This window comes from Halobacterium litoreum (genome assembly GCF_021233415.1).
Lineage (GTDB): Archaea > Halobacteriota > Halobacteria > Halobacteriales > Halobacteriaceae > Halobacterium > Halobacterium litoreum.
The window spans coordinates 1-55,354 of record NZ_CP089466.1 but is presented as its reverse complement, the minus strand read 5'-3'; the positions used below and the strand labels follow the sequence as shown (position 1 = coordinate 55,354).

Genomic DNA, 55,354 nt, shown 5'->3' with positions numbered 1-55,354 from the left:
ACGCAGGCGTCCGGCACGTGGACATGCCGATGACCGCCGACCGCGTCTGGGAGGTGCTGGACGACGCCGGCCTCTCGAAGGAACCGTCGGAGCGCTTCGACTTCGATGCGGGCGCCGACGACGAGGCGGCCGCGGACGACGACTGACCGATGACCGAGGACACCTCCGGCGGCGGAGAAACGCAAAACGACGCGGCGGCGGAGCGCGCTGCCGCCGCGTCCGTCGAGCGCGTGGACGACCTCGCGGCGGACCTGCGAGCGGCGGGCGACCCGTTCGCGCTCGTGACCGTGGTGCGCCGGGAGCCGCCGGTCCCCGCGAACGTCGGCGACCGCGCCGTCGTCACGCCGGACGGCGACCTCGTCGGGTGGGTGGGTGGCGCGGCGTGCGCGCAGTCCGTCGCCGTGAAGGAGGCTCTTTCCGCCATCGAGTCCGGCGAGCCGCGCCTCGTCGGCCTCGCGCCCGACCCCGCCGACGTGGAGCGCGAGGGCCTGACGGCGTACCCGATGACGTGCCACAGCGGCGGCACGCTCGAACTGTTCGTCGAGCCCGTCGTACCGACGCCGCGTCTCGTCGTGGTGGGCGAATCCCCGATTGCACTGGCGCTCGCGCGCCTCGCCAGCGAGACGAGTTTCGACGTGACCGTCGTCGCCGCCGACGCCGACGGCGAGTTCGCGGGCGCGGACGACGTGGTCGCCGTCGACGACCCCGCCCTCGCGGACGCCGTCGCTGGCGCGGCCGCCGTGGTCGTCGCTTCGACCGGCGAGTACGACACCGAGGGCGTCGCCGCCGCGCTCGCCGCCGGCGCGCCCTACGTCGGACTGGTGTCCAGCAGGAAGCGCCGGGACGCGGTCGCCGAGGAGGTCGCCGACCGCCTCGGCACCGACGCCGAATCCGTGGTCGACGCCGTGACGACGCCCGCCGGCCTCGACATCGGCGCGGAGACGCCCGCCGAAATCGCCGTGAGCGTGCTCGCCGAACTCGTGGCCGTTCGACGCGGTGCGAGCGACCGGACGGCGACCGACGCCATCGACGTGGAAGTCGTCGACGACCTCTCGGACGACGAGGAGCGCGACGACGCGGCGCAGGCCGACGAGGAGACGGCCGTCGACCCGGTCTGCGGGATGACCGTCGACGTGGCGGACGCCGCGGCGACCGCCGACCACGGCGGCGAGACGTACCACTTCTGCGGGCAGGGGTGTGCCGACGCGTTCGCCGACGACCCCGAGCGCTACCTCGACGGCGTCGTCGAGGGTGGGTAGCGCGTGCCCGCCGGCGACTACCTCGCTCGAGTCGCGGACCACCTCGCCGAGCGGGCGAGCGAGGCGACCGACGCCCGCGTGACGGTCGGCGAGCGCGCGCTCCTCGCGGAACTCACACACCCCGAGTCGGGTCGGCTGGCGGGACTGGCGCACCGACCCGAGGGCGAGATGCGAGCGTGGCCGACCGAGCCGAGTGAACTGGCGGCGCTCGCCGCCGACGCGACCGACCCGCTTTCGCGCGCCGTCGGCGTCGCCGCGCTGAACGCGCTGTCCGCGCCGGAGATGGCGTGGCGCGAGGGCGACCCGATGGCGTCGCTCTCGGCGGACGTGGACGTGGTGGCAACGGTCGGCCTGTTCCGGCCCGCGCTCCGGAAGTTCGGGGCGGCGACGGTGCGCGTCGTGGAGCGCGACCCGCCCGAGTCGGTCGAAGCGCCCTCTGGCGCGACCGTCACGACCCACGCGCCCGGAGACTGCGCGGCGGCGTTCGCGGACGCCGACGTCTGCTTTCTCACCGGGTCGGCGCTCGTCTACGGCGGTTTCGACGACTACCTCGGCGCGCTCGAAACCGCGGGCGTGTCGACCGTCGTGCTCGTCGGCGCGACGGCGTCGCACTGGCCCGAACCCGCCTTCGAGCGCGGCGTGAGCGTCGTCGCGGGCGCTCGCGTGGTCGACCCGGAGCGAGTGCGCGAGCGCGTGCTGGCGGGCGACTGCGGCACCGACCTCCACGACAACGGCGTCCAGAAAGTGTACGTCGTCGGCCCCGAGGGAGCGCCCGGCCTCGCGTTCGACGCGTAGTCAGCGGGTCGCGCGCAGCGTCCACGCCATCCCGAGGAAGATGCCGCCGTACGCCGCGCCGAACACGAGTACGCCGAGGGCGGCGCGCCGGGCGACCGGAATCGTCGCCGGGAGGCCGATTAGCGCGGGCAGGGTGGCGAACGCCGGGAACGCCGCCTGCACCCAGTTGTGCTCGTCCTCGGGCCAGTCGTCGTAGACGTCCGCGAACGCCCACGCGCCGAAGGAGTACGCGACGAACACGCCGAACGCGAGTTCGTAACTTCGCCACAGGCCGACGTACGTCGCCGCCGCGAACGCCGCGCCGACGAGGACCGCGAAGACGACCGCGACGCGCCGGTTCACGCCGGCACCACGCCGAACGTCGACAGCAGGTAAAACAGGATGTCGCCGCCCGTGAGCGCGACCAGCAGCGCGACGAACAGCGGGAGGATAAACGGCACGCCCGGCGTCACCCACACGTCCTCGCTGTCCACGACGACGTCGAGGCCCTCGCGGAGTTCCGCGGGCGTCGTGCCGTACGCCGAACTGTCGATGTCGTCGAGGAACGCCGCCGCGCCCCACGGGTCGCCGCTCCCGTCGGTGACGACCGCGCCGTCCGTCGGGTCACCGGGCTCCTCGGGGAGCGTCGCCGGGTCGCGGAGTTCCGGGTCGACCCGGAGGTCCGCGAGCGACACGTCCCGCCACCGCAGGTACATCCGGAGCGCGTCCAAATCGAGGCCGTCCCGCGTGAACCCCGACCCGGTCTCCAGCAGGCTGCCGTGCATCGTCGCGAGGGCCTCGACGGGGACGCGGCGCCCGACGAACATCACCACGGAGAACTCGCCGTCGAGCGCGTTCCGCACGCCGAGCACGAGCGGGTACGCCAACCCCACGAGCACGGCGTTCGTCAGAATCGTCAGCGAGAACACGCCCAGATGAGTCTCCACCGCCGGCAGCGCGTAGCCCGCGACCTGATACGCGGGGTACGTCGGGAACAACACCGCCAGCACCATGAACGCGCGAGCGTCCGCGCCGCCGAATCCGCCGATGTACCAGAAGCCGTACGCGAGCGGGACGATGAACAGCACGCTGAACGCCGCGCGCACCGCGAACGGCTGGAAGCCGCCCGGTACCCCGAGTGCCATCAAGCCGTCCCAGAACAGCAGACCGATGCCGAGGAAGGCGAGTGGCGACCAGAGGTCGTTCGGCACGCGACGCGTGCGCCAGTCGCGGACCGCCGCCCACCCGAGCGCCGGCACGGCGACCAACCGCAGGAGGTCTGGTATCGAGGCGTACACTACCCGGAACACGTGGACGCCGGTCGCTTAGGTGTTACCCTTGGACGTCTCGGTGGCGCGCGACGTAGAGAGAAATCGGAGGGAGTTCGCGCGCTGTCCGCGTGCGGCGCGAACCGAAAAGCGGTGCGTCCGCGTCGACGGTGGCCGCCGCGCGGCCACGTCGCCGCTTAGATGACGCGGTTCTGGAGGTAGTCGAGGTGCTTGGCGTTGTAGACGATTTTCACGGTGTCCGCCGCCGGCGACCCGATGCAGGTCAGGCGGACGTTCTTCTCCTCGACCTCCTCGTCGGAGAGGATCTGTTGCATGTCCATGTCGATGTCGCCCTCCTTGACGATGGACGCGCAGTTCGCACACGCACCGGCGCGACACGAGAACGGCCAGTCGTACCCCTGGGCCTCGGCGGCCTCGAGGATGTACTCGCCTTCGGCGACGTCGAGGGAGCCGTAGTCCTCCTCGTCGAGGCCCGCGTCGGCGGCCTTCTCGAAGAGGTCGTCGTCGTCCATGTCCCAGCCCTGGTCATCCAGTACTTCGTAGTTCAGGTATTCAACCGTCGGCATCGTGCGCCGGTTCGCGTCCCGCCGGCATAGTAGTTATTGTTCGGGCCGGGAGCGTGCTGTCGGGCGTCCGGCACGCTCACGGGCTACGACGGGCGTTCGTCGCGTCTCTCCACGCGAGGCCTTTTATGGCGGGCGCGCCGATTGTGGGGCATGGCTTTCGACTCGTTTGCGGTGGTGCCCGCCGTCGACATGCAGGACGGCGAGGTCGTCCAACTAGTGCAGGGCGAACGCGGCACCGAGCGACGGTACGGCGACCCGGTGGACGCGGCGACCCGGTGGGTTGACGCGGGCGCCGACATCCTCCACCTCGTCGACCTCGACGGCGCGTTCGAGGGCGCTCGCGCGAACGCCGACGCGGTCGAGCGCATCCTCGACGCGACGGACGTGGACGTGCAGGTGGGCGGCGGCATCCGCACCGCAGCGGACGCAATCGACCTCCTCGACCGGGGCGTCGACCGCGTCATCCTCGGCACCGCGGCCGTCGAGAACCCCGACGTGGTCGGCGAAATCAGCGCCGAGTACCCCGGGAGCGTGATGGTGAGCCTCGACGCGAAGGACGGCGAAGTCGTCGTCGAGGGATGGACCGAGGGCACGGGCCTCGACCCCGTCGAGGCGGCCGAGCGCTACGCCGACCTCGGCGCCGGCTCCATCCTCTTCACGAACGTCGACGTCGAAGGGAAACAGGAGGGCGTTCGCACCGAACCGGTCCGCGACCTCGCCGACAGCGTCGACATCCCCGTCATCGCGAGCGGCGGCGTCGCCACCGTCGACGACGTGGTCGCGCTGAAGGACGCGGGCGCGGCGGGCGTCGTCGTCGGCACCGCGCTCTACGAGGGCAACTTCACGCTCGAAGAAGCCAAGGAAGCGGTTCGGTAGCGGGTAGGGAATCCGAAAGGGGCCGACCGGTCGCGGTCGCTTCGCGAAGCAAGCACGCGAGCGGAGCGAGCGCGCGCAGCGAGCGAACGGCCGCGAGCGGGAGAGCGGCAGAGCCGCTCTCCTATAACGTGGCGGCGAAGCCGCCACGCGGGAGGGGGCTTTCGAGGAGGCCTCGAAGGTCAGGCCAGTTCGAGTGTCAACTACCGTCCAGTCTAGCGCAACGACCTTGTGGACGCGCGCTAACATCGAAGCAATGACCGACCGAACGGCCGCCGTGACGCGGGCGACGGCGGAGACGGACATCGAGGTGACCGTGGACGTGGACGGGGACGGCGACAGCACCGTGGAGACGGGCGTGGGCTTCTTCGACCACATGCTGGAGTCGTTCGCGAAGCACGGCCTGTTCGACGTGACCGTGCGGTGTGACGGCGACCTCGACATCGACGACCACCACACCGTCGAGGACGTGGGTATCGCGCTCGGGTCGGCGTTCGCGGAGGCGCTCGGCGAGAAGCGCGGCATCGTGCGGTTCGCGGACCGCCGCGTGCCGCTGGACGAGGCGGTGGCGTCGGTGGTCGTGGACGTGTCGGGGCGGCCGCTGTACGAGTTCGACGGCGAGTTCAGCCAGCCCGCCGTGGGCGACCTGACGAGTCAGATGGGCGCGCACTTCTGGCGGTCGTTCGCGATGAACGCCGGGCTGACGCTGCACTGCGAGGTGTCCGGGGAGAACGCGCATCACGAAATCGAGGCGCTGTTCAAGGCCTGCGCGCGAGCACTGGACGACGCGACGCGCGTCGACGAGCGGCGGTCTGACACGCCGTCGACGAAGGGCGAACTCTAGTTCGGGAGCGCGACGCGGACGACGTTGCCGTCGTCGTAGTCGAAGGTCACGTCGCCGTCGAGCGCGGTGACACACCAGTTCACGACCCAGAGACCCATCCCCTGGCCGTGCTGGAGTTGGGTCTCGTCGCCCTCGTGGAGCGTCGCCGTCTCGATGTCGGGGATGCGCTCGTTGCCGTCGCGCACCTCGAAGACGGTGGCGTCGTCGACCGTCGAGACGCGAATCGACACCGCGGGCTCGGGGTCGTCGGCGTGCGCTATCGCGTTCTCCACGAGGTTCGAGAGCGCGAGCGCGAGCACGTCCGGGTCCGTGCGAACGGACCCCTCGACCCCGATTTCGGTGTCGATTTCGGCGTCCGGGTGGTCCTCGCGCACGTCGCCGCGGACCCGGTCGAGCAGCGACGCCGGGTCGACGGCCGTCCGCTGGACGTCCCGTTCCTGCAGGCGCTCGAAGTCCCGGGCGTTCTCGGCGACCGAGAGCAGGCGGTCGCCGGCGTCCGCGACCATCTCGGCCTGCGACGCGATGCCGTCGTCGTCGGTCTTCGACGCGATGGACTGGGCGTGGCCCGTGGCGACGGTGAGTTCGTTCCGGAGGTTGTGCCGGAGCACCCGATTGAGAACGGTGAGGCGTTGCTCGCGCTGGCGCTCCTCGGTGATGTCGTAGAGCGCGACGATACCCCCCACCGAGTCGTCCCGGGAGTCTTCGAGTGGCGTGTAGGAGACGGCGTAGACGCCGCCGCCCGGCCCCGACACGTCGAGTTCGCCGGCGTCGCGGAGGGCGGCCAACTCGGTGCCGGTAATCGCCGCGAACGGCGTCGGGAGCGCGTCCGGGTCGGCGCCGAACAGGTCGGCGGCGCGGTCGTTCAGTTTCACGACGCGGCCGTCCGTGTCCACGACGAACAGGGGGTCTTCGCGGTCGTCGAGCGCGCTCTGCTCGGCGGCGCGCTGGGTGGTCGGGTTCGTCCCGAACATGTGGGTGCCGACGAACGCGTACGCGTCGAGCGCGACGTGCGGGAGCAGGAGGGCGACGCCGAGGTTGAGCGCCGGCCACGGCCCCGTTTTCGTCAGCCAGACGAGGAGGCCGGCGGCGGGCGGCACCGTGCTCGCGGCGACGGCTATCGCCTCCCGGCGGTAGAGCGGACCGTACGCGAGCATCGCCTCGACGAGCAACAGGACGGCGACCGACACCGTCGCGACGTCGACGACGGCCGCGAGGTAGCCGGCGGGCTGAATCGCGTACAGGACCGTCGAGAGGTCGAAGACGGGCGCAGCGCGGAAGTTCCGCCACAGCAGGTCGTGGAACGGATGCGTCAGGGCGAGACCGGAGACGACCGCGGGGACGGCGAGCACCGCGCGGAACGCGTTCGACTGGACGACGTCGGTGCGGCCGGTGTACTCCAGGGCGAACCCGAGGAACAGCGGGCCGAGCCACACCAGACCGACCAGCGAGAGCGCTTCGAGGTACGCCCGGAGCGCGCGCTCGGAGACGAGCAGGCCGACGCCGTAGGAGAACGCCCACAGCGACTGCGCGGACAGCGTCGCCATGAACCAGGTCGCGCCGGCGCGCCCCCGGTACCGGTCGAGATACCAGACGAGCGCCAGCGTGCCGGCGCCCGCGGTGAACGTGGCGAGGACGACGGCGCCGCCGATGAGACCCAGCAATGCTATCCCGAAGAGGGGACGGGACGGTAATAACAGTTGACGCTCGCGCTACGTCGTGCGGAGGCCGCCCGCGGACTCCTCGACGTCGCCGTTGTCGATGGCGGCGTCGACGGCGTCCTCGAAGGTCTGTTCGCCGAGGTCGTAGGCGTTCGTCGCGAGCGCGCGCAGGTCCTCGCGGGGCATCGCGCCCTCGCGGTTCTGGAGGAGGCGAATCACTTGCGCGTAGCCGTCCGGCCGGCGCGCCGGCGCGCCGCCCGCCGTCCCCGAGTCCGCGCTGTCGTCGCCGGCGTCCGCGCTCGTCTCGTCGCCTCCAGTCTCGTCGTCGTCCTCGATTTCGATGGTGACGCCCGCGGCGTCGTCGGACGCCGGCGGAGAGGAGCGGGACGGCTCGTCGACGGTCGGTTCGGCTGCCAGTTCTTCGCTGGCCGGTTCGGCGGCCGACCCGCCCGTCGATTCGGCGGGCTCGCCGTCGGCGTCGAGGAGGGGGTCGACGACGGTCTGGAGGGTGGTCCGGCAGTCGGCACACAGCGCGAGGCGGACCGGACCGTCCGGGACGGTCGCGGGCACGACCTCGAAGACGCCCTCGGGGGCGTCGCCACAGAAGTCACACGCGTCGAGTTGGCGCATAGCGGGGGAACGGACGCCACCACTAAATGCTACTCGCCGCCGGGCGACGACCGCGGTAGTGTTGTCCGTGTCGTCCACTGCCGTCGCCTCGGTGACCGACTGTCCCGTCTCGCTCGTGTGAGGGAGTCCGGTGCGTCCCTCGGCGTTCCCAGCGCCCGAGAATCCCCGGTCGCCACTTATCCGCGAGTCGCCTACGTGCGTCCCACGACCACTCGCTGGGTTCCCACTCATGTGCAAAGACGACACCACCCACGACCAGTCGCCCGGGACCGCGTCGACGGACTGCACCGAACGCGGCGTCACGCGCCGTCGCGTCCTCCAGGGCGCGAGCGCCGCTGGCGTCGCGGGGCTCGCGGGCTGTCTCTCCAGTTCTGGCGGCGGCGACGACGCGCCCGAGCCGGTCACGCTCGGCGAATCCGCCACCTGTGACGTCTGCGGGATGGTGATTCCGAACCACCCCGGCCCGACGGCCGAGATTTTCTACGCGGACGAGCAGCCGAGCGGCCACGACAACCCCGCGCGCTTCGACAGCACGTGGGAGGCGTTCCAGTACGACTTCGAGCACGACGACTGGGACCGCGAGGCGTTCTACGTCACTGACTACTCGGCGGTCGACTACGAGATTCGCACGGACGGCGGCCAGAAGCTCATCTCTACGCACCCGACCGCCGAGGCGTTCGCGGACGCGGAAGACGTCACGTTCGTCGTCGGGTCCGACGTCGTCGGCGCGATGGGGCGGGACCTCGTCGCGTTCGGCGACGAGGCCGACGCCGAGGCGTTCGCGGACGAACACGGCGGCAAACTCGCGTCCTTCGGCGACGTGACGCCGACGATGATTGCCTCGCTCGGGATGTGAGATGGCGGCGCGAGAACTCCTCGCGGTGCTCGCCGTGGTGCTCGCGTTGCTGAGTTACTCGCTGGCGCTCCCCGTGAGCGGCGGCGAGCGAGAACCGGCGCCGTTCGACGACACGCTCCAACTCGGCCTCACGAGCGCCGCTGTGCAGGAAGCGCGAGAACGCGGGGTGTCCGTCCCGCGCGTCCAAGCGTACTACTCGGGGTTCGAGTACGCGGTCGGCTACTACGGCGTCGAGGCGTTCCTCGAGGAGCGGGCTCGAACCGGCCACGAGCGCCAGTTCGGGAGCGCGGTCGAACTGTTCGTCTCGGACTACGCCGGCACGAACGTCTCGCTTACGGACGCTGGCTACCTGAAGCCGACGCGGTTCGTCGGCTTCGAACCCGCGAGCGAGACGGTCGTGGTCGTCGGGAGTCGAGCGCGCAGTCCCGGCGGCCCCGTCGCCGTGCCGTTCAGCGACGAGTCGGCCGCGGCGGCGTTCGCCGACGAGTACGGCGGGAGCGTGGTGCCGTGGAGCGAGGTCGCCGAGCGCGTCGACGCGGAGCGCCGACTGACCACGGAGCGCTTCCGGTCGGCGGTGGCGAACGCGTCGGGGTGGGCCGACGAGCGCGTCGCCGACGCGCGAACGCTCCGGGACCGCCCGACGTCGGTGGTCGTCGGCGAGGACGCGCCGACCCTCGAAGCCGCCGTCGCGGCCGCCCCGCCGAACACCACCGTCGAACTGCCGGCGGGCACCTACGAGACCGGCGGCGTCACCGTGAACAAGTCGATAACCGTGTCCGGCGTCGGCCCCGAGACGCGTGTCGTCGGCGACGGGAACGGGACCGTGTTCGCGCTCGCCGCGCCGCGGGCCGGTCTCACCGACCTCCACGTCGCCGGCGTCGGCGACGTCGGGAGTCGCCGGAGCCAACTGAACGACTCGGAACTCGACGTGAACTGGTCACGGAGCATCGAACTCGCCTACGGACGCGGGGACGCGGCCGTCAAACTGTTCGACGCGAGCGAGTCGCTCGTCTCGGGAGTCACGGTTGAGACGGGCGCGAGCGGCGTCATCGTCCTCGAGAGCGCCGGCGCCGTCGTCCGGGACGTGCGCGTGAACGGCACCGACGACCCCCTGCAGGGGTTCATGGGCGTCGTCGCGATGTACGACCGAATCGTCGTCGAGGACAGCGAGTTCGTCGGCGGCCGCGACGGCGTCTACACGCACCGCGCCGACGGCGTCGTCGTGCGCGACAACGTGTTCCGCGGGCAGCGCTTCGGCGTCCACGAGATGTACACGTCGGACGCGCTCGTCCGGAACAACACCGCCAGCGGCGTGCGGACCGGCGTCATCGTGATGACGCGCCCGACCGGGAATCTCGTCGTGGACAACGTCGTGCGGGACGCGGAGGTCGGCATCTCCACCGCCGGGGCGACGTCCTACTACGCGGGGAACGTCCTCGCGGACAACGGCCACGGCATCGACGTGCTCGGCTACCGGTCGCTCGTCGAACGGAACACCATCGTCGGGAACGACGTCGGCCTCCGCGGCGAGGCGTCGCTCCCGACGAACCTCGTCACCGCGAACGACGTCGTCGACAACGAGAAACCCGTGGAGACGGACCTCGGCGCGCTGCGCGTGTGGACCGTCGACGGCGCCGGGAACTACTGGGGCGCGATGCCCGCCGACGACCGGGACGGCGACGGCTCCTACGACCGCGCGTTCCGCCCGACCGGCGGCGTCGACGCGCACATCCACGACGCGCCGGGCGCGTACACGCTCGCCCGGTCGCCCGCCGTCGCGGTCCTGCGCGAGGTCCAGAGCACCGTCCCCGGCCTGCGGGAGGCCGGCGTGGTCGACACCGCGCCGCGCGTGACGCCGGCGCGCCCGGACGTGCTGGCGGCCGTCCGCGGGAACGAGACGGAGGTGGCGGCGTGACCGACGCGACCCTCGCCGTCGACGGCGTCTCGTTCGGATTCGGGGACGTGTCCATCCTCGACGACGTGACCGCGACCCTCGACGCGGGCCACCTGACGGCGCTCGTCGGCCCGAACGGCGCCGGGAAGACGACGGCGCTGGAACTGCTCGCGGGCCTCCGAGCGCCCGACGCGGGAACCGTCACGCGCCCCGACGGCGGCGCGCGGAGCGTCGCGTACCTCCCCCAGTCCCCGCAGTTCCGGTCGGGGTTCACGGTCCGCGAGACCGTGGCGTTCTACGCCGACCTCGTGGACGCCGACACCGACCCCGCGGCGCTGCTCGACCGCGTCGGACTGGCGGGCGCCGCCGACCGCCGCGTCGAAGCGCTCTCCGGCGGGATGACCCGGCTGCTCGGGTTGGCGCAGGCGCTCGTCGGCGACCCGCCCGTGGTCGTCCTCGACGAACCCACGTCCGGCCTCGACCCGGACGTCGCGGACCACATCTTCGGCGTCGCGAGCGACCTCGCGACCGACGACCGGCTCGTCGTCCTCGCGAGCCACGACCTCGCCGCCGTCGAGGCGCGCGCGGACCGCGTGGTGTTGCTCGCGGACGGCGCCCTCGCGTTGGACGGCGCGCCCGCCGACCTGCTCGCCGAGACGGGCGCGGAGACGCTCCGCGACGCGTTCTCGCAGACGGTGCGCGCGACCGACCGGTCGTCGGTGGACGTGCGCGCGGTCCGGCCCGGGGGTGACGCGTGATGGGGCGACGCGAGCGCGTGCTCGTCGTCGTCGAACGCGAACTCCGCACGGTCGCCCGGAACCGCACGCTCGTCCTCGTCGCCGCCGCGTTCGCCGCGGTCATCGTCGGCCTCGGCGGCGCCGCGATGGGGTCACCGGGCGGCTACGTCTCGCTGACGTTCGACCTCCTGCTCCCGGTGGAGGTGTTGGTGCCGACGGTGGCGTTCGCGTTCGTCTACCAGTCCGTGCGCGGCGACGCCGACCGCGGCGAACTCGACGTGATTCGGACGTACCCGGTGACGCGCGCCGAGTACGTCCTCGGCGTGTTCCTCGGGCGTGCGGCCGCCGTACTCGCGGTCGTGCTCGTCGCGCTCGGCGCGGCGGGCGTCGCGTCGAGTCTCGGCGCGACCGAACCCGCGTCGTACTTCGCGACGCACGCCGCCGGCGACACCCCCGTCGTGTTCGTGCGGTTCGCGGTGTTCGTCGCGGCGTACGCGCTCGTCGCGGTGGCGCTCGCGCTCGCGGTGTCCGCCGCGACGCGCAGCCAGCGCGAAGCGCTCGGCGCGTCGGTCGGCGTGCTCGTCGCCGTCGCCGTCGGCCTCGACCTCGCGCTCGTCGCGCTCGCGTCCGGCGGCCTCGTCGACCCCGGGTCGATTGCGCCGCTTGCCGGCCTGAGCCCCGCGAGCGCGTTCCGCGGCCTCGTCTTCGAACTCGCAGTCGGGCCGGCGCTCGCGGAGACGCCGACTGTCGCCACGGCGTCGCCGGTCGCGAGCGCGCTCGGCCTGCTCGCGTGGGTCGCCGCGAGCCTCGGCGCCGCCGCCGTCGCCGTGTGGCCGGACACCGCCACCTGACCCGGGGACGCGAACGTTTTACGTGGGGGTTCCGTGGGTCGTCGTATGTTCCAGGACATCATGCAGAAGTTCGAGGGGAGCCCCGGCCAGCAGGCCGTCATCCGCCTGCTGCTCGAGCGGGGCTTCTCCGTGAACGACGACGGCCGGGTGGTGTCCGGCGACATCGAGATTCCGTACACGCAGGTCGCCGCGGAGGCGGGCGTCGACCGGCGCGTGGTGGACTCGACGACGGAGGCGATTCTCGCGGACGACGAACTACGGCGCATCTTCCAGAACATCTCCCAGATTCCGAGCCTGATGGACCTCGCGCCCGTGCTCGATTTGACGGTGGTCACGGTCGAGGTGCAGGACGCCGACGAGTCCGGTATCGTCGCCGAGGTCGCGGGTCTGCTCGCGGACCGCGGCATCAGCATCCGCCAGACGATAAGCGAGGACCCGGAGTTCACGGACGAGCCGCGGCTCTACCTCGTGACGGACGAGGACCTGCCCGGTGACGTGTTGACGGAACTGATGGCGCTGCCGTTCGTGCGGTCGGTGGAACTCTCCTAGTCGCGGCCGCGAGTCAGGACGCTCGCGATGATGAACAGGTAGCCGACGGTGGTGAACGCGTAGTTCACGGTGAGGAGAACGACGGCGTCCGCGAACTCCTGTTTGAACGCAGAGACGGTCGTGGAAATCGCGGCGGCGACGACGATGACGAAGCCGATGGCGAGCAGCAGCATCTCTCGGCGCTCGGTCTCGAGGTAGGCGTTGGCGGCAATCGACACCATCGCGAGTCCGGACAGCGAGAGGGCGACACTGGAGACGATGTAGAGGAGGTCGGGCGTCGACAGGTCGGCCATTCGGGGTAGACTAGCGAGAGCGCGGGCATAATCCTTTGGGCGGAACCGCAAGCGAGAACCCGTTGGGCGTCCGAGACGCGGACGTGACAGACGCGTACCGCACGCTCGCCGGGCGGGGCGACGCCAGATTCGAGGTGCAGGGCTCGGAGTTCATCGGGTACGCGAGTCCGGCGGCCACCGTCGACGAGGCCGAAGCGTTCGTCGCGGAGGTCCGGGAGCGCCACGCGGACGCGACGCACAACGTTCCCTGTTATCGGGTTCGCGTGGAGTCCGGCGGCCCCGGCTCCGGGCACATGCTTCGGGAGTACCAGAGCGACGACGGCGAGCCGACCGGCTCGGCGGGGAAGCCGGCGCTGAACGTCCTCCAGCAGCGCGACGTGGAGAACGCCGTGGTCGTCGTGACCCGGTACTACGGCGGTACGAACCTCGGTGTCGGCGGGCTGGCGCGGGCGTACTCGCGGGCCGTGAAGGACGCGTTGGACGCCGCCGGCGTCGTCGAGCAGCGCCCGCAGGAGCGCCTGACGGTCGCCGTGGACTACGACGACTCGGGGACGGTGCGGGGGATTCTGGAGAGCGCGGACTGCGAGTTCGACGCCGACTACGGCGAGAACGTCGCCTTCGAGGTGACGGTGGCCCGCGAGGACGCCGACGGCCTGCGGGAGCGCCTCGCGGACGCGACGAGCGGGCGCGCCGACCTCCAGTAGCGGCCGTTCCGCCGACACGGCGCCGTCTTTTGGCCGGCCTAAATCGGAACACGTATGTTTATTTAGGCGAGCCTAAAACCATGTTCGGAGAGTCAGACGACGACGGACTGACGCGGCGAACGTACCTCGCTGGCGGCGCGACGCTGCTCGGCGGCGCGCTCGCCGGTTGTACGTCCCCCGCCACGGACGACGAGACGACGCAGACGACCGGCGCTCCCACGACCGACGCGGAGACCGCCGGCTCCGGAGACACGGACGCGAGCGCGTCGTACGCGGTGTCGATGGAGCCGGTCGGCGCCGTCGAGTTCGACGGCGTCCCCGAGACGTGGGTCGCGAACAACGGGAGTTGGGCGGATATGGGCGTCGCGCTCGGCCTCGAACCGCCGGAAGCGCTGTGGCTCACGAGCCGCTACCACACCCAGTACTACGACGCGATAGACGGACTCTCGGTCGACAAGAGCGGGATGGTGTCGCTGTTCCAGGACGGCGTGAGCAAGGAGCGGTTCCTCGACCTCGACGCCGACATCCACGTGATGGACCCGAACTTCCTGATGAACCGCTTCGAGGGGTGGTCCGAGAAGGACGTGGCCGAAATCGAGGAGCGCGTCGCGCCGCTGTTCGGGAACTGCATCTACGCCCAGCACTACCCGTGGCACGACGACTACCGCTACTACACCCTGATGGAGGGGTTCGAGAAACTCGCACAGGTGTTCCAGCGAACCGACCGCTACGAGGCCTTCGAGTCGATTCACGACGACTTCCAGTCGAACCTCGCGCCGGTCGTCCCGAGCGCGGGCGACCGCCCCGAAGTCGCCGTCGTCTGGGGTATCGGCGACCAGCCGACGGAGTTCTACCCGTACGTAATCGGCGGCGGCACCGGCTTCAAACACCTCCGCGACCTGAACGTCCGGGACGCGCTCGCCGAGTCCGGCGTCAAGGACTTCCACGGCACGCGGGCCGCCATCGACGTGGAGACGCTGCTGAACGTCGACCCCGAGGTGTTGTTGCTGCGCGGCTACGAGGCCAAGACCGACGCCGAGTTCCGGAACACCGTCGTCGCGTCCCTCGAAGACCACGCCGCCGCGAGCAACCTCACCGCCGTCCAGAACGGCGACGTCTACCGCGCCGGCGGCCTCTACCAGGGCCCGATTACGAACCTCGTGCTGACGGAGCGCCTCGCCCGCGACCTCTACGGCGCAGAAGAGACGCTGTTCGACCGCGAGCGCGTCGTCGCGGCGGTGGAGGGCGATGTCTGAGGCGCCCGAGCCGACCGACGCCGACGTGGTGGTCGTCGGCGGCGGTCCGACCGGCTGTTCGGCGGGCGTGTTCACGGCGCGCTACGGCCTCGACACCGTCATCTTCGACCGCGGGAACGCGGCGCTCCAGCGGTGCGCGTTCGTCGAGAACTATCCGGGGTTCCCCGGGCGGTATCGACGTGGGGACGCTGTACGACCTGCTCCACGACCACGCCGAGCGCGCGGGCTGTGACCGCGTCGAGGACGGCGTCGTGCGCGTCACGGAGCGCGACGACGGCTTCGTCGTGGAGACACAGGACGGCCGCGAGGTGGACGCGGACTACGTCGTCACGGCGGCGTGGTACGACGGCTCCTACCTCAAGCCGATAATCGGCGACGACCCCTTCGAGACCCACGAGCACGGCGACGAGGAACACGAGCACCTCGACCCGGACTACGCCGACCCAGACGGCCGAACGCCCGTCGACGGCCTCTACGTCGCGGCGCCGGCGGGCGAGTGGAACGCCCAAGCCATCGTCGCGGCGGGCCACGGCGCGCACGTCGCGCGCCGCCTGCTCGCCGACCACAAGCGCGACCGGGGGTTCCCGGACGGCGTCGCCCCCCACTACGACTGGATGCGCCCCGAGTCCGAGTTCGCGGGCGAGTGGAGCGACCGCGACCGGTGGCGGGAGTGGTTCCACGGCGAAATCGAGGAGAGCGAGGTCGGCGACGAGCGACTCGCGGAACTCCGTGAGGCGTACATCGACCGCGCGTTCGACACGAAACTCACCGACGAGGAGATTGCGGCGCGAACCGAGCGTGCCCACCACCGCCTGCTCGACCACCTCGACGACGAACACGTCCGGTCGTACGTCGCGGAACTGGACGACTGACGCCGGGTAGCACAACGCCTTTGCGCGCACCGGACGACGCGGACTGCATGCAGACTGTCGAAGCCGAGGACTACCACGACTTCTCGCGGCTCTCTCATCCCGCGGTGTCGCCGGACGGCGACCGAGTGGCGTTCGTGAAACAGACACCCGACACCGACACCGAGTACGCGGCGACGGTGTACGTCGCGTCGGTCGGCGGCGACGAGGCGCGGCGGTTCACGGTCGCCGAGGGCGTGGACTCCGAACCGGCGTGGAGTCCGTCCGGCGACCGACTCGCGTTCGTCTCGACGCGGGGCGCGGACGACGACCGGCCCCAGTTGTGGGTGCTCCCCGTCGAAGGCGGGGAGGCCGAGCAGGTGACCGACGTGGTCGGCGGCGTCTCCTCCATCGCGTGGGGACCGGACGGCGACCGCATCGCGTTCCTCCAAGGGGTGCGCCCGGAGGAGCGAGACGACGACCTCGACTTGGCCTACGACGACGAGTACGAGCGCGAAGACCCCGACCCTCGGGTAATCGACCGGCACGTCTACCGGAGCCACGAGTCGTACGCCGACGGCGCGCGCTCGCACGTCTACCTCGCCGACCTCGACGCCGGTGAGGTAGAACGCGTCACCGAGGGCGTCGCGGACTGCCTCGGGCCGGCGTGGGGCGACAGCGACCTCTACTACCCGATTCGACGGGGCGTCGACGGCGACGACCGGCTCGCGTGGGAAATCGAGGCGTTCGACCCCGAGACCGGGGGCCGAGAGGTCGTGACGACCGTCGAGGGCTGGGGGCCGACGCTCGCCGTCTCGGGCTCTCGAATCGCGTACACGACGACGCCCGCCGACGACCCGACGCTCGCACAGACCGAGGTGGACGTGTTCGACCGCGCGACCGGCGAGACAGAGCGCCTGACCGCCGACCTCGACCGCACACTCGAACTGTGGAACGCGAGCCACGCGCCCGAGTGGGGGCCCGACGGCGACTACCTCTACGTCTGCACGCCCGACGAGGGGAGTTACGTCCTCCGGCGCCTCGGCCACGAGGGCGACGAACTCGTCTTGGGCGGCGACCGCCACGTCCACGGCTTCTCGGTCGCGCGGGACGCCGTCGGCGTCGTGCAGTCGGAGTGGGACCACCCCGGTGACGTGGTCGCGGCGACGCCCGCGGGCGGCGAGGAGAACCGCCTGACGCGCGCGAACAGCGACTACCTCGACGACCGCGCGGTCAGCCAGCCCGAGGAGATTAGCGTGGACGCGCCCGGCGGCGAGGTGCAGGGCTGGGTGTTGACGCCGCCGGACTTCGACCCGGACGAGGAGTACCCGCTGGTCGTGGAGGTCCACGGCGGCCCCCACCGGATGTGGTCGACGACCGGGTCGATGTGGCACGAGTTCCAGACGCTCGCGGCGCGGGGCTACGTCGTGTTCTGGTGTAACCCTCGGGGCTCCTCCGGGTACGGTCAGTCGTTCATGCGGAGCATCGAGCGCGACTGGGGCGACGTGACCTTCGAGGACGTGATGGCGGGCTCGCGACAGGTCGCCGACCGCGACTACGTGGACGCCGAGAACGCGTTCGTCACGGGCGGGAGTTTCGGCGGCTTCATGACCGCGTGGGCGGTCGGCCACACCGACTTCTTCGCGGGCGCGGTCGCCCAGCGCGGCGTCTACGACCTCTCCGGCTTCTACGGCTCCACGGACGCCTACAAGCTCGTGGAGGGCGACTTCGGGACGGTGCCGTGGGACGAACCGGAGTTCCTCTGGGAGCAGTCGCCGGTCGCGCACGTCGAAAACGTCGACACGCCGACGCTCGTCGTCCACGCGGAGAACGACTACCGGACGCCCGCGAACACCGCCGAGTTGTTCTACCTCTCGCTGCGCAAGCAGGGCGTCGACACCCGGATGGTGCGCTACCCCCGCGAGGGCCACGAACTCTCGCGCTCGGGCGAACCCGGACACGTCGTGGACCGCATCGAGCGCATCGCGCGCTGGTTCGACGGCTACTCCGCCCACCACGACGCCGAGCGCGCGCTCGACCGAGAGCGAAACGACGGGCTCTCGGCGGGCGAGAGCGGCGAGGACGAGAACCCGGAGCGGTAGGGAGAGACACGTAGCCGTCAAGGGAGCGGTTTCCGACCCCGGTAGCCGGCGCGAGAACCGCAGGACGACGGCGCTTCGTGGAGGTGAAAGGAAGGGGTTCGGAGAGGCAAAGCGCCCGCGACGACGCGGCTGCTGTCGGGGCGCGTCGGGAGTCGCTTCGACCGGTCAGTCGACGATGATGTCGGTGTCCTCGCTCGCCGGCTGCGGGCCGGAATCCTCCTCGTCTGCGTCGTCGGGCCGCATCTCGGCCTCGTAGCGCTCGATCCAGTTCGCGAAGCACTCGGGGCAGAGCCGCTGGCTGTCTATCTGGGAGCGGTCGACCGTCACGCGCGCGGTCCGCGACAGCGGGTCCGCGACCGCGTCCCCGCACCAGTCACACGGCTCGGTGTCCACGTCGTCGCTCATACGGTCGCCGAGGACGGGCAGCGCCTTGAACGTGGGGGTCCGGGACACACCGGCGTTCCGGCCGTCGAACGCCGCGAATCACGGCGTTTCACCGCGGGACAGGGGTCGTCGAGAACGAGACCGGCAGCGAAGCGTTCGTCGTCAGGTCGTGCGGAACGCGCGGTCGCCGGCGTCGCCGAGGCCGGGGACGATGAAGCCGTCGTCGTCGAGGTGGTCGTCGATGGAGACGGTGAGCAGGTCGGCCTCCGGGAACTGGTCGCTGACGCGGAGCAGGCCGTCGGGCGCGCTCACCGCCGACAGCACGAACAGGCCTTCGAGGTCGTCGGGGGCCTCTTCGGTGACGTGGTCGAGGACCGTACACATCGTGGAGCCGGTGGCGAGCATCGGGTCCGCGACGATGACGGTGTCCTCGGGCTTGATTTCGGGGAGTTTCACGTAGTCGATGGTGATGGGGAACTCGCCCTCGTCGTTCATCCCGGCTTCCTCGTCGCGGCCCGCGCTGATGACGCCCTGCTTCGCGCGCGGGAACGCCTTCAGCAGGCCCTCCACGAACGGCGTCGCGGCCCGCAGGACGTTGATGATGACGACGTCGTCGAGGCCCTTCACGCGCTCGCCGGTGGTCTCGGTGAGCGGCGTCTCCAGCGAGACGAACTCGGTGTCCATCGCGCCGTCGATGATTTCGTAGCCGGAGATGCGCCCGAGTTTCACGAGGCCCTTCCGGAAGCCGACCTGCTCGGTCTCCACGTCCCGAATCTTCGAGAGGGTGTCTTTCGCCAGCGCGTGCGTGACGACGTGCGCGTCGCCGCGGTCCTCGATGGTCATACTAGCACGCCGAGTCCGCGACGGCTTAAATCCCGCTATGCGGACCGAGAACCGGAGTGTCGGCGGTCCGCGTGATAGGTGTTACCGTGTCCCGTGGAAGCACGGGTGCGGCAAGAGGTTTATCCGCCAGCGCCCGAACGTAGATGGCATGGAAGAGAGCGTCGCCGGGTTCAAACAGCGCGGGTCGTGGGGCGACGTCGTCGAGCACGGCGAACGCATCACGCACGCGCTCCGGGAGGCCGGCGCCGACGAGGCGTACGCCGAGGAGTTCGCGGCGTGGGACGAGTGGCGGCCGAAGTCCCACGAGCGCATCGAGGACGAGGTCAGCGAGAAGACCGCCGAGCAGGCGAGCGTCGACGAGGGCGAAGGCGAGAAGGCGGGAAAATCCCCGGACGAGGACCTCCAGACGGCGGGCGAACACCTCTCGGAGTCCTACGAGAAACTCGAAAACGGCGAGGACGAGGACGCCGTCGAGAAGTGGCAGGACTCCCTCGGCCACGTCAAGCGCGCCGCCGACACCGCCGGGCGGAAGGCCCTCCGCAAAGTCGAGAACGTCGTCTACCAGAACGTGATGACGCAGGTCGCGCCGTACTACTTCGACAACGACGTCGTGTCCGCGAACATCCAGCGCGTGCGCAGCCAAGAGGAGTTCGTCTTCGAGGTGAACGTCAACGACGACGACCTCAAGGAGGCCGTCCGCGAGTACCTCCAGTCCTTCGAGGACATCGACCGGTGGCACGTCGACACGGAACGCGAGACGGAAATCGCGGAGGCCGTCGAGGGCGTCGAACCGCCCGAGCAAAACGACGACGCGAAATCCACGACGAACTAACGGCGACACGGACGCAGGCCGGTAGTCTCTTTGTGTCGCCTCCCCGAGTCCGCAAGCATGAGTGGCACCGCCCTCGCGACGCTCGTGGTGGCCGCACTGGCAAGTCTCTTCATGGCGTGGGCCATCGGCGCGGGGTCGTCGGGGTCGACGCCGTTCGCGCCCGCGGTCGGCGCGAACGCCATCACGGTGATGCGCGCGGGATTCGTCGTGGGCATCCTCGGCCTCGCCGGCGCGGTGTTCCAGGGCGCGAACGTCTCGGAGGCGGTCGGCCGCGAACTCGTCGTCGGGGTGACGCTGTCGCCGCTCGCGGCGACGACGGCGCTCATCGTCGCCGCCGTGCTGGTGGCGGTCGGCGTGTTCGCGGGCTACCCCATCGCGACGGCGTTCACCGTGACGGGCGCGGTCGTCGGCACCGGCCTCGCGATGGGCGGCGAGCCGGCGTGGCCGAAGTACCGGGAGATAGCGACGCTGTGGGTGCTCGTGCCGTTCGTCGGCGGCGGCATCGCGTACGCGACGGCGCGGGGCCTGCGGTCGCTGGACGCCGACGAGGTGACGACGCCGGTGCTCGCGGCGGTGGTCGGCGCCATCGTCGCGAACATCGAGTTCGTGTTCCTCGGACCGACGGGCACGAGTCGGTCGCTGGCGGCCGCCGTCGCCGCCGAGGTCGGGCGAAACGAGGTCGCGGTACAGGTCGCGGCGACCGTCGCGTTCGCGGCCGCCGTCGCGCTCGTCCTCCGCCGGGACGTGATGCGGGACGCCGAGCGCGGCCAGCGTCACTTCCTGCTCGCGCTCGGCGGCCTCGTCGCGTTCTCCGCCGGCGGGAGCCAGGTCGGGCTCGCGGTCGGGCCGCTGCTCCCGCTGGTCGGCGGGGACGTGCCGCTGACGTACGTCCTGCTCGGCGGCGGCATCGGCCTGCTCGCCGGGTCGTGGACGGGCGCCCCGCGGATGATAAAGGCGCTCTCCCAGGACTACTCCAGTCTGGGGCCGCGGCGCTCTATCGCCGCGCTCATCCCGAGTTTCGCCATCGCGCAGACCGCCGTCTTCCTCGGCATCCCCGTCTCGTTCAACGAAATCATCGTCTCCGGCATCGTCGGCTCCGGGTTCGCCGCGTCGACGGGGAGCGGCGTGAGCACGCGGAAGATGGTGTTCACCGTGCTGGCGTGGGTCGCGTCGCTCGCGCTCGCACTCGGCGTGAGTTACGGCGCGTTCACCGCGGTCGACGCGCTCGCCTAATCGCGGACCGACCGGACGACAGCGAGTGAGCACCCGACCCGGAGACGCCCGCGGCTCTGGACGGCGGCGACGGCGTGAGCGGACTCCGATGCAAAAAGACGGGTGTCGGTCTTCGGGGCGGCAGTCGGCGGGCTACGTGTCGTTGGTCTGCGTCTCGCCTTCGGCGGCCAGCGACTCGTGTTCGAGGTCGTCGGCCTCCTCGGGCGGCAGGCGCTTGACGCGCGCCTTCATGATGCGCGTGTTCTCGACGTGTTCGACGGTGAGTTCGACGTTCTCGAAGCGGAACGTCTCCCCCTCCTCGACGAGGCGGCCCGCGCGGTTGAAGATGAACCCCGCGATGGTCTCGAACTCCTCGCCCTCCGGCAGGTCGATTTCGAGGGCTTCGTTGACCTCCTCGATGTTCACTTCGCCGCGCACGCGGACGGTGTCGTCCTCCACGAAGTCGAGGGGGAGTTCCTCCTCGCCTTCGAGGATTTCGCCGACAATCTCCTCCGTGATGTCCTCGGTGGTGAGCAGGCCCTCGGTCGTCCCGAACTCGTCGATGACGACGACCAACTGGACGCGCTCGTCCTGCATCTCCTGGAGCAGGTCGTCGACGTTCTTCGACTCGGGGACGTGGAGCGTCGGCTCGATGAGGTCGTCGAGTTCGACGTCCTCGGACTCCCCGTAGAGGTACTCGCGGACGAGGTCTTCGAGGCTGACGACGCCGATGACGTTGTCGAGTTCGCCCTCGTAGACGGGGACGCGCTCGTGGCCGGACTGCGTACACGTCTGTATCGCCTCCTCGACGGTGGCGTCCTTCGAGACGGCGGTCATGTCCAGGCGGGGCGTCATCACCTCCTTCGCGATGGTGTTGTTGAACCGGAAGATGCGCTGGAGCATCTCGCGTTCCTCTTCCTCGATGACGCCCTCGCGCTCCCCGGTCTTGATCATGTCCTGAATCTCGGAGCGCGTGACGTAGCTCGTCTCGATGGCCGCGCGGCCGCCCGTGACGCGGTTCACGATGCGGGTGAGGTGGTCGAAGAGGACGACCAGTGGGTACAGGAGGCGCTCGGACCACTTCAGGGGGCGCGCGATGGAGAGCGCCCACGACTCCGAGTTCTCGACGGCGTAGGACTTCGGCGCGCTCTCGCCGAACAGCAACACGAGCGCGGTGACGCCGAACGTCGCCGCGACGACCGCCTGCCCCTGTGACATGTAGACGGCGAACAGAGCGGTACCGATAGAGGACATGGCGATGTTCACGAGGTTGTTCCCGACGAGAATCGTGATGAGGAGTCGGTGGGGGTCCTCTTTCAGGGCGGCGACCGTGTTCGCGCCCGGCCGTCCCTCCTCCTGGAGCGCGTCGATGCGGTGGCTCGCCAGCGAGAACATCGCCAGCTCAGAGGACGAGAAGAACGCGGAGAGCAACATCAACACGACCATGACCGAAGCACCGGCCACTGTGATGGCGGTCTCCCCGAGTTCGAAGCCGAGTACCGTCACTGCGAGTGGAGACAACAGTGAGCCCATTCCAGTACGACTTGTTTCCGGCCGCCCGGATTAATACCTTTCTCAACGAAGCCACCGCAAATGCCGCGGGCGAAGCGTTTACCCGGCGTTCGGGCCAATCGTCGCGTACATGAGCGCGCGAGACATCCCGCCGCGTCCCGACCACAGCGACGCCCACATCACGCTGTACCGACTGCAGGCGTGTCCGTTCTGCGAGCGCGTCGTGCGGCGACTCGACGAACTCGGCCTCGACTACCAGTCGCGGTTCGTCGAACCGCTGCACTCGGAGCGCAACGCCGTCAAGCGCATCGTCGGCGCGCGCACCGTGCCCGCCATCGTGGACGACGAGACGGGCGTGGCGATGGCCGAGAGCGCGAACATCGTGGACTACCTCGACGCGACCTACGGGGGTGACGCCTGATGGACCTCGGCTTCGACGTCGTCGACCTCCCCGACGCGGACCACGTCGCCGAGGGCGACGAGGCACCGGAGTTCACGCGCCCGCTCGTGAACGACGAGTACTGGGAGGACGTGGCGCTCTCGGATTTGCTCGGCGACGGGCCCGTCCTGCTGGTGTTCACGACGATGGACGGCGCGTTCCCCGCGACGTACGTCTGGAACGAGCTCCGCGACCGGAGCGTCGAGGAGTACGGCGTGCAGGTCGCGGGCGTCTCCATCTCGTCGCCCTACGAGCACAAGACCACCGTCGCTGACCGCGACATCGGGCACTTCGCGGGCCTGTTCAGCGACCCCCAGAACGGCGTCGCCGAAGCCTACGGCGTCAGTCACGACGTCGACGGGATGGCCGGCGTCAGCGAGCCGCGCCCCGCCGTCTTCCTCGTCGGCGCGGACCGCACCGTCGAGTACGCGTGGGTCGCCTCGGAGTGGCCGGAGTTCCCGGACTACGACGAGGTAGAGGCAGCGCTCGCGGACCTGTAACGCTCAGAGGTCGCCTTCGGCCGGCGCCACTCGACTGACACCCGCCACGTACGTCGCGTAGGCGCCTTCACAGAGCAGTGCGCCGGTCGCGACGCTCACAGTCAGCCACTCGTACGGCGAGACGACGGTCGGCGCGGGTTTGACGACGTGGAAGTAGAAGTGTGACAACTGGCGTTCGTAGACGACCGGAACGAGGAACGCGCCGAAGCCCGCAAAGCATGCGACAGCGACGAGGAGCCAGCGCGACGGGCCGGGCAACCGACGCCCGCGAGCGTCCCGCTCGACGGCGGCGGAGACGAGGGCCGCACCGACGACGCCGCAAAGCGCCATGGCGCTGAGGTAGGAGGTCGGCACACTCCCACACAGTCGAGTGGTGAGTGTAACACTTTCCCCGGTACTGCGACACTGACAACGTTTTTTCGCGGGCCGTCCAAGTTGCGGGCATGGATGTGAGTGACGCGGACCTCGACGCGGCCGCCCGCGCCGCCCGCGACGGCGGCTTGGTCGTCTACCCGACCGAGACGGTCTACGGCCTCGGCGCGGACGCGCTCAACGAGGACGCAATCGAGGCCGCCTTCGAGGCGAAAGAGCGACCCCGGAACAAACCGCTCTCGTTCGCGTTTCCGACGTACGAGGCCGCACTCGACCACGTTCGCGTCGGCGAGGCGGAACGCGAGTTTATGGCCGAGTTCCTGCCCGGCCCCGTCACCGTCGTCTGCGAGAAGCGCGACACGGTGCCCGAGGCGCTGACCGGCGGTCGCGACCGCGTCGGCGTCCGCGTTCCCGACCACGACGTCGCGCTGGCGCTCCTCGACCGGGTCGCGCCGCTCACGTCGACGAGCGCGAACATCTCGGGGCGTCCGAGCGTCACCCGTCCCGCCGACCTCGACCCCGAGTTCCGGGAGCGCGTCGATTTCGTGCTGGACGCCGGCGAGACCCCCGGCGGGACGGGGAGCACGGTCGTGGACGTGGCGCAGGGCGAAATTCTCCGCGAGGGCGCGAACGCCGCCGCCATCGAGGACTGGCTCGCCGCCCGCCGGTAGGGCCGCGCCGCTCCGTTCTCAGTCGTCGCCGAGCGACAGCAGCGAGCCGAGCGTCCGCGTCTTTGTCCCGCAGATCTCGCGGTAGTCGCAGGCGCCGCACTTCGCGTCGTCGTGGAGGCGCGGCGGCGGGCCGTCGAGGCCCCGGGCGGCCCGGAGCGCGCGCCGGTAGGCCGCCTTCTTCCGCGTCGTCACGTCCACCCGGCGGACGACGCCGTGGCGCGCGTACTCCACGTACGCGACGTCGACCGGCGCGTTCTCCCGCCACGCGAGCGCCTTCGTCGCGGCGACGGCGCGCACGGTCTGTGGCTCCCAGACGCCCTGCTCGGGCGGCGCTCCGGGCGTGACCACGGAGACGGCGAGCGGGTCGCGGTGGACTTTCGCGGCGCGCCCGTGGGCGTCCTTCCCGCGCAGGAACGCGTCCGTCTCCTCGGGGTCGGCGACCCGAGGGTGGCGGTCGAGACTCGATTCGAGGTTCGACCGGAACTTCGCGACGGGGACCGCGAGGTCGAAGGTGTCGAGCGCGGCGTCAGAAGCGACTGCGAGTTCGTCGTACGACCGGGCGAGTTCGCGGGCAGCGCGGTACTCGGGCGGCGGGTCGCCGTCGTCTCTGCGCGCGTAGTAGAGTTGGCGCGGGCAGTACGCGGCGCGAGCGAGGTCGCCGAACGCGAGGGTGTCGGGCACGCCACGGGGTGGTCCCGGTCTGGTACTTGAACGTCCGGGCTACAGTTGCATGTCCGTCTCCTGTCCCTCGGTGGCGTCGTCGAGGCCGTCCTCGTGGACGGTGGAGGTGAGGCGCTCGGAGAGCTCGCGGTCGCGGAGCGCGTTCTCGAACTCGGCGCGGTAGCGGTCGTTGACGCTGCGAATCTCGTCGCGCGCGTCGAGGACGCGCAGGCAGCGCTCGACGGCGTCCTCGTCGCCGTCGAGGTCGTCGGCGAGGTCGGCCGGGTCGGCGTCCTCGCCGCGGCGCTCGCGGAGCGCGTCGAGGTCGAAGTCGGCGTCGGTGTCGGCGTCGCGGAGGAGGTGGAGGTCGTAGCGGGTGTCGGCGACGGCGGCGGCGTCCACGTCGGCGTCGAGTTCGGCGGCGATTTCGGCGTCGCTCTCGCCGGCGTAGAACGTCTTGACGAGGTCAGTGAGGTCGTCGGTGGCGAGGTCGGTGTCGACGTCGAGGTTGTCGCGCATCTCCTCGACGGCGTTCCGGAGGCGCTCGTCGACCTCCGTCTCGGAACTGAGAGACCCGTGGGTTTCCGCTTGGGACTCCGTGACCTCCTCGTCGTCGGCGACGTCCATGAAGATGTCACGGAGTTCCTCGGTCTTCTCGTCCATGTAGTAGTGCGACACTGTGTTCCCGCGCCGCCAAATGTCTGACGCCTGACCGCGGCCCGGGACGTAAACCGAGGAATTGAAAGTGGTTGACGAGCGTGGTCGAGTCATGAGTGTCGAGACCGAGTCAGTCGACCTCGTCGGCGAGCGCGTCGTCGAGAACGTCGCGCGCGCCGCCGTGTTCGCCGCGCTCACCGGCGCGTTCGCGTACGTCGCGTTCCCGAACCCGGTGTCGCCGACGGACATCACGCTCCAAGTGCTGGGCGTCTTCCTCGCGGGCGTCTACCTCGGCCCGCTGTGGGGCGGCGTCTCCCTGACGCTGTACCTCGTCGCCGGCGCCGCCGGCGCCCCCGTCTTCGCGGGCGGCACCGCCGGTATCGGCGCGCTCACGGGCTACACCGGCGGCTACCTCCTGTCCTATCCGGTCGCCGCCGCGCTGACCGGCGGCATCGTCCACGGCACCGACGGCCTCGCCGACCCCCGAGACGTGAGCGTCGTTCGCCTCGTCGCCGGGATGGTCGCGGGCACCGTCGTCATCTACGCGATGGGCACCGTCGGCTTCGCGTACGTCCAGAACGTCACGCTCTCCGAGGCGTTCGCCGTCTCCGCGGTGGCGTTCATCCCCGCGGAAGCCATCAAAATCGCCGCCGCGGTCGGCGTCACCCGGAGCGAGGAACTGAACGCCGCCTGATGCTCTCGGTCCGGAACCTGACGCACCGCTACGGGGACGCGGTCGCCGTCGACGGCGTGAGCCTCGAAATCCCCGACGGCGAGTTCGTCGTGCTCGCGGGCGCGAACGGCTCCGGGAAGACCACGCTCGTCCGCCACTTCAACGGTCTGCTGGACCCCGACGACGGCGAAGTCTCCGTGAACGGAACACCCGTCGCAGACGACCTCGTGGCGGCGCGCGCGAGCGTCGCGATGGTGTTCCAGAACCCCCGGAACGGGTTCGTCGGCGCGACGGTCGGCGCGGACGTGGCGTTCGGCCCCGAGAACCTGGGGCTCTCCCGGGAGGCGGTCGACGAGCGCGTGACCGACGCCCTCGAAGCCGTCGAACTCGCGGGTCGCCACGACGAGCGCATCGACGAACTGTCGGGCGGCGAGCAGGCCCGCGTCGCCATCGCCAGCGCGCTCGCGATGCGCCCCGACCACCTCGTCCTCGACGAACCGTTTTCGGGCCTCGACTGGCCCGCCCGCCAGTCCGTCCTCGACCGCCTGCGCGCGCTCCGCGCCGACGGCACCAGCGTCGTCGTCGTCACCCACGACCTGCGAGACGTCTGGGACCTCGCGGACCGCATCGTCGCGCTCGCGGACGGCGCGATTGCGGCCGACGGCCCGCCCGAGGACGTCCGCGACGCGCTCCCCGAGTTGGGGGTGCGCGCGCCGTGACGCTCGCCTACCGGCCCGGCTCAGGCGTGTTCCACCGGCGCGACCCGCGCGCGAAACTCGCCCTACAGGCCGCCTTCGCGGTCACGGCGTTCGCGCACACCACGCCCGTCGGCCTCGCCCTGCTGACGCCGCTCGCCGCCGCCGCGCCCCGACTCGCCGGCGCGTCGGTTCGGGACGCGCTCGGCGAGTTCTGGCTGGCACTCCCCTTCCTCCTGCTCGGTCCCGCAGTCGCCGGCCTCACGCTCGGCCCGCCGTGGTTCGAGGTCGACCCCGCGTTCGCCGCCGCGCTCGCGTCCTACCGCGTCCTGCTCGTGTTGCTCGTGTCGGCGGCGTACGTCTACAGCACGCCCGTCCGCGACTCGCGAGCCGCGATTCGGTGGCTCCTCCCCGGCAAAGTGGGGGCGGCCACGGGCGTCGGCGTCGCGCTCGTGTTCCGCTTTCTCCCCGTCCTGCAGGGCGACCTCGCGGGCCGCCGGGACGCCGTCGACGCCCGGCTCGGGACCGAGCGCTCGCTCCGCGAACGCCTCCGCCTCGTCGCCGTCGGCGGTCTGAACCGGGCGTTCGAGCGCGCCGACCGCCTCGCCGTCGCGCTCCGCGCCCGGTGTTTCGCGTGGAACCCCACCCGGCCGCCGCTCGCGTACGACGACGCCGACTGGGCCGCGACCGCGGGCGCGCTCGCGCTCGCCGTCGCCGCGTTCGCGTGAGGAAACCGAGCGCGCGTGGTCTCGCGGTTGACAACCTTTATGCGGGTATCGGCCCGGGTTTCTCGTATGTATTCGTTCGCGCTGGCGCAGGCGGGGACCGAGACCCGCCCCACGTTCTGGCAGATAAGCCACGTCGGCGAGGCCCTGTTCTACTACCTCGCCGCCGTGGCCATCCTCATTCTCCTGTACGGGGTGTACCAGCGGTTCGCGACGTACGCGAAAGGCAGCGAAGACCCGACCGAACGGCTGACCGACCTCCCCGGTCGAATCGCCGAGGCCGCGAAACTCGTCGCGACCAACGAGAAGCAGTTCGACCGCGACCTCGTCGCGGGCCTGATGCACACGTTCATCCTCTGGGGATTCCTGACCCTGCTCATCGGCACCACCATCCTCGCCATCGACATGGACATCTGGACGAAGGCGCTCGGCCAGCCCTCGTTTTTCGTCGGTGACTTCTATCTCGCCTACTCGCTGGTGATGGACGCCATGGGCCTGCTGTTCGTGGTGGGCGTCGGCGTCGCGCTCTACCGCCGGTACTGGACGCGCAACGACCGCCTCTGGGGGAAACACACCAGCACCGAGGACGGCCTGTTCGTGTGGACGCTGTTCTTCCTCGGCGTCGGCGGCTACGTCACCGAGGGCGTCCGCATCCTCGGCACGGGCCGCCCCGACTTCGAGACCGTCTCGTTCGTCGGGTGGTTCACCGCCGACGTCTTCGAGTTCGTGGGCGTCACCGAGTCGATGGCGACGGCGGCCTACCCCGCCATCTGGTGGAGTCACGCGCTGCTCGCGCTCGCGTTCGTCGCGGCGATTCCGTACGCGAAGCCGTTCCACATGATTTCGAGTTACGCGAACCTCGTCACGCGCGACGAGAACGCTGGCGCCCGCCTCCCCCGCGTGCCGGAGGACGCCAGCCCCGAGGAAATCGGCCCCTCCGAAATCGAGGACTTCTCGTGGAAGCAACTGCTCGACCACGACGCCTGCACGAAGTGCGGCCGGTGTTCGTCGGTCTGCCCGGCGAAGGCGTCGGGCCGCCCGCTCGACCCGCGCGACGTGATTTTGGACCTGAAGACGTACCGCGAGGACCTCGAAGCCGGCGAGCGAGACGAGGTCGACATCGTCGCGGACGGCGGCACCTCCGTCATCGACGCGGAGACGATGGAGTCCTGCATGTCCTGTATGGCCTGCATGGACGCGTGCCCGGTGGACATCGAGCACGTCACGCAGTTCACGGAGATGAACCGCCGCCTCACCGAGTCCGGCCAGATGAACAAGAACGTCGAGGAGGCCGTGATGAACGTCTTCCAGAAGGGCAACACGTTCGGCGACCCGGACCGGAAGCGCCCCGACTGGACCGAGGAGTTGGACTTCGAGGTGCCGGACGCCCGCGACCAGGAAGTCGAGTACCTCTGGTACGTCGGCGACTACCCGTCCTACGACGAGCGCAACCAACACGTCGCGCGCTCGCTCGCGAAGGTCTTCGAGGAGGCCGGCGTCTCCTACGGCATCCTCTACGAGGACGAACAGAACGACGGCAACGACATCCGCAGAGTGGGCGAGGAGGGACTCTTCGAGATGGTCGCCGAGGACAACATCGAGGCGTTCCGGGAGTGCGAGTACGACAAAATCGTCTGCACCGACCCGCACTCGTACAACACGTTCACCAACGAGTACGACCAGTTCGGGTTCGAGAACGCCGACTCCGTGTTCCACTACACGCAGGTCGTCGAGAACCTCGTGAACGCGGGCGAACTCGGTCTCTCGGGCACCGAGCTCGACGACACCGTGACGTACCACGACCCGTGTCACCTCGGCCGGTACAACGGCGAGTTCGAGGCGCCCCGCGAGGTCATCCGCGCGACGGGCGTCACGCTCGACGAGATGCCCCGCAACCGCAGTGATTCGTTCTGCTGTGGGGGCGGCGGCGGCGGCCTCTGGATGGACTTCGAGGAGGACTCGAAGCCGAGCGAGGAACGCATCCGCGAAGCCCTGGAGGACACCGACGCCGGTGCGGGCGTCGACCGGTTCGTCGTCGCGTGCCCGATGTGCATGACGATGTACGAGGACGGCCGGAAGACCGGCGGCTTCGAGGACGACATCGAGGTGACGGACATCACGGAACTGCTCGTGGAAGCCATCGACGCGAAGGGCACCGCGACGGACGCCGGCACTACGTCCGCGGCGGCGGACTAGCGGTTTCAGTTCGTGTAACCGAGGCAAAATATTATCCCCGCGGGCTCCGATTCGTAGTTCGTGAGCTCCGCATCCGTGTCACCGTCGGCAGTCAAGGCGTACGTACAGGAGCGCGCACAGGACGGCCTCCGAGGGGTTGCCGTCTACCGCGGCGACGTGCTGGACGTGACGTACGTCAGGGGCGACCTCGGCGACGACCTCCGCGAGCGGTTCGCCGACCTCCACGCGTCGGTGCTCGCGGCCTGCGACGACGTGTCGGAGACGGACGAGCAGTGGGGGACGCTCGGTCTGGAGCGCGCGAGCATCCAGATTCGGGACGGCGCGGCGATGATGCACCTCAAGCCGTCGGCGTCGGCGGACGTCCGGTCGGGCGTGTTCGTGGAACTCGAAACCCACGTCGCGCGGTCGTGTGCCGAGTTCGTCGCGGACGTGCGCCGGGTCGCGTTCTCCGAGTGACTACCGCCGGCCGAGCAGGACGCCCGCGAGGAACGCCAGCAGGACGGCGACGACCAGTCGCTTCCGACTCTCGTAGCGCACGAACCGCGTACCGTCGTCCGTGATTTCGAGCGCGCCGGCGGGCGACGCCGAGACGCCGCCGCCCATCCCGTAGCCCTCACCGGCCGGTTCGTCTCCTTCGCCGTCCTCGCGCTCGGCGTCCGCGGGGCCGCTCCCGCCGCCGCCACCGAACCCCCACGCGACGCGCGCGACGGGAATCACGGTGCGGTCGTCGCGCTCCACGGGGTCGCCGTACACCGACCCGACACCGCCGGCTTCTGCGAGTCGTTCGACCACCGACGCCAGCACGCTGTCTACGTCCGTGTGCATGCGGGGTGCTACGACGACCACCGAGAAACGTCTTCTCCCGTCAGCCGTCCAACCACTCGTCGGCGAGCAGGCCGTACCGGTAGTTGTCCACCCACTCGCCGCCGCTGAACGACTCGCCGCGCAGCGTGCCCTCCCGGACGAAGCCGAGTTTCTCGAGGACGGCGGCCGACGCGTCGTTCGACTCGAGGACGAACGCGCTGATTTTGTGGAAGCCACACTCCCCGAAGAGGTAGTCGAGGAGGAGTTCGGTGGCTTCCGTGACGTAGCCGTTGCCCTGGTGGTCGGGCGCGACCCAGTACATCAGGAAGCCGGACTGCTGGTCGTCGAACACCCACGGGAGGCCGACGACGCCGACGCGTTCGCGGTCGTCCGCGTCGGCGCGCTCGGACTCCCCGGACGCCGCCACGTCGTCCACGCAGACGACGAACCGGTACTTGTCGTCCTCGACCATCTCGGCCACGTCGTCGACCGACCGGATGGTCGTCGACCCGAGCGGACGCCGCAGGTCGGGATGATTCTGGCCGTACTGGACGAACTCGTGGTCGTCGTCCTCGATGGGATGGAGGGAGACGGTGTCGCCTTCCGCGAACGCGGGACCTGGCATACAGCCACGTCCCGCGACCAGCGAATTATCTCTTTTCCCGGTGTGCGTGGGACTCTCTCTGTCAGGCGTCGAGCCACTCGTCAGCGAGCAGGCCGTACATGTGCATGTCCACCCACTCGCCGTCCACGACGCTCTCGGCTCGCCGCGTCCCCTCGCGCTCGAATCCGAGGTTCTCGAGGACGGACGCCGAGGCCCCGTTGTCCGCGTTCACGCGGGCGTTCACCTTGTGGAAGCCGCACTCGCCGAACGCGTAGTCGAGGAACAACTCGGTGGCTTCCGTGACGTAGCCGTTGCCCTGGTGGTCGGGCGCGACCCAGTACATCAGGCTCCCGACCTGCACCCCGTCGCGCACCCACGGAAACGCCACGACGCCCACGGCCTCGAGGTCGTCCGTATCCTCGGCCGCGCTCGCGGTTTCACCGCTCTCGTCGTTCGTGGACTCCCCGCCGTCGCCCACGCAGATGAGGAAGTGGTAGTCGGCGTCCTCGAACATCTCGGCCACGTCGTCCGACGACCGGATGGTCGTGTCCGTCAGCGGGACGCGGACGTCGGGGTGGTTGCGGCCGTACTGGACGAACTCGTAGTCCTCCTCCTCGACGGGGTGGAGGGAGACGCGGTCACCGCGAGCGAAGGCTGGACCTGGCATAGTCGAAGGAGACGCCCGCAACGGGTTATAGATTCGCTGAAACGAAGTTCACTCAGGTTTCCGACTGGTCGAGCCACTCGTCGGCGAGGACGCCGTACCGGTAGTTGTCCACGCGCTCGCCCGCGACGAATGACTCGCGCCGGTGGACACCCTCGCGCTCGAACCCGAGTCTCTCGAGGACGCGCTGGGAGCCGACGTTCGATTCGAGGACGACGGCGTACACCTTCGCGAGGCGGCGCTCCTCGAACGCGAAGTCTAGAATCAGTTCCGTCGCCTCGGTAACGTAGCCGTTCCCCTGGTACTCCGGGAGCACCCAGTACATCAACATCCCGGAGCCGTGTTTCGTGCGAACCCACGGGATGTGGACGGCGCCGACCGGCACCGGGTCGGCCTCGCTGTCGTCGTCCTCGCCGTCCGCGTCGTCGGATTCCTCCGGCGCGCAAATCAGGAAGCCGAACCCGTCGCCGTCGCCGGAGACACCGTTCTCGAAGTACTCCCGAATCTGCTCGCCGTTCTGCGGGTCGACGTCCGTCAGCGGGCGGCGAATCTCGGGATGGTTCCGGCCGCGCTGGAGGAACTCGAGGTCTTCTTCCTCGATTGTTCGCAGCGTCACGGACTCGCCCTCGGCGAACACGGGACCAGGCATCACCGACCACCCCACTCGGCCGCGAGCAGGCCGTAGCGATGCACGTCCTCGTAGTCGCCGCCGACGAACTTCTCCTCGCGGAGCGTCCCCTCGCGCTCGAAACCGACCGACTCCAGCACGCCGCGGGACGCGTCGTTGGAGACGAGCACGTCCGCGCGGAGTTTGTTGAGGCGGCGGTCGTCGAACGCGTGCTCGCAGAGCAGTTCGGCGGCCTCGGTGGCGTAGCCGTTCCCCCAGTGGTCGGGCGCAATCCAGTACGAGATTGTCGCCGTCCCCGCGACGTCGTCCTCGTCGAACAGCGCGAGCGCGCCGACCGCCTCGGGGTCGTCCCCGTCGGCCTCGCACGCGAGCAGACTGACGCTGTCGTCGTCGCAGACGGCGTTCTCGAAGAACGTGCGAATCTGCTCGCCGTTCGCCGGTCGGTTCAGCGTGAGCGGGCGGCGGACGGCGGGGTCGTTGCGGGCGGTCTGCACGAAGTCGAGGTCGTCCTCCTCGACGGTGCGGAGGGCGACCGAATCGCCCTCCGCAAACGTGGCTCCGGGCATAGTCGAACCACGAGACTGCACGGAGTTAGGTGTTCGCAGAAGAGACCTACACTAAGAATCCCGACAGGTCTACCACTCGGTGAGCGCGTTCGCGCCGTGGTAGTAACTCAGCACGCCGAGGAAGGTGCCGACGCCCGTGAGCGCCGCGGCGCCGCCGACGAAGAAGACGGACTCGACGCCGAGCGACGCGGTGAGCGCGCCGCCCGCGAGCGGTGCGAGCACGCTTCCCGGTCGCCACACCAACTCGCGGATGCCGAAGGAGGACGCGACGCCGTCGCCGTCGCTCCCCTCGTCGGCGAACAGCGCCATGCTCGCGGGCTCGCGGAACGAGTCGGCGACGCCGAGCAGGCCGTTGACGGCGACCAGCGGGAGGAACGCCGGGGACACCGCGCCGAGAACGGGCACCGAGGCGGGCGCGCCGAGCGCCCGCCCGATTTCGGGCGTGAACGGCACGAGGAACGCGACGAGGCCGTAGGCCGCGCCGCCCGCGGCGACGAACAACGACCGGCCGTAACTGTCCGAGAGCCGGCCGGTGTGGGGCTGGCAGAGCATGTTCGTGAACTTCTCCGCGCTGAGCACGACGGCGAGCACGACGCCCGTGTACGCGAGGCCGCCGCGCGCGGCTTCGAGGCCGGCGAAGACGGCGACCCACGACCGCACGAGCGTCACCGCGACGGCGTACTGCGCGCGGAAACTGGTGAGCGTGAGGATGCGGCGGTTCACCGCGAGGTCCGTGAACGGGAACCCGCGGATGCGGGTGTCGTCGGCGTCGAGGAGGAACCACACGGCGACGAACGCGACGACGAACTGCGCGCCGAGCAGGTAGAACACGGGGTCGAAGCCGTAGAGATCGTAGAGGAGGCCCGCGGCGCCGAACCCGCAGAGGGAGGCCGCAAAGCGCCACGAGTTCGCCTTCCCGATGTGGTTCGCGCGCGTCCCCTTCGTCGCGAGTTCGCCGACGAGCGCGAGGCTCAACAGGCCCATCCCGGTGGCGATGATGCCTTGGCCGCCGCGCACGAGGACGAGTTCCCACGACGAGTCCACGAGCACGAAGCCGCCCGCGACGACGACGCCGAACGCGAGCAGGCCCGCGAGCAGTTTCTGCTTGTCGTAGCGGTCGCCCGCCCACGCGAGCGGCACGACGACGAGCGCCTGGGTCGCGGTGAACCCCGTGTAGAAGAGGCCGATCATCAGGTCGGAGGCGACCAGTTCGTTGGCGTACTTCGGGAGGAGCAACGCGAGCGCGCTGAAGCCGAAGCCGCCCGCGAACCGGGTGACATAAAGCGAGTAGAACTGGAGCCGGTCGCGGTTCACACTCGCGGATAGCGGGGGCGGATAAAGGCGGTTGTGAAAGCCGACGATTTCGCAGTGGGAGGACAGCGACCGCCACGGCCGCCACGCGACAGCGAATTAGCCGACCACCCCGCGACGGCTCGCCACACGACCCAGCGGGGAGGACATCGAAAGGGGCGGCCGTCTCGGCGAACCCGGCCGACGCAAGCACGCGAACGAAGTGAGCGCGCACAGCGAGGCCCGGGAGTCGAGACGGCCGGGGCTTTCGGTGGTATGAGAAACGGACGAGAAGCAGACAGAAGAACAAACGAAGACAAACGACCGGTTCCGCGAACCCTTTTGGCGCGCGTCCCCGAGGTTCGGCTATGGACTTGACGGACCGACCGCGGCGACTGCGGCGGGACGGCGTGCGCGGCCTCGTCTCGGAGACGAGTCTGTCGCCGTCGGACTTCGTGGCGCCGGTGTTCGTGGACGCGACGACCGAGGAGCGCGTGCCTATCGAGTCGATGCCGGGCCACGAGCGCGTGCCGGTCGACGAGGCGGTGGCTCGCGTCGAGGAGGTGTTGGCGACGGGCGTCGAGGCGGTGATGCTGTTCGGCATCCCCGAGAGCAAGGACGAGGTGGGGAGTCGGGCGTACGCCGAGGACGGCGTCGTGCAGGAGGCGACGCGTCGAATCACCGAGGAGACGGACGCCTACGTCATCACGGACGTCTGTCTCTGTGAGTACACGAGCCACGGGCACTGCGGCATCGTTGAGGACGACGCCGCGGACGACCCGGCCCTCACGGTGGAGAACGACGAGACGCTCGACCTGCTCGCGGAGACCGCCGTCTCGCAGGCCGAGGCGGGCGCGGAGATGGTGGCGCCGTCGTCGATGACCGACGGGATGGTCGCCGCCATCCGGGCGGCGCTGGACGACGCGGGCTTCGAGGACGTGCCCATCATGTCCTACGCCGCGAAGTACGAATCGGCGTTCTACGGCCCGTTCCGGGACGCGGCGGACGGCGCGCCCGCGTTCGGCGACCGGCGACACTACCAGATGGACCCCGCGAACCGCCGGGAAGCCCGCCGGGAGGTCGCGCTCGACGCCGAGCAGGGCGCGGACGTGTTGATGGTGAAGCCGGCGCTCCCGTACCTCGACATCGTCTCGGACGTGCGCCGGGAGTTCGACCGGCCGGTGGCGGCGTACAACGTCTCGGGCGAGTACGCGATTCTCCACGCCGCCGGCGAGCAGGGGTGGCTGGACGTCGAGGCGACGGCCCGCGAGAGCCTGCTCTCCATCAAGCGCGCGGGCGCCGACCTGATTGTCACGTACTTCGCCGAGCGCGTCGCAGAAGGCCTCTAGGGAGGGCTCGTTCGCTCGCAGACCGGCTCGATTCCCAGCCGTTCGCGGGTTGTCGTTCGTCCAATCGAAGTGGTCGAACGGTCGGCTTTCTGGACGGTTTACGTCCTTATACGTACGGCAGACGAATTAATATCTGCCGAGCGTCCGGAAGAGCGTTGATGAAATGGACGTTCGTAGTGCTAACCTTTAGGTAGTGGTACGCCCTCACACTGAATCGACGATGCGACCCACGAACGTCGCCACGGACGGCGCGAACGCACGCGAACGCCCAGTCGGTGTGGGCGTCGTCGAGGAGGTGGTCGACGCGTAGGTACGACTGCGTGACGGTGCCACTGTCCTGTCGGACTGTGCTCCCGGGCGCCGACCGCAGTCGGCGCCCGGCCACGTCTCGCGGGCCTCGGGGTCCCGCAGGGCCCTCGGACAGCCCGAATCCGCCCCGCCTGTTGCCGCGGCCGCCCGCGGAGCGCGCGGGCGACCCACATCCTCCGTCGTCGACCGCCGAGTGGCGAGACCGGCGTTCGGCCCGCCCGCTGACGCCCGACCCGACACCTATTTTCCGAGACCACCCCAACTGCCGGGCATGAACCGGGAGACCTCGCGGGACCTCTACGACCGCGCGCTCGACGTGCTCGTCGGCGGCGTGAACTCCTCCGTGCGGGCCGCCCCCCAGCCCTACCCGACGTTCGTGCGGAAGGGCGACGGCGGCCACGTCGTCGACGCCGACGGCAACCGCTACGTGGACTGGGTGATGGGCCTCGGCCCCCTGCTGTTGGGCCACGACCTCCCCGAGTCCGTGCAGGCCGCGGTCCAGCGCCGCGCGAGCGAGGGCCCGATGTACGGGATGCCCACCGAACTCGAAGTCGAGCACGCGGAGTTCGTCGCGCGCCACGTCCCGAGCGTGGAGATGGTACGGTTCGTGAACTCCGGCACCGAGGCCACCGTCTCCGCGGTGCGCCTCGCGCGCGGCGTCACCGGCCGAAACAAGGTCGTCGTGATGCAGGGCGGCTACCACGGCGCGCAGGAATCGACGCTGGTCGAGGGCGACGCCGACGAGCGCGGCCCCTCGTCGGCGGGCATCCCCCGCGAGTTCGCGAAGCACACGATTCCGGTGCCGTTCAACGACGCCGACGAGGCCACCCGCGTCTTCGAGGAGCACGGCGACGACATCGCGTGCGTCCTCGTCGAACCGATGCTCGCGAACAAGGGCATCGTCGAACCCGTCGACGGCTTCCACGAGACGCTCCGCGACCTCACCGACGACCACGGCGCGCTCCTCATCTGGGACGAGGTTATCACCGGCTTCCGCGTCGGCGGCCTCGGCTGCGCGCAGTCGAAGTACGACGTGACGCCCGACCTCACGACGTTCGGGAAGATTATCGGCGGCGGCTTCCCGGTCGGCGCCATCGGCGGCCGCACGGACCTGATGGAGGAGTTCACGCCGGTCGGCGACGTGTTCCAGGCCGGCACCTTCTCCGGCCACCCCGTCACGATGGCCGCCGGCCTCGAAACCCTCCAGTACGCCGCCGAGAACGACGTCTACGAGCACGTCAACGACCTCGGGAGCCGACTCCGCGACGGCCTGCGCGAAATCGTCTCGACGCAGGCGCCCGACTACTCGGTGGTCGGCACCGACTCGCTTTTCAAGGTCGTGTTCACGCGCGACGGCCCGCCCCGGAACGGCGGCGACGTGGACGACGCGGCGGTCGACCGCTGGAACCGCGTGTTCCGCCCGCAGGTCCTCGACGACGGCGTGATGCTCTCCCAGAACCAGTTCGAGTCCCAGTTCGTCTCCTACGCCCACACCGCCGAGGACGTGGAGCGCACGCTCGACGCCTACCGCGACGCGCTCTGACCGGCGCTCGCCGGACGGGTCTCGAACAGGGCTTTTTCTCGGTGGCCGGCGTACCGCCGGTATGGTCTCCGAATCCGCGGATTCGTCCGACTCCTCGCCGTCCGACGAGCCACGGAGCGACGCGCCGTCCGCAGTCGACGCGCCGCCCGTCGGCGGCCGGTGGTGGTACTGGGTCGCCGCGGTCCCGCTGTACTACGTCGCCGCGACCGTGCTGGGCTTCCTGCTCGGCGTGGTCGCGTTCGCGCTCGCCGTCGGCGGCGTGTTCACCGCGAGCGCCGGCGACGTGACCGCGCCGCTGAGCGTCGGTCTCGGGTTCGCCCTCGTCGTGCTCGGCGCGCTCCTGCTCGCCGCCGTCGGCCTGCTCGTCTCCGTCGCGTTCCCGCTGGCGGTCTACCGGGACGCCACCGCGCTCGCGGACGCGGACGTCGACTGGGACCCCGACCCCGCGCTGTACGCCGCGCTCGGGGTCGCGGGAATCCTCCTCCAGCCGCTACAGGTCCCCGTCGCCGTATACTACCTCTTCAAGAGGCACGAGTCCGTAGGGCGACCGTGAGCGAACTCCGAGTCGACTCCCGGTGGTGGTACTGGGTCGCCGCCGTCCCCGTCGTCACCGCGTTCTGGCTGGTGAGCGCGCTGTGGGTCGCCGCGGTCGTGTTACTCGTGCCCGAGGCCGCCGCCACGTCCATGAACGCGGTCGTCTCGATTCCCGCCGTCGCGCTCGGCGTCCCCGCCGTCGTCGTGTTCCTCCTGTTGCCGCTCGCGCTCCTCCAGGACTCGCGGGCCGTCGAGCGCGCGGGCGGCGACTGGTCCGAGTTGGGCGCACGCGCCCCCCAGATTGCGGGCGCACTCGACCTCGTGCTCCTCGCCGGCGTCTACCAGTTCTTCGAGGGGAACGAGAGCGTGCTCCGACCGGACCCGCTGGGCACGCTGCTCATCGGCGTCGCCGTCGTCGCCGGGACGTGGCTCTGCGTGCGCTACCTCCGCGAGCGCAAGTCCCTGGTGGCGATGCCCGGCAGCCTGCGCGAGTGGCGCACCGAACTCCGGCCCGAGGAGCAGTTGCGGTAGCGAGCGACGGAACGCAGGGGGTTTCAATGCCGAACGCCGAGTGTCTGGTATGAACGACGACCCGATTCGCCTCGCGACCCGTGGGTCGGACCTCGCCCTCCGCCAGGCCGGCGAGGTGAAGTCCACGCTCGAAGACCACCGCCACGACGTGGAACTCGTGGAGGTGGAGACGAAGGGGGACCGCGTCTCCGACGCGCTCATCAGCGACCTCGGGAAGACCGGGGCGTTCGTGCGCGCGCTGGACGAAGAAGTGCTCGACGGGAACGTCGACGCGGCCGTCCACTCGATGAAGGACGTGCCGACGGACGTACCCGACGACCTCGTGGTGGCGGCCGTCCCGCACCGCGAGAACCCCGCGGACGTGCTCGTGACGAACGACGGCACCGACCTCGAAGACCTCGATTCGGGGAGCGTCGTCGGCACGGCGAGCCTGCGCCGCGGCGCGCAGGTGAAGGCCCACCGCCCCGACCTCACCGTGGAGCCGATTCGCGGGAACGTCGACACCCGCGTGGAGAAACTGCTCGCGCCCGGCCTGCACGCCGAACACGAGCGCCGCACGGAAGCCGAGAAGGAAAAGCAGTCCGCGGACGCCCGCGAGCAGCGACGCGGCGACTACAGCGACGACGTGGAAGCCGGCGTCGAGAATCTGGACAACGAGAGCGCCGGGGAAAGCGACGGCGGGAGCCGCCAGAACGCCGAGTTCGATCAGACGGTCGAGGAGTGGTTCGCGTCGCTGTCGCCGCTCCAGCAGTCCGCACTCGAACGCGACCCGGACGAGGACTACGACGCGCTCGTGTTGGCGCGCGTCGGCCTCGAGCGCACCGGCCTGATTCACCACGTCGAGACCGAAGAGCTGCCGACGAACACGCACGTCCCGTCGGCGGGGCAGGGCGCGCTCTGCATCACGGCGCGCCGCGACAGCGACGTGGCGACCGACCTCCGAGACGCCCTCGACCACGTGCGCTCGCGGGTCGAGACGACCACCGAGCGCGTCGTCCTCGAGGAACTCGGCGGCGGCTGCATCGCCCCCATCGGCATCCACGCGCTCGTGCAAGGCGAGATGGTGCGCACGGACGTCCAGGTGTTCAGCCGAGACGGCACCGAGCAGGTCGGCGAGACCCGGGAACTCGACGCGGAGAACTACGCGAACGAGGCCCGAGCGCTCGCGAACGACCTGCGGGAGCGCGGCGCCGCGGAACTCATCGCGGCGGCGCGCCGGGAGGAGTAGCGATGCCGGGCACCGTCTACCTCGTAGGGAGCGGGCCGGGCGACCCCGACCTGTTGACGGTGAAGGCCCGCCGCCTGCTCGACGACGCCGACGTGGTGCTCCACGACAAACTCCCCGGCCCCGAGATTCTGGACACCATCCCCGAGGCCAAACGCGAGGACGTCGGGAAGCGCGCGGGCGGCGAGCGCACCCCCCAATCCGAAATCAACGCCCGGCTGGTGGAACTCGCCGAGGCGGGCGAGGACGTGGTGCGCCTGAAGGGCGGCGACCCGTTCGTGTTCGGGCGCGGCGGCGAGGAGATGCAGTACCTCGCCGAGCACGGCGTCGAGTTCGAGGTGGTGCCCGGCATCACGTCGGCAATCGCGGCGCCGGCGGCCGCCGACATCCCCGTCACGCACCGCGACCACGCCTCCTCGGTGTCGTTCGTCACGGGCCACGAGGACCCCACGAAAGAGGAGTCCGCGGTGGACTGGGACGCGCTCGCGGCGACCGGCGGCACCATCGTCGTGCTGATGGGCGTCGGTCGGCTCCCCGACTACACCCGCGAACTCCTGAACGCGGGGATGGACGCCGAGACGCCCGTGGCGCTGATAGAGAAGGGGACGCGACCGGGCCAGCAGGTCGCCACCGGCACCCTCGACACCATCGTCGACGTGCGCGACGAGGTGGGCATCGAACCGCCCGCCGTCACCGTCATCGGCGGCGTCGCGGGCCTCTGGAGGGACGCATGAACGTCGCCGTCTTCCGCCCCGCCGACGAGCGCCTCGACCGCGCCGTCGACCTGCTCGAAGCGCTCGGCGCGACGCCCGTCCCGGACCCGATGCTGGAAGTCGCGCCGACCGGCGACGCCCCGCGGAGCGACGGCGACTTCGCGATTCTGACGAGCAAGACCGGCGTCGAACTCGCCGACGACGCCGGCTGGACGCCCGGCGACGCCGCGCTCTGTGCCATCGGCGACGCCACCGCGAGTGCGTGCCGGGACGCCGGCTGGACGGTCGCTCGGGTGCCCGACGAGTACACGAGCGCCGGCCTCGTCGCCGAACTCGACGGGGACGTCGAGGGGGCGCGCGTCGAAGTCGCACGCTCGGACCACGGCTCCGCGGTGCTCACGGACGGCCTGAACGACGCCGGCGCGTACGTCCACGAGACCATCCTCTACGAACTCACGACCCCCGAGGGCGCCGGCGACTCCGCCGAACTCGCGGCCGACGGCGACCTCGACGCCGCGCTGTTCACGTCCTCGCTCACGGTCGAACACTGGCTCGACGCCGCCAGCGACCGCGGCATCCGGGAGGACGCGCTCGCCGGCCTGAACGACGCCACGGTCGGCTGTATCGGCCCGCCGACCCGCGAGACGGCTGAAGCCGCGGGCGTCGACGTGGACGTGGTGCCAGACGACGCCGACTTCGAGCAGTTGGCGCGCGCCGTGCTCGACTAGTCGGCGGGCGTCACTCGATGGCGGCGCGAATCTCGTCGACGAGGTCTCGGAACGCCGGGTTCGACGGGTCGCGGGGCCGTGGCAGGTCGATTTCGACGGTCGCCGCGACGCGACCGGGGTCCGCGGCGAGGACGACGACGCGGTCCGCGAGCGTCACCGCCTCCGCGATTTCGTGGGTGACGAACAGCACGGTCTTCTCGGTCTCACGCCAGACGTCGAGCAGTTCGGACTGGAGACGGTCGCGGGTCTGGGCGTCGATGCTCCCGAACGGCTCGTCCAACAGGAGGATGCCGGGGTCGACGGCGAGCGCGCGAGCGACCGCGACGCGCTGTTTCATGCCGCCCGAGAGTTCCTTCGGGTAGGCGTCCTCGAACCCCGAGAGCCCGACGAGGTCGACGAGGTGGGCGACGCGCGCGGCGCAGTCGGCGCAGTCACAGGCCGGTTGGTCGAGGCCGAACCGGACGTTCTCCTCGACGGTGAGCCACGGGAAGAGGTTGTACGACTGGAACACCATCCCGCGGTCGACGCCCGGCCCCGTGACCGGCGACCCGCCGACTTCGACGGCCCCCGAGGTCGGGGCTTCGAGGCCCGCGAGCACGCGGAACAGCGTCGTCTTCCCGCACCCGGAGGCGCCGACCAGACAGACGAACTCGCCGTCGGCGACCGACAGCGACACGTCCCGGAGCGCCTCCACGGACTGCCGGCCGTCGTAGCGCTTCGTCACGCCGTCCACCTCGATAGCCGGCGGGTCGTCCGGCGGCGCGTCATCGCCGCCTCGGCGGTCGTCCCCGCGGACCGTCTCGCCGCCCGTCGCGTTCACTGGCGCCACGCGAACCACCTCGCTTCGGCGGCCGCGTACGCCACGTCGACGCAGATGTAGACGGCGCTGACCAGCAGCATGTACGCCATGCTGCGTGCCATGTCGAGGTTGTTCGAGGCGTTGATAATCTCGTAGCCGACGCCCGGCGCGCCGAACAGTTCGGCGCCCACGACAATCATGAGACAGCGCCCGACGCTCGTGCGGAACCCCGCGAACATCGCGGGCGACGCGGCGGGCAGGACGACGTGCCGGACCATCCCGCTGTGCGTGTCGACGCCGAGGCTCGCGGCGACCTCCTTGTAGCCGTCGCGGACGCCGCGAACGCCCGAGTACGCGCCGTAGTAGTTTATCCAGAGCGCGCCGATGGCGACGATGAACGCGGCGCCGGCGTGCCCGATGCCGAACCAGACGATGGCGAACGTAATCCACGCCAGTTCGGGGACGGGCCGGAGGACGCGGACGACGGGCGTGGCGACTGCGTCGGCGCGTTCGGAGTACCCGACCGCGAGGCCGAGCGCGTTCCCCGCGACGGCGCCGACGAGGAGTCCGGGGACGAGGTGGAACGACGACTGGGCGAGCCGGGTCACGGCCCGCGGCAGGTCGACGGTGCCGCCGACCACCGGGAGTGCGAGCGGCGCGTCGGTGGTGAACTCGGCGGCGAGTGCGCGCGCCACGGGGAGCGGTCCGGGGAGGAAGTAGTCGGGCGTGACGAGCGCGGCCGCGGCCGCCCAGACGCCGACGAAGCCGAGGACGCCGGCCGCACCCGCGGCGAACCGCCACCCGCGATTCTCGGCGTCGCCGGCGCCGAACGCGTCGCGTGTCGCGTGGCTCATGCGACGTCGTCGTAGACGGCGAAGTCGAACAGTTCGTCGGCGTCCATCGGCGCGCCGATGTTCCCCACGTCGGCGACGAACGTCGACATCGCCTCGGCCTGCTCGGCGATGTCGCGGGGGTTCGAGAGGAAGTCGGCGGCCCGCGACCGCACCGCCCGCTCCGCGAGCGCCGCGTCGATGTCGAGGACGGCAGCGGCGTCGCTGGCGGCGGCCGCGGGGTCGTCGCGCACCGCCTCGGTCGCGCGGACGTGCTGTTCGACGAAACCGCGGCGCAAGTCGTCCGGGACGCCGTCGGCGACGAACGCGACCGTCACCGGATGGTCGGGGAGCACGTTCCCGGACCACTCGATTCGCCGGTAACCGTCCAGGTCGGCGACGAGCGTGGCGTAGGGTTCCTGTACCGTCGTCCCCGTGACGTCGCCGCCGCCGGCGGCCTGCGGGGCGTTCGCCGGCGGGAGTTTCGGCTTCGCGATTACGTCCTCGGTGTCGCCGGCGTCGAGGTGGCGTTCGAGCCAGTACCGCGTGAGCGTGTCCGGGACGGAGCCGTCGGGCGCGGTTCCCCACGTCGGTTTGGAACCGGTCGCGTCGGCGTGCGCCGCGAACGCGTCCGCGCCCTCGTCGTCGTATCTGTCGGCGAACGCGGTCGACGCCACCATCTCGAAGCCGTTCCGGGAGTTCGCGGCGAGCACGTCGGCGCCGACGCCCTTGTCCGTGAGCACCATCGCGGGCGTCACGCCGAAGAAGCCGACGTCGAGGTCGCCGGCCGCGAATGCCTTGACCGCGGCCGGGCCCGAGGAGAACTCGGTCGTCGAGAGCGACGCGTCGAGTTCGTCGTAGTAGCCGCGCTCGCTCATCACGAAGTGCTGGACGTTCGGGAGTATCGGCACCCAGCCGACGTGGAGCGAGTTCGTTCCACCGCCGGAACCGAGGACGCCGGTGCAGCCCGCGAGCGACGCCATGCCGGTACCGACCGCCGCTATCGTACCGCGTCGTGACAGGTCGACCATCTCGTTGTTAACTCTAGCACTAGAGTTAATAGTAGTTGTTATTCTCTCCTCTTTTCTTAATATTCGCCGGGAGTGGGCCCGAGAGCCGCGAGAGCCCGCAGTTTATACGCGAAGCCGCGCAAGAACACGCCAATGGACGCGCCGGTCCCGGAACTCGAAGCGCGCGCGGACGCCTGTGCCGACGCCTTACACGACGCCGACTCGGTGTTGCTCGCGTCGCACATCGACGCCGACGGCCTGACGAGCGCGGGCGTCGCGTCGACGGCGCTGGAACGCGCCGAGATTCCCCACGACGTGGTGTTCTCGAAGCAACTCGACGAGGAGGAACTCGCGGGCATCGCCGCCCACGACCACGACACCGTGCTGTTCACGGACTTCGGGAGCGGGCAGTTGGATATCATCACCGAACACGAGGCCGCGGGCGACTTCACGCCCGTCATCGCCGACCACCACCAGCCCGCCGACGCCGACACCGAGTACCACCTGAACCCCCTGCTGGAGGGCGTCGACGGCGGGAAGGAACTGTCCGGTGCGGGCGCGAGTTACGTCCTCGCGCGCGCCCTGCTCGGCGAGGACGCGACTGACCTCGCGGCGCTCGCGGTGGTGGGCGCCGTCGGCGACATGCAGACCGTGAACGGCGAACTCGTCGGCGCGAACACCGAAATCGCCGCGGAGGGCGTCGAAGCCGGCGTCCTCGACACGGCGAAGGACCTCGCGCTGTACGGCACGCAGACGCGTCCGCTCCCCAAACTCTTGGAGTACGCCAGCGAGGTGTACGTCCCCGGCATCACGAACGACGAGCAGGGCGCGATTCGGTTCCTCGACGGCCTCGACGTCGACCTCCACGACGGCGGCGACTGGCGGACGTGGGCCGACCTCGCCCACGACGAGCGCCAGACCGTCGTGAGCGCGCTCGTCAAGCGCGCCGTCCGGAACGGCGTCTCCGGCGACGAAGTCGAGAACTTGGTCGGCACGACGTACACGCTCGCCGACGAGGAACCCGGCACCGAGTTGCGGGACGCAAGCGAGTTCTCCACGCTGCTGAACGCGACGGCGCGCTACGAGCGCGCCGACGTGGGGCTCGCGGTCTGTCTCGGCGAGCGCGGCGACCCCCTCGACGCCGCCCGCGACCTCTTGTCCCAGCACCGCCGGAACCTCTCTGAGGGCCTCGACTGGGTGAAACGCGAGGGCGTCACCGTCGAGGACGAGATTCAGTGGTTCCACGCCGAGGACCGCATCCGGGAGACCATCGTCGGCATCGTCGCGGGGATGGCCCTCGGCGCCGAGGAGACCGCGAGCGACCGCCCAATCGTCGGCTTCGGGAACAAGAACGACGAGGAGGTGAAGGTGTCGGCGCGCGCCACGCCAGCGCTCGTCGACGACGGCGTCGACCTCTCGGTCGTGATGCGCGAGGCGTCCCAAGCAGTGGGCGGCGACGGCGGCGGGCACACCGTCGCCGCCGGTGCGACCGTCCCCAAGGGCGAGGAGCGCGCGTTCCTCGACACCGCGAGCGACGAACTCGCCGCGCAGCGGGACTGACGGAACGCCTATCTAGAGGGGCGGCGAAGCCGGTGGCGTGCTCCCGAGTTTCGACGCCGTGCGCGCCCGCCTCTACCGCCTCGGCTTCTCCTACTTCCCCGCGTACTGGACGACCGGCGCGAAAATCGTCGCGCTCGCCCCGGACTTCTCGTACGCTCGCGTGAAACTCCCGCTGAACTGGCGCACCAAGAACGTCGTCGGCACGACGTTCGGCGGGAGCATCTACGGCGCCGTCGACCCCGTCTACATGGTGTTGCTCCGGCAGCGCCTCGGCGACGACTTCACCGTCTGGGACTCTGCCGCGACCATCGACTACCGCGAACCAGGCGAGTCGACGCTGTACGCGAAGTTCGAGGTCAGCGACGCGGATGTCCGGCGGTTCCGCGAACTCGCGCCCGGCGAATCCACCGAGCGCACGTACGACGTGCCGGTCGTGGACGCCGACGGCACCGTCCACGCCGACGTGGAGAAGACGCTGTACGTGCGCCGGGACGCCTGACTACCACGTCGCCGACAGGACCCGGAGCCAGTTCCCGTGGGCGATTTTCTCGATGTCGCGCTCGGAGTACCCCGCCTCGCGGAGCGCCCGGAGCAGGTCCGGGAGCGCCGTCGCGTCGCCGAGCGGTGCGAGAGTCGTCGCGCCGTCGAAGTCCGACCCGAGCGCGACGTGATCGATTCCCATCCGGTCCACGAGGTAGTCGACGTGCTCGACGGCCACAGAGAGCGGCGCGTCCGGGTCGCGCCCGCCGTCCGGCCGGAGCGCGCTCGCGCCGAACGTCAACCCCACGAGTCCGCCGGTGTCCGCGACGGCGTCGAGTTGCTCGTCGGTGAGATTCCGGGACAGCGGGCACACCTCGTGGGCGCCGCTGTGGGACACCACCGTCGGCGCCGACGAGACTTCGTGGACGTCCCAGAATCCCGCCGCCGTGAGGTGCGCGCAGTCCACGAGCACGCCGCGGTCGTTGCACCGACGGACGAGCCGGCGGCCCGCGTCGGTGAGCCCGCCGCCCACGTCGGGCGAACTCGGGTAGCGGAACGGCACGCCGTCCGCGAACGCGGTCGGGCGACTCCACGCCAACCCGAGCGAGCGCAGGCCGCGGTCGTAGTAGTCGCCGAAATTCGAGCAGTCGGGGCGAATCGCCTCCGCGCCCTCGAAGTGGACGACGACGCCGAGTTCGTCGCCCGAGATGCACGCCCGCACGTCGTCGACATCCCGACAGACGCGCACCCGGTCGTCCGTCGCGAGTTCGTCGACCGCGTCCAACATCTCGCCGACGACCGAGCGCGCGTACGGCCCCGCGAGCGGCGGCGGGCGCTCGATTCGGTAGCCGTCGTCGGTCTCCGTGCGGTTCGCGTCGTCGCTCGCGGAGAACTCGGGGCCGGACGGCACGAATAGCGCGAAGAAGCCCGCGGCGAGTCCGCCTTCGCGCGCTCGCGGGAGGTCGAGGTCACCGGTGTCCCGGCCGGCGAGGAAATCTGAAACCGTCTCGTCCTCGCGCCGGAGCGCCAGCAGCGCGTCGTTGTGGCCGTCGAAAATCGGCGGCGTGTCGGGCATCCGGTGAGAGCGAGGCGGCGAACGCCAAGAAAGTTCCCCACATTCTTTGGACGTTTTTAAGGCTACAAACGAGCCATGAACTACCGAAGTTTGTATCTGGGTTGTTCAGGGCGGAATGAAGGTGACTGTAATCTCGATACTGGGGCGCGTCGATTACAGGGATGTTATTAGCGAAAGAAAGGAGTGGTGGACAGCGCTACCGCTCAGCGTTTGCGACCCCAGCTGTGGGAATGAGCCCTAGTCAACCTCCCTGAGGAATTCACCAAGCGCCCGCACGAATGTCTTTGCCGTCAACACTGGCGGTGAGCGAATCTCCTTGTCCAACGCCACCTTGATCAGGTAGTCCGTCAATCGCCAGAGGTTGTAAATCAGTGACGCGAACACGAAGTTACACAGTCGAACCCGGTAGTCCTTCGAGGACGTCTTCGCCAGGAAGCTTTTCACGGACTTATACTGGTTCTCAATATCCCATCTTCGCCGGTATCCGTTACAGACACTCTTGACCTCCTCCGGCCCAACGCGATCTCGGTTCGTTACGAAGACGGCGTACTTCCCGTTAGCGTCATCACTCTGGCTTGGAACGTACATGAATTCCGCATGGTGATGGACCTCCCCATCATGGCCAAACGGAACATCGTGTTTCACAGCTGCATCAGCCGTGTCGTGGGCCTCAATATCCTCGATTGCCTCGTAATCATCCTTGTACATCGGGACCGGTGACGTGTAGATAAGGTCACGGTCATGCACCCTCGCGTACACCTCGTTGCTGTAGAATCCCCGGTCAAACAGAACCTCATCGAGGTCAACGAATCGTTCGGCCTTATCAAGAAGCCGGTCCACGAGGTCGGCCTTCGAGAACGACGGAGAACCATCCGGCTCCCACTTCGAGTTCTCTTTCACCGGCTCCACACCAAGAATAATCGGCGCGTGATCTCCCACGAGCGTGATAGTGGCGTATTTGAATCCGCGCTTGTACTCTCCGTCCTTCTTGTACCCGCTCACCATCGGGGGAAAATCTTCCTTGACAATTCCCTTGTCCTTGTCCTCCCACGGCGAGGCGTGGAACTGCTCGTGGGTTATGTCGATAGCAGCGATAGTTTTCCGTCCCTGATCGAATGGATTCTCTCCCCGAATCGAGTTGATGATGTTGTCTGTCGCCGCATCGAATGACTCCATGATGCTGTCCCGAATCCGGCTGATCCGCGGCATCGCGTCTTCGTCCGCAAAATCAGAGAGTGTAAACTGCGCATCCATCTCCTCCGGTGTCGCAATTTTCTTGATCGCGCGAAGGAGCGTGGAGCCGGCGCACGTCTGGTCATCATCAATCAGCCACCCGTACTCACCTTCAGAATGGGCGCTCCCTTTCCGCTCACAGGCCCGAACAAGCATGTCATGAAGCTCTTCGTCTGAATAAATCCGGTGAGGCGCTCGTCCAGTCTTAAATTCAGGAAGCATATGGCTTCGAGCAAGCCGAATCGTCCTTGTGGAGTGTTCTCTCTTGTACTCCCGCTGACTCTGCCCGCTCTGATCAATATCGTCGGACGGGCGTGACGGGACGAGCCCTTCGGAAATAACACCGTGTTCAACAGCAACATCAGCAATCGATGTGGCAGCCGCCTCGATGATCTCCTTTGTATCCCCGCTAAACTCCCCCCACGCGTACGAAAGGTCCTGCTGTGAGGGCGATTTTCCTAAATCCTTGATGTTGAACCCACAGCTCTTCACCAGGCTGGAACTCGTTCCTAACTCCTCCGCTAAGCCAGACTGCGAAAACCCACGGATTTCTTTGTATAAAAACGCGCGAACCATCTCCTCGGTTTCGAACACCGCCTTGCTCTGGTCACGGTGATCAGTGAGGAGATCGAGTGGTATCGAAAGCTGGTTGATGACGTCCCACAGGTGGTCCTCGCGCTCACAGAGCGTCTCTGCGTGCACGACGATGGACTCAGCGACTGCGGGGTCATCACGCTCCATCGACGACTACTCCTGAGTGTGGAGGCTCCCGAACTGTCGCTTGGACTGGACAAAGGCGACAAACTGGGTAAACGAAAGCGCCTTCCCAACTTCGAGATCCTCAGTAATACCAGCGAGAACCATACGGGCAAGCTGGTAGGCATTCACCTCCGTAGCAGCCACCCAGAACTCCCGTACCGGCAGCTTCCTAGCAGGTTCGACCTTGTCTACCAGTTGCTTCCGGAACAGTCTAGTGTGGTGTGCTGCCTGCCAGCGCTGGTTGAAACGGTCTAGGAGACATTCCGGGTCGTTGAGTACAGCGTCAAGGTTCGAGAGAAACGGCGTGAACTCACCCCGTTCACTTTCTGCGTCGGTCGGGATATAGACGAAGGCAGCCGATGCGGACTCATGGTCCTCACCACAAACCGTAACATCAGTGTCGGCTGTGGCCTTCGTAACACCAGACTGGTCCAGGCGGTTGATCTCCGCTATTATCTCTGGTGTTTTTCGCGCTGGAACGAGATACTCGATTCCTCGCTCCTCGAATTCCGTGATGCAATCCGCCGAGTTGAACGCCCGTGAGGCGAGAACGGTACCCACCTCCACGTATTGGGTTGCTTGATAGAGTAGCTCCTGGACAACTTCGCTATAGAACTCTTTCTGGTCCGTGGTCCTACCTCTAAGCGGGATAATGGCCACGGTGACCGGGACTGAAGAATTGATAACGGTCGCGGTCGCAACGCGCAGTTTGCCTGTGTACCCCTCTCCTTCTTGGTTGGTGTCAACCAGTTCGTGCGTTTCTGGATTAGTCCAGCACTCGGAATCGAGTACCTTCACATCTAGTGCGATCGTTACCGGTGAAATCTGGTCGTATTGGGTGAGGATGTTGGTGAGGTGTTCGGCCGAAGCGTCGAACGCTGTTTCCGCGCACTTGCGTTGGAGTTCCTTCGACGGTCGAGTTCGCTGAGACACCTCGCCTGCCTTCTGTGAGCGAGGGATCTCACCGAAACCTACATTGTTGATGTCCTCTCCAATGGAATCCTCATCAATTCGAGTTACTGCGGTGCTTATAGCTCTCTTCGCTTGCTCACGGGTTGGCCCCGTTGTCTGTGAATCGTCGTTATTTGCTGGTTGCATGGTTTGCTGTGGCGCAACCCAGAGTGGTTCAGAGTGAACCATATTCGCCGGGGTGGCGTTTCCGAATCGCACCACCTGCAAGTATGTAATACGGGCTAATGAAGGGTTGAGAACGGTGTGAATGCTACTTCTGGTGGATTCCGAATCGGCGATTCAGGGGAGAATAGTGGTTTAGTCTAAACTACTGGTTTATGTTGTACCGGGCGTTTCTTATTGGGGGGCTTGCAAGTAATTGGAGAAGCGTGGTTGATAGCAACGAGTCTGGAGAAGGAGCGGGTCCATCCTCCCTGGAAGCGTTTAGCGATGAGGAAGCCGAACGGATTGCAGACTTCCTCTCGAAGAAGGGCGGAGTCAGGGTTTTAGACGAGTTACAGGACGGTCCAAAGCGGTTCGTTGTGCTACAGGAGAAACTGGAGGTTAGCCGTGCAACGATTACTGACCGGATTGAAGATGCCAAAGACTTGGAACTGATCTCAGAAAAGCCGGATTATACCGGTGGTGGAGGCTATAAGCGCCATCCGCTGACTGCAAAAGGACAGATAGTCGCGGATGAGTTGGAACGGACTGATTTAGCTCGTATACGGAAAGAGATTCGGGAGCTTGAAGCAGAGTTCAAAGACCATATTGGCGAGTTTGAGACGTCTCTGGAACAGCGGAGCTCGGAACTCAACGAGGAGCTTGCTGAACGGGTCAGAAAGGAGTACTGACAGTTGAGTTCTCTCTGGTCTCATCACTCAAAATCAAGTATCGGATTGCCGTCGAAACCTACTAGTTGTCTTTCACAATAGCCAATCGACGTTCTGATCTTCAACAGGGATTTCAGCCGTTCACTCTCCTGGAGCTGTTAGTTGGTCTTCGGGTTCTGGACCTGCTATCGTGACCATCTCGCCGGCCTTGAGGCAGCTTGGACAGTACGGTGGGTCGGTTGAGTCCGTCTCCCAGTCGATGTTCTTCCAGTCGAAGGTTTCGCCACAAGATGGGCAAGCCCAGTCGTAGACACCGTACTCGTCAGCGAGCCGGGGGAATTTATGCGCTAGTGTGGGTGTGAGACGGGCGTCACGCTCCGCGTGCGCATTCAAGTACGCTTTCAGGTTCTCGGTGTCGTAGTTATCGAACAGCGGCAGGAGGCCATCATGGCCGATGTCACTGTACGGAGTGTCCGCCTCGCCACATCGATGCTTGAACGAGCAGTACGAACATTCCCAGTCACGCTCTGGTGAAGCTGGCGGCAGCTCACCCGCCTGCTCGTAGGTCGTGAGTGCGGCCATCCACTCGGTCACCGCCTCCCAGAACGCCTCGTCGAAGGCCACCTCGAACACCTCGACGTCGAGGGTCGTCCGGCTCGCATACACGAGGAGGCCAGTCGAGATCTCGTGGTCGTAGTCGGCGTTGAGCGCCGCGAGGTACGCGTGGAGTTGGGCTTTGTGCGCCTCCTTCGGGCCGGAGAGATGGTCGAGTGAAGACGTGGTCTTGATCTCGGTGACCAGCAGCGGGTCGTCGTCAGGCGTGACGATCGCGGGGTCAGTCGCACCCCGGAGTTGTACGGTGACGCCATCAACGGTGAGTTCGTGGTCGATCCACACCGAGTTGGTTACGTAGGTATCGGGCGGCGTCACATCCTGGAGGAACGGGACGGCCAAGCGTTCTTCGAATTCGGTGCCGATCCAAAACAGCCCCTCTGGTGGGGTGTCTTCTTTGGGGGCGTTCTGGCGTTTGTAGCTCGCTTTCCGGTGGCACTCCAAGAGCGTACTCGGGCTATGGCGAGCCGGCGGTTTCGGGTCTGCGGGCCCGTTGAAGTAAGCCTGTCCCTCCAGGATGTTCTCGGCGAACTGCTGTTCCGCGTACCACGCGCTGAACCGGTCCTTTGTGACCTGCGCACGCAGTTGAGCTAGGACGGATGTTGTTTGGACGACCTGTGTTGATTCGGGACTAGGGCCCTGGCTGTCCAACTCTGAATCGGATGATGTCACAGGCGAACTGAAGGGGAGACACTTGTTAGGCAAGCGAGTGTCTCTTCCGATTTCCAAAACTGGTGATCGCCAAGACAGTTTCATTATTCCGCGTTGGGGGTAAAACACTCGGTACAGTATGGGACACTGACCGAATATTATATCTGCTCGAATGAAGGAGGGTTGAAATATATGATGAGGACGTTTATAATTTTCAACGACGATCCGATTTCGAACGTTACCCAACGGCCACGGCAGAAGGCCAGACAGAAGGTGGAGGATGCGTCTTCGGATGAGATTCTAAGGACCAGCTCGGATGACTTTGCGGACTATGTCGTTCAAGATTTTGAGTTAGACCCTCTGGAGCTTGATTTGGACAATCCCCAGGTTACGATTGACGATTGGGATGATGAAGAACCAGCCCTCCGGTTCCAGTACGCTGGCAATGAACGGATTCTGCGGCTTAAGCCTTCACCCAGTAAGGCAAACGGGTACCGGGCTGAGGTGAATGAAGAGGAAGGCTACGTGGACGTATATTTCCCCAGGCGAAACGATGGGTACTCCGATAGTGAACTCCAGAAGTTCCAAAAAGAAATCCAGAATTACATCAAAAAACAATATTCCCGAGTTGACAATAATCTTGATGAGTTCTACACCCGGGTTCGAGAGGAAGCCAAGAGCCTTCACGAAGAAAAGAAAGAGAAGATTCAACAACAGCAGCAACGGTTTGAAAATCTCGGAATAGAGGTTGTACGGCGAGACAATGTAAATGAGGCGCTGAAAATTGACGAACCCCAGCGCCGGAAAGAGATCACCATCGACGAAATCAGCAAAGAACAGCCTGGTCCGGGCATCTCTGATGAGATCTATTATGAAATCATTGAGGCAGTAGATGCGGTTGGACACGGCTTTGAGAAGTCACCGGAGACATACTCCGACTTCGGTGAGGAGGATTACCGGAATGTCATGCTCACGTTCCTGGAGATGAACTTCGAAGGTTCGGCAACTGGTGAAACGTTCAATAAGGACGGTAAATCTGACATTCTCCTTCGTCACGACGGAGACAACATCTTCATCGCAGAGTGCGGGATGTGGGCCGGCCCGCAAACACTTTCGGGAGAGGACCAAGATGGTGGGAAGATATCACAGCTGCTTGAACGCTACCTTACGTGGAGAGATACAAAGGCAGCAGTGATCCTCTTCGTGGACCGTGATTCGTTCTCCAGCATCCTAGAGAAGATTCCGGATGCTGTTGAGGAACATCCCCTCTGTGTAGGCTTGAAGGAGAAAAAACAGGAGAATTGGTGGCAGTACTCGTTTGATAGACCGGATGACAGTGGTAATCAGGTAGACGTAGCGCTTCTCGCCTTCGACGTAGCCACAGACGGTTAGTACTGGTTGAATCCGATTCTGCTGGGTTCAACAAGTTCGTATCCCCACTTACCAATCAGGACTCGTCTATTCACAGAAATTCCCAGCCAACCCCTGGTACGTTTTGACTGGACGACGCTCGCTGTAGACGTTAAAGGTGACCGAGGAGGCCTAGAACGCCAATCATCGTCATGATGATGCCGAACAGTAAGAGGAGGAGGCTCCGAGATTGGGGGGTGGTGTCCATGGTTTTGTTTGCTACGGAGATTTGTTTCACGCTAGTGCAGCGTCGGTGAGAGTCCGATACCGACGGCCTTTGGTTTGGCCGTCGGCCGCGATGAGGTTGTACTGCTCCAGTTTGGCGAGATAATTCCGGACCGTGCGTTTCGTCTTCGAGTTGTCCACGCGGTCTCGGTAGGCTTCGTAGAGATCACCGGGCGTGATTTCACCTGCTTCGTTGATGATGGTGTATATGACTTCCTGGTGGTGGGTGAGGCGTTCGACGGCATTGCGGCGGATTTCGGTACGTGCTGCTGGAGCTACCTCTTCAGCGATGCTGTCGGTGAGCATGTCGTGGGAGTTGGTGTGGACGGTGTGGGCGGCTTGGCGAAGAATCCCGATTGCAGTACGAGCGTCGCCGGCCGCTAGCTCTGCGATCGTCGGTAAGACGCCGTCTTGGAGGTAGTCGGCGTTGAGGCCCCAGCGGACGCGGTCGTGGAGAATTGCGGTAAGTTCGCTCTTGGGGTAGGTGTCGAAATGGACTCGGGTGCAGGCGTTGAGGCGGCTGTTGAGGCGGTCGTCGAGGCCAGCGAACAGTTGTGCTTCGTCGTTGACGATGAGCACCATCGTGAGCTCGGGGATGCGATAGAGGTCGTAGAGGAGGCTCTTGTCTTCGAGTTGATCGACCTCGTCGAGAATAACGATGTAGGGCGGGCCGTCGTAGTCACGGAGCCGGTCGAGGAGGACGTCGGTCGGCGTGGACTGGCGATGAATGTCGATGGTGGATGCGACGCCGTCCAGGATCTGGTAGAGGGTTTTGAAGCGGCTGTACTCCTCCCAGCAATTCACGTACTGATGATTCAACGCGACTGAGGCTTCGCGGAGCCGTTCGACCGTGAACCGCGCAATACACGTCTTCCCTACCCCCGGTGGCCCGTCGATGAGGACGGGGTCAGTGGGGTCACCGTCGATGAGGGGACGGAGTGCGGCCGAGAGGTGGTTGACTTCGGCGTCGCGGTGTTGGACTTCGCCGGGCACGAACTCGGGCTGAAGGACGCGGGCGTCGGTGATCATTCTGCGTCGACGCGTCGCTGTAGGCTAATAAATGGAAGTGGGTGATTTCCGAATC

60 protein-coding genes and 1 pseudogene (1 of these 61 cut by a window edge) are annotated in these 55,354 nt (G+C 68.2%); 35 read left to right on the top strand and 26 right to left on the bottom strand.

All coding sequences use genetic code 11. From position 1 onward, the window contains the following. The 3 genes in view from LT972_RS00305 to LT972_RS00295 are tightly spaced (at most 3 nt apart) and all read left to right on the top strand, a layout consistent with a single transcriptional unit that may run on beyond the window. Positions 1-146, top strand: partial view of an aerobic carbon-monoxide dehydrogenase large subunit gene (locus tag LT972_RS00305; protein ID WP_232571196.1) — the end only. The gene continues 2,350 nt to the left of window position 1, outside the view; 146 of the gene's 2,496 nt are visible here — the last part of the coding sequence; its start codon lies off the left edge, out of view; its stop codon occupies positions 144-146. A gap of 3 nt (positions 147-149) precedes the next feature. Further along, on the top strand, positions 150-1,259 hold the full coding sequence (locus tag LT972_RS00300; RefSeq protein WP_232571195.1) for an XdhC family protein: 1,110 nt from the start codon (positions 150-152) through the stop codon (positions 1,257-1,259). A 3-nt stretch (positions 1,260-1,262) separates the two neighbouring features. Continuing rightward, positions 1,263-2,054 carry a Rossmann-like domain-containing protein gene (locus LT972_RS00295; protein ID WP_232571194.1) on the top strand — a complete coding sequence of 264 codons (792 nt, stop codon included), beginning with the start codon at positions 1,263-1,265 and terminating at the stop codon, positions 2,052-2,054. Here LT972_RS00295 and LT972_RS00290 read toward each other — a convergent pair whose 3' ends face one another. The 3 genes from LT972_RS00290 to fer all read right to left on the bottom strand — a co-directional run bounded on the left by LT972_RS00290 (position 2,055) and on the right by fer (position 3,888). Further along, positions 2,055-2,396 carry a hypothetical protein gene (locus LT972_RS00290; RefSeq protein WP_232571193.1) on the bottom strand — a complete coding sequence of 114 codons (342 nt, stop codon included), beginning with the start codon at positions 2,394-2,396 and terminating at the stop codon, positions 2,055-2,057. Then, entirely contained in the window at positions 2,393-3,331 is a 939-nt protein-coding gene (locus LT972_RS00285) for an A24 family peptidase (RefSeq protein WP_232571192.1), read from the bottom strand. The genes LT972_RS00290 and LT972_RS00285 overlap by 4 nt, the downstream gene beginning before the upstream one ends. A gap of 167 nt (positions 3,332-3,498) precedes the next feature. Then, complete coding sequence (fer, locus tag LT972_RS00280) at positions 3,499-3,888, bottom strand: ferredoxin Fer (protein WP_232571191.1); 390 nt, start codon at positions 3,886-3,888, stop codon at positions 3,499-3,501. Positions 3,889-4,038: 150 nt separating this feature from the next. On the opposite strand from fer, the gene hisA reads away from it, so the two are divergent. Beyond that, positions 4,039-4,764: a 1-(5-phosphoribosyl)-5-[(5-phosphoribosylamino)methylideneamino]imidazole-4-carboxamide isomerase gene (hisA, locus tag LT972_RS00275; RefSeq protein WP_232571190.1), complete on the top strand. Its 726-nt coding sequence runs from the start codon at positions 4,039-4,041 to the stop codon at positions 4,762-4,764. Between the two features lie 253 nt (positions 4,765-5,017). Beyond that, positions 5,018-5,605 (top strand): imidazoleglycerol-phosphate dehydratase HisB, encoded by a 588-nt coding sequence (gene hisB, locus LT972_RS00270; RefSeq protein ID WP_232571189.1) that lies wholly within the window; start codon positions 5,018-5,020, stop codon positions 5,603-5,605. Here hisB and LT972_RS00265 read toward each other — a convergent pair. Together LT972_RS00265 and LT972_RS00260 are read right to left on the bottom strand one after the other, a co-directional pair. After that, on the bottom strand, positions 5,602-7,266 hold the full coding sequence (locus tag LT972_RS00265) for a sensor histidine kinase (RefSeq protein ID WP_232571188.1): 1,665 nt from the start codon (positions 7,264-7,266) through the stop codon (positions 5,602-5,604). The genes hisB and LT972_RS00265 overlap by 4 nt on opposite strands. A gap of 48 nt (positions 7,267-7,314) precedes the next feature. Then, the gene (locus LT972_RS00260) at positions 7,315-7,893 is read right to left on the bottom strand and encodes a hypothetical protein (protein WP_232571187.1); all 579 of its coding nucleotides are present in this window, start codon (positions 7,891-7,893) and stop codon (positions 7,315-7,317) included. A 229-nt stretch (positions 7,894-8,122) separates the two neighbouring features. On the opposite strand from LT972_RS00260, the gene LT972_RS00255 reads away from it, so the two are divergent. Genes LT972_RS00255 through LT972_RS00235 form a run of 5 tightly spaced genes read left to right on the top strand, consistent with a single transcriptional unit; the run spans position 8,123 to position 12,780 of the window. After that, positions 8,123-8,749, top strand: a complete 627-nt coding sequence (locus LT972_RS00255; RefSeq protein ID WP_232571186.1) for a nitrous oxide reductase accessory protein NosL — start codon at positions 8,123-8,125, stop codon at positions 8,747-8,749. A 1-nt stretch (position 8,750) separates the two neighbouring features. Next, on the top strand, positions 8,751-10,664 hold the full coding sequence (locus tag LT972_RS00250) for a NosD domain-containing protein (RefSeq protein ID WP_232571185.1): 1,914 nt from the start codon (positions 8,751-8,753) through the stop codon (positions 10,662-10,664). Next, positions 10,661-11,401 (top strand): ABC transporter ATP-binding protein, encoded by a 741-nt coding sequence (locus LT972_RS00245; RefSeq protein WP_232571184.1) that lies wholly within the window; start codon positions 10,661-10,663, stop codon positions 11,399-11,401. The genes LT972_RS00250 and LT972_RS00245 overlap by 4 nt, the downstream gene beginning before the upstream one ends. Next, a complete protein-coding gene (locus LT972_RS00240; protein WP_232571183.1) occupies positions 11,401-12,231 on the top strand; it encodes an ABC transporter permease subunit in 831 nt (276 codons plus the stop codon). Before LT972_RS00245 ends, LT972_RS00240 begins: the two co-directional genes overlap by 1 nt. Before the next feature lie 45 nt (positions 12,232-12,276). Further along, positions 12,277-12,780 carry an amino acid-binding protein gene (locus LT972_RS00235; protein WP_232571182.1) on the top strand — a complete coding sequence of 168 codons (504 nt, stop codon included), beginning with the start codon at positions 12,277-12,279 and terminating at the stop codon, positions 12,778-12,780. On the opposite strand, the gene LT972_RS00230 is transcribed toward LT972_RS00235, so the two are convergent. Next, positions 12,777-13,073 (bottom strand): hypothetical protein, encoded by a 297-nt coding sequence (locus tag LT972_RS00230; RefSeq protein ID WP_232571181.1) that lies wholly within the window; start codon positions 13,071-13,073, stop codon positions 12,777-12,779. The genes LT972_RS00235 and LT972_RS00230 overlap by 4 nt on opposite strands. 83 nt (positions 13,074-13,156) lie before the next feature. Here LT972_RS00230 and LT972_RS00225 point away from each other — a divergent pair, with 83 nt between their 5' ends. The 4 genes and pseudogenes from LT972_RS00225 to LT972_RS00210 all read left to right on the top strand — a co-directional run bounded on the left by LT972_RS00225 (position 13,157) and on the right by LT972_RS00210 (position 17,983). Then, positions 13,157-13,777, top strand: a complete 621-nt coding sequence (locus LT972_RS00225; RefSeq protein ID WP_232571180.1) for an IMPACT family protein — start codon at positions 13,157-13,159, stop codon at positions 13,775-13,777. Between the two features lie 80 nt (positions 13,778-13,857). After that, complete coding sequence (locus LT972_RS00220; protein ID WP_232571179.1) at positions 13,858-15,033, top strand: ABC transporter substrate-binding protein; 1,176 nt, start codon at positions 13,858-13,860, stop codon at positions 15,031-15,033. After that, positions 15,026-15,905, top strand: a pseudogene (locus LT972_RS00215) (NAD(P)/FAD-dependent oxidoreductase). The gene LT972_RS00220 and the pseudogene LT972_RS00215 overlap by 8 nt, the downstream one beginning before the upstream one ends. 47 nt (positions 15,906-15,952) lie before the next feature. After that, positions 15,953-17,983 (top strand): S9 family peptidase, encoded by a 2,031-nt coding sequence (locus LT972_RS00210; RefSeq protein ID WP_232571178.1) that lies wholly within the window; start codon positions 15,953-15,955, stop codon positions 17,981-17,983. A gap of 165 nt (positions 17,984-18,148) precedes the next feature. Here LT972_RS00210 and LT972_RS00205 read toward each other — a convergent pair whose 3' ends face one another. Continuing rightward, positions 18,149-18,388, bottom strand: a complete 240-nt coding sequence (locus LT972_RS00205; protein WP_232571177.1) for a DUF7569 family protein — start codon at positions 18,386-18,388, stop codon at positions 18,149-18,151. Positions 18,389-18,529: 141 nt separating this feature from the next. Continuing rightward, a complete protein-coding gene (upp, locus tag LT972_RS00200; RefSeq protein ID WP_232571176.1) occupies positions 18,530-19,210 on the bottom strand; it encodes a uracil phosphoribosyltransferase in 681 nt (226 codons plus the stop codon). A 148-nt stretch (positions 19,211-19,358) separates the two neighbouring features. Here upp and LT972_RS00195 point away from each other — a divergent pair, with 148 nt between their 5' ends. Together LT972_RS00195 and LT972_RS00190 are read left to right on the top strand one after the other, a co-directional pair. Next, the gene (locus tag LT972_RS00195; RefSeq protein ID WP_232571175.1) at positions 19,359-20,042 is read left to right on the top strand and encodes a DUF5828 family protein; all 684 of its coding nucleotides are present in this window, start codon (positions 19,359-19,361) and stop codon (positions 20,040-20,042) included. A 57-nt stretch (positions 20,043-20,099) separates the two neighbouring features. Beyond that, entirely contained in the window at positions 20,100-21,275 is a 1,176-nt protein-coding gene (locus tag LT972_RS00190; RefSeq protein ID WP_232571174.1) for an inorganic phosphate transporter, read from the top strand. Between the two features lie 132 nt (positions 21,276-21,407). On the opposite strand, the gene LT972_RS00185 is transcribed toward LT972_RS00190, so the two are convergent. Then, the gene (locus LT972_RS00185; protein ID WP_390226289.1) at positions 21,408-22,787 is read right to left on the bottom strand and encodes a hemolysin family protein; all 1,380 of its coding nucleotides are present in this window, start codon (positions 22,785-22,787) and stop codon (positions 21,408-21,410) included. Positions 22,788-22,896: 109 nt separating this feature from the next. Between LT972_RS00185 and LT972_RS00180 the strand changes: the two genes are divergently transcribed. Further along, positions 22,897-23,187, top strand: a complete 291-nt coding sequence (locus LT972_RS00180) for a glutaredoxin family protein (RefSeq protein ID WP_232571173.1) — start codon at positions 22,897-22,899, stop codon at positions 23,185-23,187. Then, positions 23,187-23,705 carry a redoxin domain-containing protein gene (locus LT972_RS00175; protein WP_232571172.1) on the top strand — a complete coding sequence of 173 codons (519 nt, stop codon included), beginning with the start codon at positions 23,187-23,189 and terminating at the stop codon, positions 23,703-23,705. The genes LT972_RS00180 and LT972_RS00175 overlap by 1 nt, the downstream gene beginning before the upstream one ends. 3 nt (positions 23,706-23,708) lie before the next feature. Here LT972_RS00175 and LT972_RS00170 read toward each other — a convergent pair whose 3' ends face one another. Then, on the bottom strand, positions 23,709-24,059 hold the full coding sequence (locus LT972_RS00170) for a hypothetical protein (RefSeq protein ID WP_232571171.1): 351 nt from the start codon (positions 24,057-24,059) through the stop codon (positions 23,709-23,711). Between the two features lie 89 nt (positions 24,060-24,148). On the opposite strand from LT972_RS00170, the gene LT972_RS00165 reads away from it, so the two are divergent. After that, positions 24,149-24,748, top strand: coding sequence for an L-threonylcarbamoyladenylate synthase (locus tag LT972_RS00165; RefSeq protein WP_232571170.1), 600 nt, complete (start codon positions 24,149-24,151; stop codon positions 24,746-24,748). An 18-nt stretch (positions 24,749-24,766) separates the two neighbouring features. Here LT972_RS00165 and LT972_RS00160 read toward each other — a convergent pair whose 3' ends face one another. Both LT972_RS00160 and LT972_RS00155 read right to left on the bottom strand, forming a co-directional pair. After that, entirely contained in the window at positions 24,767-25,429 is a 663-nt protein-coding gene (locus LT972_RS00160) for a CRISPR-associated protein Cas4 (RefSeq protein WP_232571169.1), read from the bottom strand. A 39-nt stretch (positions 25,430-25,468) separates the two neighbouring features. After that, on the bottom strand, positions 25,469-26,086 hold the full coding sequence (locus LT972_RS00155) for a conditioned medium-induced protein 4 (RefSeq protein ID WP_232571168.1): 618 nt from the start codon (positions 26,084-26,086) through the stop codon (positions 25,469-25,471). A 91-nt stretch (positions 26,087-26,177) separates the two neighbouring features. Here LT972_RS00155 and LT972_RS00150 point away from each other — a divergent pair, with 91 nt between their 5' ends. The 5 genes from LT972_RS00150 to LT972_RS00130 all read left to right on the top strand — a co-directional run bounded on the left by LT972_RS00150 (position 26,178) and on the right by LT972_RS00130 (position 30,810). Continuing rightward, positions 26,178-26,759, top strand: coding sequence for a biotin transporter BioY (locus tag LT972_RS00150; protein WP_232571167.1), 582 nt, complete (start codon positions 26,178-26,180; stop codon positions 26,757-26,759). Next, positions 26,759-27,457 (top strand): energy-coupling factor ABC transporter ATP-binding protein, encoded by a 699-nt coding sequence (locus tag LT972_RS00145; protein WP_232571166.1) that lies wholly within the window; start codon positions 26,759-26,761, stop codon positions 27,455-27,457. Before LT972_RS00150 ends, LT972_RS00145 begins: the two co-directional genes overlap by 1 nt. Next, entirely contained in the window at positions 27,454-28,161 is a 708-nt protein-coding gene (locus tag LT972_RS00140) for an energy-coupling factor transporter transmembrane component T family protein (protein ID WP_232571165.1), read from the top strand. Before LT972_RS00145 ends, LT972_RS00140 begins: the two co-directional genes overlap by 4 nt. 66 nt (positions 28,162-28,227) lie before the next feature. Further along, the gene (locus tag LT972_RS00135) at positions 28,228-30,354 is read left to right on the top strand and encodes a (Fe-S)-binding protein (RefSeq protein WP_232571164.1); all 2,127 of its coding nucleotides are present in this window, start codon (positions 28,228-28,230) and stop codon (positions 30,352-30,354) included. Positions 30,355-30,414: 60 nt separating this feature from the next. Beyond that, positions 30,415-30,810 (top strand): hypothetical protein, encoded by a 396-nt coding sequence (locus tag LT972_RS00130; protein ID WP_232571163.1) that lies wholly within the window; start codon positions 30,415-30,417, stop codon positions 30,808-30,810. On the opposite strand, the gene LT972_RS00125 is transcribed toward LT972_RS00130, so the two are convergent. The 6 genes from LT972_RS00125 to LT972_RS00100 form a co-directional block, all read right to left on the bottom strand. Then, positions 30,811-31,179 carry a spore germination protein GerW family protein gene (locus LT972_RS00125; protein ID WP_232571162.1) on the bottom strand — a complete coding sequence of 123 codons (369 nt, stop codon included), beginning with the start codon at positions 31,177-31,179 and terminating at the stop codon, positions 30,811-30,813. A 40-nt stretch (positions 31,180-31,219) separates the two neighbouring features. Further along, positions 31,220-31,783, bottom strand: a complete 564-nt coding sequence (locus LT972_RS00120) for a GNAT family N-acetyltransferase (protein WP_232571161.1) — start codon at positions 31,781-31,783, stop codon at positions 31,220-31,222. 61 nt (positions 31,784-31,844) lie between these two features. After that, positions 31,845-32,429, bottom strand: a complete 585-nt coding sequence (locus LT972_RS00115) for a GNAT family N-acetyltransferase (protein ID WP_232571160.1) — start codon at positions 32,427-32,429, stop codon at positions 31,845-31,847. A gap of 52 nt (positions 32,430-32,481) precedes the next feature. Beyond that, positions 32,482-33,075 (bottom strand): GNAT family N-acetyltransferase, encoded by a 594-nt coding sequence (locus LT972_RS00110; RefSeq protein WP_232571159.1) that lies wholly within the window; start codon positions 33,073-33,075, stop codon positions 32,482-32,484. Then, positions 33,075-33,620 carry a GNAT family N-acetyltransferase gene (locus LT972_RS00105; RefSeq protein ID WP_232571158.1) on the bottom strand — a complete coding sequence of 182 codons (546 nt, stop codon included), beginning with the start codon at positions 33,618-33,620 and terminating at the stop codon, positions 33,075-33,077. Before LT972_RS00105 ends, LT972_RS00110 begins: the two co-directional genes overlap by 1 nt. A 69-nt stretch (positions 33,621-33,689) precedes the next feature. Then, positions 33,690-34,934, bottom strand: a complete 1,245-nt coding sequence (locus LT972_RS00100; protein ID WP_232571157.1) for an MFS transporter — start codon at positions 34,932-34,934, stop codon at positions 33,690-33,692. A gap of 344 nt (positions 34,935-35,278) precedes the next feature. Between LT972_RS00100 and hemB the strand changes: the two genes are divergently transcribed. From hemB to LT972_RS00065, 7 genes are all read left to right on the top strand, one after another. Continuing rightward, positions 35,279-36,259 (top strand): porphobilinogen synthase, encoded by a 981-nt coding sequence (gene hemB, locus LT972_RS00095; RefSeq protein WP_232571156.1) that lies wholly within the window; start codon positions 35,279-35,281, stop codon positions 36,257-36,259. Between the two features lie 580 nt (positions 36,260-36,839). Beyond that, entirely contained in the window at positions 36,840-38,111 is a 1,272-nt protein-coding gene (gene hemL / locus LT972_RS00090) for a glutamate-1-semialdehyde 2,1-aminomutase (protein ID WP_232571155.1), read from the top strand. A 61-nt stretch (positions 38,112-38,172) separates the two neighbouring features. Beyond that, on the top strand, positions 38,173-38,664 hold the full coding sequence (locus tag LT972_RS00085) for a hypothetical protein (protein ID WP_232571154.1): 492 nt from the start codon (positions 38,173-38,175) through the stop codon (positions 38,662-38,664). Then, on the top strand, positions 38,661-39,176 hold the full coding sequence (locus LT972_RS00080; RefSeq protein ID WP_232571153.1) for a hypothetical protein: 516 nt from the start codon (positions 38,661-38,663) through the stop codon (positions 39,174-39,176). Before LT972_RS00085 ends, LT972_RS00080 begins: the two co-directional genes overlap by 4 nt. Positions 39,177-39,225: 49 nt before the next feature. Further along, positions 39,226-40,404, top strand: coding sequence for a hydroxymethylbilane synthase (hemC, locus tag LT972_RS00075; protein ID WP_232571152.1), 1,179 nt, complete (start codon positions 39,226-39,228; stop codon positions 40,402-40,404). Between the two features lie 2 nt (positions 40,405-40,406). Next, entirely contained in the window at positions 40,407-41,135 is a 729-nt protein-coding gene (gene cobA / locus LT972_RS00070; protein WP_232571151.1) for a uroporphyrinogen-III C-methyltransferase, read from the top strand. Then, positions 41,132-41,842 carry a uroporphyrinogen-III synthase gene (locus tag LT972_RS00065; protein ID WP_232571150.1) on the top strand — a complete coding sequence of 237 codons (711 nt, stop codon included), beginning with the start codon at positions 41,132-41,134 and terminating at the stop codon, positions 41,840-41,842. The genes cobA and LT972_RS00065 overlap by 4 nt, the downstream gene beginning before the upstream one ends. Before the next feature lie 10 nt (positions 41,843-41,852). Here LT972_RS00065 and LT972_RS00060 read toward each other — a convergent pair whose 3' ends face one another. From LT972_RS00060 to LT972_RS00050, 3 genes are read right to left on the bottom strand one after another with little or no spacing between them, the layout of a single operon-like run. After that, positions 41,853-42,671, bottom strand: coding sequence for an ABC transporter ATP-binding protein (locus LT972_RS00060; protein ID WP_390226292.1), 819 nt, complete (start codon positions 42,669-42,671; stop codon positions 41,853-41,855). Next, positions 42,659-43,495, bottom strand: a complete 837-nt coding sequence (locus LT972_RS00055; protein ID WP_232571148.1) for an ABC transporter permease — start codon at positions 43,493-43,495, stop codon at positions 42,659-42,661. Before LT972_RS00055 ends, LT972_RS00060 begins: the two co-directional genes overlap by 13 nt. Beyond that, positions 43,492-44,502 (bottom strand): ABC transporter substrate-binding protein, encoded by a 1,011-nt coding sequence (locus tag LT972_RS00050; RefSeq protein WP_232571147.1) that lies wholly within the window; start codon positions 44,500-44,502, stop codon positions 43,492-43,494. The genes LT972_RS00055 and LT972_RS00050 overlap by 4 nt, the downstream gene beginning before the upstream one ends. A gap of 132 nt (positions 44,503-44,634) precedes the next feature. On the opposite strand from LT972_RS00050, the gene LT972_RS00045 reads away from it, so the two are divergent. Further along, on the top strand, positions 44,635-46,041 hold the full coding sequence (locus LT972_RS00045; protein WP_232571146.1) for a single-stranded-DNA-specific exonuclease RecJ: 1,407 nt from the start codon (positions 44,635-44,637) through the stop codon (positions 46,039-46,041). Positions 46,042-46,078: 37 nt separating this feature from the next. Then, positions 46,079-46,540 carry a DUF4442 domain-containing protein gene (locus LT972_RS00040; protein WP_232571145.1) on the top strand — a complete coding sequence of 154 codons (462 nt, stop codon included), beginning with the start codon at positions 46,079-46,081 and terminating at the stop codon, positions 46,538-46,540. Here LT972_RS00040 and LT972_RS00035 read toward each other — a convergent pair whose 3' ends face one another. From LT972_RS00035 to LT972_RS00025, 3 genes are all read right to left on the bottom strand, one after another. After that, a complete protein-coding gene (locus LT972_RS00035; protein ID WP_232571144.1) occupies positions 46,541-47,596 on the bottom strand; it encodes a dipeptidase in 1,056 nt (351 codons plus the stop codon). A gap of 237 nt (positions 47,597-47,833) precedes the next feature. After that, positions 47,834-49,570, bottom strand: coding sequence for a transposase (locus LT972_RS00030; protein WP_232571143.1), 1,737 nt, complete (start codon positions 49,568-49,570; stop codon positions 47,834-47,836). Positions 49,571-49,576: 6 nt separating this feature from the next. Beyond that, positions 49,577-50,686 (bottom strand): hypothetical protein, encoded by a 1,110-nt coding sequence (locus LT972_RS00025; protein WP_232571142.1) that lies wholly within the window; start codon positions 50,684-50,686, stop codon positions 49,577-49,579. A gap of 242 nt (positions 50,687-50,928) precedes the next feature. On the opposite strand from LT972_RS00025, the gene LT972_RS00020 reads away from it, so the two are divergent. Beyond that, a complete protein-coding gene (locus LT972_RS00020) occupies positions 50,929-51,393 on the top strand; it encodes a hypothetical protein (RefSeq protein WP_232571141.1) in 465 nt (154 codons plus the stop codon). Between the two features lie 120 nt (positions 51,394-51,513). On the opposite strand, the gene LT972_RS00015 is transcribed toward LT972_RS00020, so the two are convergent. Further along, a complete protein-coding gene (locus LT972_RS00015; protein WP_232571140.1) occupies positions 51,514-52,656 on the bottom strand; it encodes a PD-(D/E)XK nuclease family protein in 1,143 nt (380 codons plus the stop codon). A 171-nt stretch (positions 52,657-52,827) separates the two neighbouring features. On the opposite strand from LT972_RS00015, the gene LT972_RS00010 reads away from it, so the two are divergent. Beyond that, the gene (locus tag LT972_RS00010) at positions 52,828-54,027 is read left to right on the top strand and encodes a hypothetical protein (protein WP_232571139.1); all 1,200 of its coding nucleotides are present in this window, start codon (positions 52,828-52,830) and stop codon (positions 54,025-54,027) included. A 252-nt stretch (positions 54,028-54,279) separates the two neighbouring features. Here the strand turns inward: LT972_RS00010 and LT972_RS00005 are convergent, their stop codons facing one another. After that, complete coding sequence (locus LT972_RS00005) at positions 54,280-55,299, bottom strand: Cdc6/Cdc18 family protein (protein ID WP_232571138.1); 1,020 nt, start codon at positions 55,297-55,299, stop codon at positions 54,280-54,282. Between the last annotated feature and the right edge of the window lie 55 nt (positions 55,300-55,354).

Bases quoted from the DNA above. Each gene is read 5' to 3' on its own strand.
- LT972_RS00300 (WP_232571195.1), top strand. From the start codon at position 150: ATGACCGAGGACACCTCCGGCGGCGGAGAAACGCAAAACGACGCGGCG.
- fer (WP_232571191.1), bottom strand. From the start codon at position 3,888: ATGCCGACGGTTGAATACCTGAACTACGAAGTACTGGATGACCAGGGC.
- hisA (WP_232571190.1), top strand. From the start codon at position 4,039: ATGGCTTTCGACTCGTTTGCGGTGGTGCCCGCCGTCGACATGCAGGAC.
- hisB (WP_232571189.1), top strand. From the start codon at position 5,018: ATGACCGACCGAACGGCCGCCGTGACGCGGGCGACGGCGGAGACGGAC.
- LT972_RS00260 (WP_232571187.1), bottom strand. From the start codon at position 7,893: ATGCGCCAACTCGACGCGTGTGACTTCTGTGGCGACGCCCCCGAGGGC.
- LT972_RS00255 (WP_232571186.1), top strand. From the start codon at position 8,123: ATGTGCAAAGACGACACCACCCACGACCAGTCGCCCGGGACCGCGTCG.
- LT972_RS00250 (WP_232571185.1), top strand. From the start codon at position 8,751: ATGGCGGCGCGAGAACTCCTCGCGGTGCTCGCCGTGGTGCTCGCGTTG.
- LT972_RS00240 (WP_232571183.1), top strand. From the start codon at position 11,401: ATGGGGCGACGCGAGCGCGTGCTCGTCGTCGTCGAACGCGAACTCCGC.
- LT972_RS00235 (WP_232571182.1), top strand. From the start codon at position 12,277: ATGTTCCAGGACATCATGCAGAAGTTCGAGGGGAGCCCCGGCCAGCAG.
- LT972_RS00230 (WP_232571181.1), bottom strand. From the start codon at position 13,073: ATGGCCGACCTGTCGACGCCCGACCTCCTCTACATCGTCTCCAGTGTC.
- LT972_RS00220 (WP_232571179.1), top strand. From the start codon at position 13,858: ATGTTCGGAGAGTCAGACGACGACGGACTGACGCGGCGAACGTACCTC.
- LT972_RS00210 (WP_232571178.1), top strand. From the start codon at position 15,953: ATGCAGACTGTCGAAGCCGAGGACTACCACGACTTCTCGCGGCTCTCT.
- LT972_RS00205 (WP_232571177.1), bottom strand. From the start codon at position 18,388: ATGAGCGACGACGTGGACACCGAGCCGTGTGACTGGTGCGGGGACGCG.
- upp (WP_232571176.1), bottom strand. From the start codon at position 19,210: ATGACCATCGAGGACCGCGGCGACGCGCACGTCGTCACGCACGCGCTG.
- LT972_RS00195 (WP_232571175.1), top strand. From the start codon at position 19,359: ATGGAAGAGAGCGTCGCCGGGTTCAAACAGCGCGGGTCGTGGGGCGAC.
- LT972_RS00190 (WP_232571174.1), top strand. From the start codon at position 20,100: ATGAGTGGCACCGCCCTCGCGACGCTCGTGGTGGCCGCACTGGCAAGT.
- LT972_RS00185 (WP_390226289.1), bottom strand. From the start codon at position 22,787: ATGGGCTCACTGTTGTCTCCACTCGCAGTGACGGTACTCGGCTTCGAA.
- LT972_RS00180 (WP_232571173.1), top strand. From the start codon at position 22,897: ATGAGCGCGCGAGACATCCCGCCGCGTCCCGACCACAGCGACGCCCAC.
- LT972_RS00175 (WP_232571172.1), top strand. From the start codon at position 23,187: ATGGACCTCGGCTTCGACGTCGTCGACCTCCCCGACGCGGACCACGTC.
- LT972_RS00165 (WP_232571170.1), top strand. From the start codon at position 24,149: ATGGATGTGAGTGACGCGGACCTCGACGCGGCCGCCCGCGCCGCCCGC.
- LT972_RS00150 (WP_232571167.1), top strand. From the start codon at position 26,178: ATGAGTGTCGAGACCGAGTCAGTCGACCTCGTCGGCGAGCGCGTCGTC.
- LT972_RS00145 (WP_232571166.1), top strand. From the start codon at position 26,759: ATGCTCTCGGTCCGGAACCTGACGCACCGCTACGGGGACGCGGTCGCC.
- LT972_RS00135 (WP_232571164.1), top strand. From the start codon at position 28,228: ATGTATTCGTTCGCGCTGGCGCAGGCGGGGACCGAGACCCGCCCCACG.
- LT972_RS00125 (WP_232571162.1), bottom strand. From the start codon at position 31,179: ATGCACACGGACGTAGACAGCGTGCTGGCGTCGGTGGTCGAACGACTC.
- LT972_RS00120 (WP_232571161.1), bottom strand. From the start codon at position 31,783: ATGCCAGGTCCCGCGTTCGCGGAAGGCGACACCGTCTCCCTCCATCCC.
- LT972_RS00115 (WP_232571160.1), bottom strand. From the start codon at position 32,429: ATGCCAGGTCCAGCCTTCGCTCGCGGTGACCGCGTCTCCCTCCACCCC.
- LT972_RS00110 (WP_232571159.1), bottom strand. From the start codon at position 33,075: ATGCCTGGTCCCGTGTTCGCCGAGGGCGAGTCCGTGACGCTGCGAACA.
- LT972_RS00105 (WP_232571158.1), bottom strand. From the start codon at position 33,620: ATGCCCGGAGCCACGTTTGCGGAGGGCGATTCGGTCGCCCTCCGCACC.
- hemB (WP_232571156.1), top strand. From the start codon at position 35,279: ATGGACTTGACGGACCGACCGCGGCGACTGCGGCGGGACGGCGTGCGC.
- hemL (WP_232571155.1), top strand. From the start codon at position 36,840: ATGAACCGGGAGACCTCGCGGGACCTCTACGACCGCGCGCTCGACGTG.
- LT972_RS00085 (WP_232571154.1), top strand. From the start codon at position 38,173: ATGGTCTCCGAATCCGCGGATTCGTCCGACTCCTCGCCGTCCGACGAG.
- hemC (WP_232571152.1), top strand. From the start codon at position 39,226: ATGAACGACGACCCGATTCGCCTCGCGACCCGTGGGTCGGACCTCGCC.
- cobA (WP_232571151.1), top strand. From the start codon at position 40,407: ATGCCGGGCACCGTCTACCTCGTAGGGAGCGGGCCGGGCGACCCCGAC.
- LT972_RS00065 (WP_232571150.1), top strand. From the start codon at position 41,132: ATGAACGTCGCCGTCTTCCGCCCCGCCGACGAGCGCCTCGACCGCGCC.
- LT972_RS00055 (WP_232571148.1), bottom strand. From the start codon at position 43,495: ATGAGCCACGCGACACGCGACGCGTTCGGCGCCGGCGACGCCGAGAAT.
- LT972_RS00050 (WP_232571147.1), bottom strand. From the start codon at position 44,502: ATGGTCGACCTGTCACGACGCGGTACGATAGCGGCGGTCGGTACCGGC.
- LT972_RS00045 (WP_232571146.1), top strand. From the start codon at position 44,635: ATGGACGCGCCGGTCCCGGAACTCGAAGCGCGCGCGGACGCCTGTGCC.
- LT972_RS00035 (WP_232571144.1), bottom strand. From the start codon at position 47,596: ATGCCCGACACGCCGCCGATTTTCGACGGCCACAACGACGCGCTGCTG.
- LT972_RS00030 (WP_232571143.1), bottom strand. From the start codon at position 49,570: ATGGAGCGTGATGACCCCGCAGTCGCTGAGTCCATCGTCGTGCACGCA.
- LT972_RS00025 (WP_232571142.1), bottom strand. From the start codon at position 50,686: ATGCAACCAGCAAATAACGACGATTCACAGACAACGGGGCCAACCCGT.
- LT972_RS00010 (WP_232571139.1), top strand. From the start codon at position 52,828: ATGATGAGGACGTTTATAATTTTCAACGACGATCCGATTTCGAACGTT.
- LT972_RS00005 (WP_232571138.1), bottom strand. From the start codon at position 55,299: ATGATCACCGACGCCCGCGTCCTTCAGCCCGAGTTCGTGCCCGGCGAA.